This is a genomic window from Chitinophaga sp. MM2321 (assembly GCF_964033635.1).
In the GTDB taxonomy this organism is placed as follows: Bacteria; Bacteroidota; Bacteroidia; order Chitinophagales; family Chitinophagaceae; genus Chitinophaga.
This window is the reverse complement of sequence record NZ_OZ035533.1, coordinates 1,614,797-1,672,467: the sequence shown is the minus strand read 5'-3', so window position 1 is coordinate 1,672,467 and position 57,671 is coordinate 1,614,797. Positions and strand designations below refer to the sequence as shown.

The 57,671-nt window shown below is 46.7% G+C and carries 49 protein-coding genes (2 of these 49 running past the window's edge); 20 read left to right on the top strand and 29 right to left on the bottom strand.

Annotation, left to right across the window (positions count from 1 at the left end; all coding sequences use genetic code 11):
• The 3 genes from ABQ275_RS06445 to ABQ275_RS06435 all read left to right on the top strand — a co-directional run.
• A protein-coding gene (locus ABQ275_RS06445) for an aspartate kinase (protein ID WP_349317454.1) crosses the window boundary here: on the top strand, positions 1-225 show its final stretch. It extends 1,044 nt beyond the left edge of the window; the window shows 225 of its 1,269 coding nt (coding positions 1,045-1,269); its start codon lies off the left edge, out of view; the stop codon is at positions 223-225.
• 87 nt (positions 226-312) lie between these two features.
• Positions 313-576 (top strand): hypothetical protein, encoded by a 264-nt coding sequence (locus ABQ275_RS06440; RefSeq protein WP_349317453.1) that lies wholly within the window; start codon positions 313-315, stop codon positions 574-576.
• A gap of 66 nt (positions 577-642) precedes the next feature.
• Positions 643-3,081: an outer membrane beta-barrel protein gene (locus ABQ275_RS06435; RefSeq protein WP_349317452.1), complete on the top strand. Its 2,439-nt coding sequence runs from the start codon at positions 643-645 to the stop codon at positions 3,079-3,081.
• On the opposite strand, the gene ABQ275_RS06430 is transcribed toward ABQ275_RS06435, so the two are convergent.
• The 23 genes from ABQ275_RS06430 to ABQ275_RS06320 form a co-directional block, all read right to left on the bottom strand.
• Positions 3,078-4,520, bottom strand: a complete 1,443-nt coding sequence (locus ABQ275_RS06430; RefSeq protein ID WP_349317451.1) for an NADH-quinone oxidoreductase subunit N — start codon at positions 4,518-4,520, stop codon at positions 3,078-3,080. The genes ABQ275_RS06435 and ABQ275_RS06430 overlap by 4 nt on opposite strands.
• Positions 4,507-5,958, bottom strand: coding sequence for an NADH-quinone oxidoreductase subunit M (gene nuoM, locus ABQ275_RS06425; protein WP_349317450.1), 1,452 nt, complete (start codon positions 5,956-5,958; stop codon positions 4,507-4,509). Before nuoM ends, ABQ275_RS06430 begins: the two co-directional genes overlap by 14 nt.
• Before the next feature lie 26 nt (positions 5,959-5,984).
• Positions 5,985-7,877: an NADH-quinone oxidoreductase subunit L gene (gene nuoL / locus ABQ275_RS06420; protein WP_349317449.1), complete on the bottom strand. Its 1,893-nt coding sequence runs from the start codon at positions 7,875-7,877 to the stop codon at positions 5,985-5,987.
• Between the two features lie 53 nt (positions 7,878-7,930).
• Positions 7,931-8,239: an NADH-quinone oxidoreductase subunit NuoK gene (gene nuoK / locus ABQ275_RS06415; protein WP_349317448.1), complete on the bottom strand. Its 309-nt coding sequence runs from the start codon at positions 8,237-8,239 to the stop codon at positions 7,931-7,933.
• Positions 8,236-8,763 carry an NADH-quinone oxidoreductase subunit J gene (nuoJ, locus tag ABQ275_RS06410; RefSeq protein ID WP_349317447.1) on the bottom strand — a complete coding sequence of 176 codons (528 nt, stop codon included), beginning with the start codon at positions 8,761-8,763 and terminating at the stop codon, positions 8,236-8,238. Before nuoJ ends, nuoK begins: the two co-directional genes overlap by 4 nt.
• A gap of 10 nt (positions 8,764-8,773) precedes the next feature.
• Positions 8,774-9,289, bottom strand: a complete 516-nt coding sequence (gene nuoI, locus ABQ275_RS06405) for an NADH-quinone oxidoreductase subunit NuoI (protein ID WP_349317446.1) — start codon at positions 9,287-9,289, stop codon at positions 8,774-8,776.
• Between the two features lie 34 nt (positions 9,290-9,323).
• A complete protein-coding gene (nuoH, locus tag ABQ275_RS06400; RefSeq protein ID WP_349317445.1) occupies positions 9,324-10,274 on the bottom strand; it encodes an NADH-quinone oxidoreductase subunit NuoH in 951 nt (316 codons plus the stop codon).
• Between the two features lie 6 nt (positions 10,275-10,280).
• The gene (nuoG, locus tag ABQ275_RS06395) at positions 10,281-12,974 is read right to left on the bottom strand and encodes an NADH-quinone oxidoreductase subunit NuoG (protein ID WP_349317444.1); all 2,694 of its coding nucleotides are present in this window, start codon (positions 12,972-12,974) and stop codon (positions 10,281-10,283) included.
• A complete protein-coding gene (nuoF, locus tag ABQ275_RS06390) occupies positions 12,955-14,235 on the bottom strand; it encodes an NADH-quinone oxidoreductase subunit NuoF (protein ID WP_349317443.1) in 1,281 nt (426 codons plus the stop codon). The genes nuoG and nuoF overlap by 20 nt, the downstream gene beginning before the upstream one ends.
• A 134-nt stretch (positions 14,236-14,369) precedes the next feature.
• Positions 14,370-14,834: an NADH-quinone oxidoreductase subunit NuoE gene (nuoE, locus tag ABQ275_RS06385; protein WP_349317442.1), complete on the bottom strand. Its 465-nt coding sequence runs from the start codon at positions 14,832-14,834 to the stop codon at positions 14,370-14,372.
• Positions 14,835-14,843: 9 nt separating this feature from the next.
• Positions 14,844-16,589 (bottom strand): NADH-quinone oxidoreductase subunit C/D, encoded by a 1,746-nt coding sequence (nuoC, locus tag ABQ275_RS06380; RefSeq protein WP_349317441.1) that lies wholly within the window; start codon positions 16,587-16,589, stop codon positions 14,844-14,846.
• Positions 16,590-16,671: 82 nt separating this feature from the next.
• Entirely contained in the window at positions 16,672-17,310 is a 639-nt protein-coding gene (locus ABQ275_RS06375; RefSeq protein WP_349317440.1) for an NADH-quinone oxidoreductase subunit B family protein, read from the bottom strand.
• Positions 17,311-17,344: 34 nt separating this feature from the next.
• Complete coding sequence (locus ABQ275_RS06370; protein ID WP_349317439.1) at positions 17,345-17,836, bottom strand: NADH-quinone oxidoreductase subunit A; 492 nt, start codon at positions 17,834-17,836, stop codon at positions 17,345-17,347.
• Positions 17,837-18,055: 219 nt separating this feature from the next.
• A complete protein-coding gene (locus ABQ275_RS06365; RefSeq protein ID WP_349317438.1) occupies positions 18,056-18,499 on the bottom strand; it encodes a CBS domain-containing protein in 444 nt (147 codons plus the stop codon).
• A 247-nt stretch (positions 18,500-18,746) separates the two neighbouring features.
• Complete coding sequence (locus ABQ275_RS06360) at positions 18,747-20,564, bottom strand: beta-galactosidase family protein (protein ID WP_349317437.1); 1,818 nt, start codon at positions 20,562-20,564, stop codon at positions 18,747-18,749.
• Positions 20,565-20,704: 140 nt separating this feature from the next.
• Complete coding sequence (locus ABQ275_RS06355) at positions 20,705-22,402, bottom strand: GMC family oxidoreductase (protein ID WP_349317436.1); 1,698 nt, start codon at positions 22,400-22,402, stop codon at positions 20,705-20,707.
• A 91-nt stretch (positions 22,403-22,493) separates the two neighbouring features.
• Positions 22,494-24,191: a GMC family oxidoreductase gene (locus ABQ275_RS06350; protein ID WP_349317435.1), complete on the bottom strand. Its 1,698-nt coding sequence runs from the start codon at positions 24,189-24,191 to the stop codon at positions 22,494-22,496.
• A 121-nt stretch (positions 24,192-24,312) separates the two neighbouring features.
• Positions 24,313-24,888: a gluconate 2-dehydrogenase subunit 3 family protein gene (locus tag ABQ275_RS06345; RefSeq protein WP_349317434.1), complete on the bottom strand. Its 576-nt coding sequence runs from the start codon at positions 24,886-24,888 to the stop codon at positions 24,313-24,315.
• 182 nt (positions 24,889-25,070) lie between these two features.
• On the bottom strand, positions 25,071-25,820 hold the full coding sequence (locus ABQ275_RS06340; protein ID WP_349317433.1) for a L,D-transpeptidase family protein: 750 nt from the start codon (positions 25,818-25,820) through the stop codon (positions 25,071-25,073).
• A gap of 26 nt (positions 25,821-25,846) precedes the next feature.
• Entirely contained in the window at positions 25,847-26,035 is a 189-nt protein-coding gene (locus tag ABQ275_RS06335; protein ID WP_349317432.1) for a hypothetical protein, read from the bottom strand.
• 65 nt (positions 26,036-26,100) lie between these two features.
• Complete coding sequence (locus ABQ275_RS06330; protein ID WP_349317431.1) at positions 26,101-26,919, bottom strand: hypothetical protein; 819 nt, start codon at positions 26,917-26,919, stop codon at positions 26,101-26,103.
• Between the two features lie 371 nt (positions 26,920-27,290).
• Positions 27,291-28,421 carry a 4-hydroxyphenylpyruvate dioxygenase gene (gene hppD / locus ABQ275_RS06325; protein WP_349317430.1) on the bottom strand — a complete coding sequence of 377 codons (1,131 nt, stop codon included), beginning with the start codon at positions 28,419-28,421 and terminating at the stop codon, positions 27,291-27,293.
• Between the two features lie 44 nt (positions 28,422-28,465).
• Entirely contained in the window at positions 28,466-29,623 is a 1,158-nt protein-coding gene (locus tag ABQ275_RS06320) for a homogentisate 1,2-dioxygenase (RefSeq protein ID WP_349317429.1), read from the bottom strand.
• An 820-nt stretch (positions 29,624-30,443) separates the two neighbouring features.
• Between ABQ275_RS06320 and thrA the strand changes: the two genes are divergently transcribed.
• The 5 genes from thrA (at position 30,444) to rpe (ending at position 36,987) form a co-directional block, all read left to right on the top strand.
• A complete protein-coding gene (thrA, locus tag ABQ275_RS06315; RefSeq protein ID WP_349317428.1) occupies positions 30,444-32,888 on the top strand; it encodes a bifunctional aspartate kinase/homoserine dehydrogenase I in 2,445 nt (814 codons plus the stop codon).
• Positions 32,889-32,990: 102 nt separating this feature from the next.
• Positions 32,991-33,917, top strand: a complete 927-nt coding sequence (locus tag ABQ275_RS06310) for a homoserine kinase (RefSeq protein ID WP_349317427.1) — start codon at positions 32,991-32,993, stop codon at positions 33,915-33,917.
• 18 nt (positions 33,918-33,935) lie between these two features.
• Positions 33,936-35,231, top strand: coding sequence for a threonine synthase (gene thrC / locus ABQ275_RS06305; protein ID WP_349317426.1), 1,296 nt, complete (start codon positions 33,936-33,938; stop codon positions 35,229-35,231).
• A 24-nt stretch (positions 35,232-35,255) separates the two neighbouring features.
• Positions 35,256-36,266: a tetratricopeptide repeat protein gene (locus ABQ275_RS06300; RefSeq protein ID WP_349317425.1), complete on the top strand. Its 1,011-nt coding sequence runs from the start codon at positions 35,256-35,258 to the stop codon at positions 36,264-36,266.
• Between the two features lie 55 nt (positions 36,267-36,321).
• The gene (rpe, locus tag ABQ275_RS06295; protein WP_349317424.1) at positions 36,322-36,987 is read left to right on the top strand and encodes a ribulose-phosphate 3-epimerase; all 666 of its coding nucleotides are present in this window, start codon (positions 36,322-36,324) and stop codon (positions 36,985-36,987) included.
• On the opposite strand, the gene ABQ275_RS06290 is transcribed toward rpe, so the two are convergent.
• Both ABQ275_RS06290 and ABQ275_RS06285 read right to left on the bottom strand, forming a co-directional pair.
• Positions 36,968-37,357 carry a response regulator gene (locus ABQ275_RS06290; RefSeq protein ID WP_349317423.1) on the bottom strand — a complete coding sequence of 130 codons (390 nt, stop codon included), beginning with the start codon at positions 37,355-37,357 and terminating at the stop codon, positions 36,968-36,970. The two genes, rpe and ABQ275_RS06290, sit on opposite strands and share 20 nt — an antisense overlap.
• A gap of 9 nt (positions 37,358-37,366) precedes the next feature.
• On the bottom strand, positions 37,367-40,003 hold the full coding sequence (locus ABQ275_RS06285) for a PAS domain-containing protein (protein ID WP_349317422.1): 2,637 nt from the start codon (positions 40,001-40,003) through the stop codon (positions 37,367-37,369).
• A 215-nt stretch (positions 40,004-40,218) separates the two neighbouring features.
• On the opposite strand from ABQ275_RS06285, the gene purE reads away from it, so the two are divergent.
• The 4 genes from purE to ABQ275_RS06265 all read left to right on the top strand — a co-directional run bounded on the left by purE (position 40,219) and on the right by ABQ275_RS06265 (position 43,259).
• Positions 40,219-40,674 carry a 5-(carboxyamino)imidazole ribonucleotide mutase gene (gene purE / locus ABQ275_RS06280; protein WP_349317421.1) on the top strand — a complete coding sequence of 152 codons (456 nt, stop codon included), beginning with the start codon at positions 40,219-40,221 and terminating at the stop codon, positions 40,672-40,674.
• Positions 40,675-40,773: 99 nt separating this feature from the next.
• Positions 40,774-41,727 (top strand): PhoH family protein, encoded by a 954-nt coding sequence (locus ABQ275_RS06275; protein ID WP_349317420.1) that lies wholly within the window; start codon positions 40,774-40,776, stop codon positions 41,725-41,727.
• A gap of 268 nt (positions 41,728-41,995) precedes the next feature.
• The gene (locus ABQ275_RS06270) at positions 41,996-42,484 is read left to right on the top strand and encodes a DUF4878 domain-containing protein (protein ID WP_349317419.1); all 489 of its coding nucleotides are present in this window, start codon (positions 41,996-41,998) and stop codon (positions 42,482-42,484) included.
• 232 nt (positions 42,485-42,716) lie between these two features.
• Complete coding sequence (locus tag ABQ275_RS06265; RefSeq protein ID WP_349317418.1) at positions 42,717-43,259, top strand: inorganic diphosphatase; 543 nt, start codon at positions 42,717-42,719, stop codon at positions 43,257-43,259.
• Positions 43,260-43,312: 53 nt separating this feature from the next.
• Here ABQ275_RS06265 and ABQ275_RS06260 read toward each other — a convergent pair whose 3' ends face one another.
• Entirely contained in the window at positions 43,313-44,086 is a 774-nt protein-coding gene (locus tag ABQ275_RS06260) for a C40 family peptidase (protein ID WP_349317417.1), read from the bottom strand.
• A 91-nt stretch (positions 44,087-44,177) separates the two neighbouring features.
• On the opposite strand from ABQ275_RS06260, the gene ABQ275_RS06255 reads away from it, so the two are divergent.
• The 4 genes from ABQ275_RS06255 (at position 44,178) to ABQ275_RS06240 (ending at position 46,860) form a co-directional block, all read left to right on the top strand.
• Complete coding sequence (locus ABQ275_RS06255; protein ID WP_349317416.1) at positions 44,178-44,750, top strand: hypothetical protein; 573 nt, start codon at positions 44,178-44,180, stop codon at positions 44,748-44,750.
• On the top strand, positions 44,743-45,825 hold the full coding sequence (locus tag ABQ275_RS06250) for a tetratricopeptide repeat protein (RefSeq protein WP_349317415.1): 1,083 nt from the start codon (positions 44,743-44,745) through the stop codon (positions 45,823-45,825). Before ABQ275_RS06255 ends, ABQ275_RS06250 begins: the two co-directional genes overlap by 8 nt.
• 82 nt (positions 45,826-45,907) lie before the next feature.
• Positions 45,908-46,489 (top strand): sigma-70 family RNA polymerase sigma factor, encoded by a 582-nt coding sequence (locus ABQ275_RS06245; protein WP_349317414.1) that lies wholly within the window; start codon positions 45,908-45,910, stop codon positions 46,487-46,489.
• A 17-nt stretch (positions 46,490-46,506) separates the two neighbouring features.
• Positions 46,507-46,860, top strand: coding sequence for a zf-HC2 domain-containing protein (locus ABQ275_RS06240; protein WP_349317413.1), 354 nt, complete (start codon positions 46,507-46,509; stop codon positions 46,858-46,860).
• Between the two features lie 94 nt (positions 46,861-46,954).
• Here ABQ275_RS06240 and ABQ275_RS06235 read toward each other — a convergent pair whose 3' ends face one another.
• Positions 46,955-47,434 (bottom strand): nucleoside deaminase, encoded by a 480-nt coding sequence (locus ABQ275_RS06235; protein WP_349317412.1) that lies wholly within the window; start codon positions 47,432-47,434, stop codon positions 46,955-46,957.
• Between the two features lie 109 nt (positions 47,435-47,543).
• Positions 47,544-50,144, bottom strand: a complete 2,601-nt coding sequence (gene clpB, locus ABQ275_RS06230) for an ATP-dependent chaperone ClpB (RefSeq protein ID WP_349317411.1) — start codon at positions 50,142-50,144, stop codon at positions 47,544-47,546.
• Between the two features lie 189 nt (positions 50,145-50,333).
• Between clpB and ABQ275_RS06225 the strand changes: the two genes are divergently transcribed.
• The 4 genes from ABQ275_RS06225 (at position 50,334) to ABQ275_RS06210 (ending at position 56,471) form a co-directional block, all read left to right on the top strand.
• Positions 50,334-52,685: a PDZ domain-containing protein gene (locus ABQ275_RS06225; RefSeq protein ID WP_349317410.1), complete on the top strand. Its 2,352-nt coding sequence runs from the start codon at positions 50,334-50,336 to the stop codon at positions 52,683-52,685.
• 73 nt (positions 52,686-52,758) lie between these two features.
• Positions 52,759-53,742 (top strand): helix-turn-helix transcriptional regulator, encoded by a 984-nt coding sequence (locus tag ABQ275_RS06220; RefSeq protein ID WP_349317409.1) that lies wholly within the window; start codon positions 52,759-52,761, stop codon positions 53,740-53,742.
• Between the two features lie 78 nt (positions 53,743-53,820).
• On the top strand, positions 53,821-54,888 hold the full coding sequence (locus ABQ275_RS06215; protein WP_349317408.1) for an alkene reductase: 1,068 nt from the start codon (positions 53,821-53,823) through the stop codon (positions 54,886-54,888).
• Between the two features lie 299 nt (positions 54,889-55,187).
• A complete protein-coding gene (locus ABQ275_RS06210) occupies positions 55,188-56,471 on the top strand; it encodes an OmpA family protein (RefSeq protein WP_349317407.1) in 1,284 nt (427 codons plus the stop codon).
• A gap of 138 nt (positions 56,472-56,609) precedes the next feature.
• Here ABQ275_RS06210 and ABQ275_RS06205 read toward each other — a convergent pair whose 3' ends face one another.
• Positions 56,610-57,671, bottom strand: partial view of a DUF3857 domain-containing protein gene (locus ABQ275_RS06205; RefSeq protein ID WP_349317406.1) — the 3' portion only. It continues 858 nt past the right edge of the window; only the last 1,062 of its 1,920 coding nucleotides appear in the window; its start codon lies off the right edge, out of view; it ends in the stop codon at positions 56,610-56,612.

Below are 57,671 nucleotides of genomic sequence, written 5' to 3'. Positions count from 1 at the left end.
AATGGCGCTATCAGCTTCTCCTGCTGTATAGACAATAACCCGGAGAAGATAGAACTGCTCATCAAAACCCTGCATGAGCAATTCAAAATAGCCTACAATGAAGGCCTGGAACTCCTCACGGTACGCTATTACCATGACGGGCTCCTGGAAGAGCTGAGTAACGGGCATAATATCCTGCTGGAGCAACGTTCTCCCATAACCATACAGCGGTTGCTGCAGAAATAATATCCCAATCCGGTCTTATCTTGAAAAATAATTCTTATCCAGTGTGCAACTTTTTCTAAGGTCGTTCGTCTTTAAGAAAAGCACACTATGAAAAAGGTTGCCCTTATGATACTCTTGTCTTCCTCCTTTATGCTATTCATAGCATGCAGGGGGAAGATGAACTCCACCGCCTCCATACCTGTCAGCACCCCTGATATGCTACCATTGTATCTTATCACCCTTGGAAACTGCCAGGATGCTTCGGAGCCACCAGTGGCCCAAACCACTGTAGCCCTTGAAAGGGAGCAGGTACGTGTGGAAAAAGTAAAAGATGCACTGATAGCAATATACAGACTGTACAACAGACAGTAAGGAACAGGGCTCCCCGCCCGGTTAGCAGGAACCGCTTTTGAGAATTTATTTAATGAGTTAGATTGTATGAGAAATTTCATTGTCTTAATGGGAATGCTGATATGTTTTGTGCCAACCACTTTTGCACAAAAAAACAGTCCTTCCCCCGGAATCATTACCCTGAAAATCACGGACCACAGCGGTAAACCCCTACCCTTCGCCAGTGTGCTTTTACTCCAGGTAAAAGACTCTTCCCTGGTGAAAGGAGAACTAACTACAGAAACCGGCGATTGTCGTTTTGAAAAGATCCCCGCCGGTCATTATATCATCCAGGCTTCGCAGATGGGATACAATACCCAATACATACCGGCTTTTACACTGGATGCAGCCCAGCCAGGCATCTCCCTGAAAACAATTGCCCTGGAAACACTCTCTAAAAATTTGCAGGCCGTAAATGTTACGGCCGCCAAACCCTATATAGAAAAGAGCGCCGGTAAAACAGTGCTCAACGTGGAAAACAGTGTAACAGCTGCGGGCAATACCGCGCTGGATATCTTAAAAAGAGCACCAGGCGTACAGGTAGATAACAGCGAAAATGTGAAGATGAAAGGACAGAGCGTTACCGTGATGATAGATGGAAAACTAACCTATCTCAGCGGAGAAGAACTCACCAACATGTTAAAAAACACACCCGGTGAATCTATCTCACAAATAGAAATTCTCACCAGCCCTTCTGCAAAATATGATGCTTCCGGCAACGGCGGTATTATCAACATAAAAACAAAAAAAGGCAAGCTGACAGGCATCAATGGCACCATAAACGCGACCCTGTCGCAGGCGCGTTACGGGTACTATAATGCTAACGGCAGCTTTAACTGGAGAACGCATAAATTCAATTTGTATGGTGACTTCACCAAAGGCGACCGCCCTTTCCAGGTTACCCGCGAATACAGCCGGAATATTAACGATAAAGGCCAGGAAACGCTGATAGAACAAAGCATTTTTCAGCGGAACCGTTTCCAGCGGAATGCCTATAAAGCCGGTTACGATTATTTCATCAACGATAAACAAACCATCGGTGTACTGGTAAATGGTTACGCCAGTAGTTTTAGTAATCAGATCTATAGCGGCACCAGGCTGGGACAACCAGCGCAGCAACCGGACTCCATCCTGAATTCTTTTACCCGGAATAATAACCGCTTTAATAATATAGCCGTTAATCTCAACTACAAAGCCGTGCTGGACACCAATGGCCGGGAATTCAGTATGGATGTGGATTACGCCCGGTTCAACAATAACCGTCACCTGTTGTTGAATGACAGCATGTATGTGATCGCCACTAAAAACAATAAGGACCCTAATGGTATTCAGAATGGTGGCGGCACACAGATCACCATCAAAAGTATTAAAGCAGATGCGGCGTGGCCGCTCGGTAAAGACGGTAAACTGGAAGCAGGTGTAAAAGCCAGCCTGGTAACTACTACCAACCGGCTCCTGTACGACTCTTTAAAAAATGGTCAGTATATACCGTCTCCTTCTCAGAGTGATGAGTTTAATTATCAGGAAGATGTATATGCCGCTTATGCCAGTTACAAAAAACAACTGCATAAAACCGGCGTACAGGTGGGGTTACGACTGGAGAATACAAAATCAGACGGCCGCTCTCTGGGCACAAAGACGCAGGTAAAACGCAGCTATCTCGACTTCTTCCCGAACCTGACCATAGATCAGAAATTAAACGATAAAAATAAATTAAGCCTGGCCTATTCCCGCAGAATAGAACGTCCAGAGTATGGTCAGCTAAATCCTTTTATGTTTTATCTTGACAGATATACTTACTTCAGGGGGAATCCATACCTGAATCCGCAGTATACCAATAATATTGAGTTTGCGTATACCTTCAAGGATAAGTATATCGCTACACTGGGCTACAGCAGAACGAAAGACGTGATGGATGAATTTATCACGCAGAATGACAGTACAAAAGTAACCATGGCCACCCTCAAAAATTTTGACCACAGTAATGTGTATAGCCTTGCGGTAACGCTGCCTTTCCAGGTAACAAAGTGGTGGAATAGTGATAATAATGTCAACTTATCTTTTAATGATTATTCTTTTGAAGATAATTTTGGTCAACATAAATATACCAGCAGTTTCACTTATAATTTCAATACCACCAACACCATTACGCTGCCGCATGATTTCAAACTGGAAGTGATGGGTTATTACAACTCTCCTTTTATCTACGGTATTTTCAAGGGATATAGCCAGTATAACCTGAATACCGGTATACAGAAAACTTTCTTAAAGAAAACGGCTACCGTAAAACTCAGTTACAATAACATTCTGCGAAACGAATCTTACCGCGGGGTGGCTGAGAATTCCAACCTGTATATGAAGATCTTCAATACCTGGCAGTTCAGAACGATCAGCATTTATCTCAGCTATCGCTTTGGCAACAGCAGTATTAAAGCAGCCAGGGAAAGAAAGACCGGTACAGCTGAAGAGCTCAAAAGAGCGGGTTAAACGATCATCTTCATCATCTGTTGGATCAGCTGCATCATGGACGTAGGATAGATGCCCAGTCCTATCAGCAACACCGTCAGCAACACCAGTGTAACGTTGCCTGCCATGGGTAGTGCCGGTTTGATGGGCGATACTTCTTCTCCTTCAACCGGTGCATTGAACATGATAGCAATAATGCGGATATAATAGTATAATCCAATTACACTATTTATGACCAGCATAAACAGCAGGAACCAACGATGTCCGTTCACACCAGCCATGACGATATAAAATTTTCCGATAAAACCAGCAGTGAGTGGTATGCCTGCCAACGACAGCAACATCGCTGTAAATACAGTGGCTATCCACGGATAGCGCCAGAACATGCTCCTGTAATCCGACAGTGTTTCCGCATCCTGTATACTGCTGGACATCACGATCAATACGCCGAAAGCGCCGATCGTGGTAATAAAATAAGCTACCAGGTAAAAAGAAATGGCTTCCAGTCCTGCTTGTACGCCGGACAAAAAAGCCACCAGAATATATCCCATGTGCGCAATAGAAGAATAAGCAAGGATGCGTTTTATATTTTGTTGCCGGAGTGCCAGCCAGTTGCCCGTAAACATAGAGGCCACTGCTACGATGGCCAGGATCCACCACAACATCGTGTAGTCGTTTCCGTGAATATCTTCATAAAAGCGGATCAGTAAAACCAGCATTCCTCCTTTGGAGATGGTGGCAATAAAGGCCGCAACCGGCAACGGTGCTCCTTCATAAATATCGGGCGCCCACATATGAAAAGGTACGATGCCCAGTTTGAATCCGATGCCGATCAGCATCATCGCAAAGCCCGCCATGACAGACACCGGCAGGTAACCCGCCTGTCGCAGTGCTTCGCCGATACCCGGAAAATCCATATGCCCAGTAAAAGCATATACCAACGCCATCCCGAATAATAAAAAAGCGGATGACAAAGCCGCCAGGATCAGGTATTTAATCCCTGCTTCATCAGAACGCTCACGTGCACGCAGGTACGCAATCAGCCCGTATAAACTGATGCTAAGTATTTCCAGTCCCAGGAACAGCGACATAAAATGCCTGCTCAACACCAATACCAATGCGCCTGTGGTAGCGAATAACAGCAACAGGTAATATTCTTCTTTTCGTTCTTCCCTTTCTTCAAAATAATTATAGGAGAGTAATAATATAATAAACCCGGATACCAGGATCAGGCCCGTATTAAAAAGGGAGAATTCGTCTATTACCAGCAACGGAGGTATGGTATGCGGGATATACTGCACCGCCGGCACAATGGCTGTTAAAGCCATCCCGAATGCCAGCAGGGCACCGGCATACATGATCCGGTGATTACGCTTGATCGCGACCAGCAGCAAGCATATCACAGCCGCCGCAGCTAAGGTGATCACCGGCCCCAGACTTAGAAAATCAGTGAACGACATAGGCTGTTTTTTGTGATGTATTTAATACCGGTTGCGGATATACGCCCAATAAAATAATAGCGATCACCAGTGCTGTAATGATCACCAGTTCCCGCTTGTTCAGATCCGGCAATTCATACTGCCGGTTGCACGGTCCGAAGAATACTTTCTGCATGATACGCAGCGAGTAGATGGTAGCGATCACCAGGCCGATAGTAGCAAATACCGTCAACCAGCGATTGGCCTGCCAGCTCCCCAGCAGGATCAGGAATTCCGCCACAAAATTGCCCAACCCGGGCAGCCCCAGCGAGGCCATTACAAAGATCATGGTGGCAGTACCCATGACCGGTATCCGTGTCCACAAACCACCCATCTCCCGGAGGTTACGGGTATGAATACGCTCATACAAAGCACCGGCAATGATAAACAAGGCGCCTGTACTTACCCCATGGGCAATGATCTGCATCACTACTCCCTGGTAAGCTACTGCATTGAAAGAAAAAGCACCCACCAATACAAAACCCATATGACTTACACTGGTATAGGCGATCAGTCTTTTAAAATCTGTTTGCGCATAGGCCAGCATGCCACCGTATAAGATGCCCACCACTCCCAGTAACATCATCAATGGTGCAAAGTGCCTGGAAGCTTCGGGGAATATGGGCAATACAAAACGCAGGATACCATAAGCACCCGTTTTCAGCAGCAACCCTGCCAGCACCACACTGCCCGCTGTAGGCGCTTCTGTATGCGCATCCGGCAACCAGGTGTGAAACGGTACTGCCGGCAGTTTCACAAGAAATGCAACAAGGAAACCCAGCATCAGCCAACGCGCTCTACTTTCCGCCATAGGTGTATGTAACAGGTCGTTGTAATCAAACGTATATACGTTGGTGTTAGCAGCATGTGTAAAGTATAATCCCAGGATAGCCAGCAACATGAGCAAGCCACCGCCCTGGGTAAACAGGAAAAATTTATTGGCGGCATATTCCCTGTTTTCATGTCCCCAGATGCCGATCAGGAAATACATCGGGATCAGCATCATCTCCCAGAAAAAATAAAAGAGGAAAAGATCCATGGTGAGAAAAACACCGGTGATACCGCAAAGCACAAAGAGCAGGTTGAAATGGAAGAAGCCCACGCGGGTGTTGATCTCTTTCCAGGAAATAAGTACTGACAGCGTACCCAGGAAAAAGGTAAGCGCCAGCATCAGCAGGCTAAGACCATCCATGGCCAGGTGAAGGCTGATACCAAAATGAGGCACCCATTCCACCTGGTAGTTATAGATCCATTGGCTACCCGCAGCCGGATGCTGCGCCCAGATCACCAGCACAATCACCAGGTTGAGGAGTACGCTGCCGAGTGCGATCCAGCGCGACAATTCCTTGCTGCCGGCCGATGCTATCCAGGATAGGAAAGCGCCACCGAGGAGGATGAATAAAAGGATCAGCAAAAGCATGAAAAATCGTTTATTCGTTTACGTTATTACAATTCGTATAGCCGCCATATTAAGACCGATAAAATCGCTACCGCACCCAACACCACCCCCATAATATACCAGCGCAGTATACCACTCTGCGTACGCGCCATCATAAGATGACACCATTCCATCAGCCCGGCAAGGCCCGTGTATAGCCTGTCTACCACATCTTTCCGGTTTATCCTGGACAGGTACACGTATGGACGTACCAACACCACATTATAGATTTCATCAAAATCCCAGCCTCTGGCCCAACAGCCGCGAATCCACGTTATTGCAGGCATTTCCAGGAAATCAACCATTCCCTGCGGACGACGGATCACCCACGCATAAGCGAGGCCAATGCCACTAAAAGCCAGCAAAGCTGAAATCCCCTGCGAAGCCCATTCCAGTGCAGGCGATTCCTGCAACATCTCCACCGCAGGCAATACCGGCAGCAGCCAATGACTAAACAGCGTTACATGCCCCAGCGTATGCGGTAGTTCAATGAACCCCGCTATAGTAGAAAGAACAGCCAGTATATACAAAGGCACCATCATCCGCGGACCGGGAATATGATGCACCTTTGTTTTGACATCTCCATAAAAAACCAGGAAAAACATTCTGAAAGTATACATACCCGTCAAAAACGCGCCCAGCAAGGCCGCCAGCCAATAGCCGGTATGTCCGCCGACAGCAGACCACGATAACCAAATGATTTGATCCTTACTAAAAAAGCCGGCGGTCACAAACGGGATAGCCGCCAATGACGCTGAGCCGATAAGGAACACCCAGAATACTGCCGGCAATAATTTTTTGAGTCCACCCATCTTAAACATATCCTGCTCATGATGCAGCGCCACAATGATAGCACCGGCACCCATAAACAGCAATGCCTTGAAAAATGCATGGATCACAAAATGAAAAATAGCGGCAGACCATGCACCACAGCCCAACGCCAGGAACATATAACCGATCTGGCTCATGGTGGAATAAGCCAGCACTCTTTTTATATCCCGTTGTACCAACGCACTCACACCCGCCAATACCAGGGTCACAGCGCCTATCACTGCGGTGGTGGTTTGCGCAGCAGGCGCCAGTTCAAATAAAGTATGCATGCGTGCTATCAGGTACACGCCCGCTGTTACCATAGTAGCAGCATGGATCAGTGCACTCACCGGCGTAGGCCCCGCCATCGCATCCGGCAGCCATGTTTGTAACGGCAGCTGGGCAGACTTCCCTACTGCACCACCCAATAACAACAAGGCGATCATGGTCACTACCGGATCTCCCTTTGCCCAAAGCTGCGCACCACTTTCCAGGATGCCCTGGATCTGTAATGTACCGGTATATTGAAACAACAGGAATAAGGCGATTGCCATCGCCGTATCGCCCACACGCGTTACGATAAAAGCTTTGCGGGCAGCATAACCGTTCGCCCGATCCTGGTACCAGAAGCCGATTAACAGGTAGCTACATAGCCCCACCCCTTCCCATCCAAAATACAGCAACAACAAATTATCCGCCATCACCAGCACCAGCATTGCCCCTACGAATAAATTCATGCAGGCGAAGAAACGGCCATAGTCGGGATCGTCGCGCATATAAGCAGTGGCGTACACATGAATCAGGAAACCCACGATCGTGATCACCAGCACAAAAACAATTGAAAGCGCATCCATCCGGAAATCAACACCCGCACTAAAACCAGCCGTCTGCATCCAGCTCCAGACCCGCGTTACCAGCGGGTGGCCGCCCTGTTGCGTAAAATTCATGGCCACCACAACCGCTAGTAAAGCAGACAAGGCAATACTACCACAACCTATAACGGTAACGGCCATACGAGTAATATGCTTCCAGCAGAGCATGAGGATACATGCACTTAAAAAAGGAATAGCCGGTATCAGCGCGGTAACCATTTTGTGATTTTGAGATTTAGTTATTTAGTTATTTTAATTATTCGTAACTCTTTCTATCCTTTCATTCTGCTCGCCTCATCACTGTCCAGTGTTTTTAACTGGTGATAAAGTTGCAGGATAAGCGCCAGTCCTACCGATACTTCAGCGGCAGCCATGGCCAGTATAAAGATGAACATCACCTGTCCGTCTGCAGTGCCCCAGTGTGAGGCAGCTACCACAAATGCCAGTCCGGCGGCATTCAGCATAATTTCTACAGACAACAACATAAATATGATGTTGCGCCTGATGAGTACACTGATCAGCCCCAGCACAAATAAAACGCTGGCGAGCAACAAGCCTGCAGTAGTGGGATGTATGTTCATGCATCAATATTTTCAAGAAAGCGATGTAACTTTTTCTTATGCTGGCGCCCCAGATGATAAGCGCCGACAATACCCGCCATTAACAAGATACCGGTCAATTCTACTGCGATCATATAAGGACCGAACAGCGCCATTCCCACTTCCTTTGGATTTACCACCAGGATCTCCGTTGCCGGTTGCCTGTTCTGCATCACCAGGTACAATAATTCACCCAGCAACACCAGGCATAACACGCCCGGAATAATCCATATCCGTGGTTTTAGCCACGCCTTTTCATGCTCGGCTGTTTCTACACCAATGTTCAGCATCATCACAAAAAAGATGATCAGCACCATAATTGCACCGGCATATACAATCACTTCCAGCACCGCCATAAATGGCGCACCGTAAATGTATAACACCACTGCTACCGACAACAGCGACACCACCAGGTATAACAATGCATGCATGATATTATAACAGGTGATCACCCTTAAAGTGGTCAGTACAGCAATGGCAGCGGCGATATAAAATGCAGTATCCATGCGTCCTTATTTATGGCAACAAACTTTTCAGATCTACCGGTGGTTCCTCGTTCTGTGCATCTCCTTTGTCCTTATCCTTAATCGCTAAACCGGCTACTTTATAATAGTTATACCCGGGATATTTCCCCTGGCTGTTTATAAGCAGATCTTCCTTTTCATACACCAGGTTTTGCCGGTTGTATTCCGCCATTTCAAAATCGGGCAATAGCTGTATGGCGTAAGTAGGACACGCTTCTTCACAGAATCCACAAAAGATGCAGCGGGAAAAATTGATCCGGAAAAACTCAGGGTATCTTCGTCCGTGTTCGTCTTCTGTTGCCTGTAAGGAGATACAATCTACCGGACATGCGGCAGCGCACAGGTAACAGCCTACACAACGTTCTTCTCCATCAGGGTCGCGCGTGAGTGCTATACGTCCGCGCCAGCGGGCTGGCAACGGCGCCTTCTGTTCAGGATACTGGAAGGTATCCCGCTTATGAAACATATGCAGGAAGGTAAGCCACATACTTCGCAAAAGACTGAACATGATGTACGGATTTTGTGATTTTATAATTTTATGTTTACCCTTTAAGCCAGAGTTTTATAGCGGCTGTTATCAGCAGATTCGCCAGCGATAAAGGGAACAACACTTTCCATCCATACTCCATCAGCTGATCATACCGCGGTCGTGGCATAGAGGCACGCAGCAGAATAAAAAGCGAGATGAAGGCAAAAGTTTTTATACCAAACCATATCACCGGTGGCAGGAATCCCGGCCCCAGCCAGCCCCCGAAATACAAGGTCACCACCATCGCAGAGATAAGTGTAACACCGAGATATTCACCAATAAAGAACATACCGAATTTCATTCCTGAATATTCCGAGTGGAAGCCCGCTACCAGTTCACTTTCCGCTTCCGGAATATCAAAAGGCAGGCGGTGCGTTTCCGCAATACCCGCAATCAGGAAAATGAGGAAGCCTAACAGCTGGGGAAAAACATACCATACCGATCTTTGCGCTTCCACTATTTCCCGCAGGTTAAATGAACCACTCATCACCACCACCCCCATTAAAGACAGTCCCATAAAAACCTCATAGCTGATCATCTGTGAGGCGCCTCTCATAGCGCCCAGCAAGGCGTATTTATTATTGGAAGCCCACCCTCCCAATACAACGCTATACACACCCAGTGACGACATGGCGAGAAAAAACAGGATGCCTATGTTTAGATCCGCCACAATAATATTGGGGCCAAAAGGAATAATCACAAAGCTCATCAACACACTGGCTACTACCACAGCCGGTGCAAATACAAACACTACTTTATCTGCAAACGGTGGGATCCAGTCTTCCTTAAAAAACAGTTTTAACGTATCTGCCAATACAATCAATATACCAAAAGGACCCGCCCTGTTTGGTCCGTAACGATCCTGCCACAGGGCCAGCATCCTGCGTTCCAGCCAGATCAATCCGGCTGCTGTATTTAACAGTACGAACAGTACCCCTCCTATTATCCACCAGGCGTTTATCATAGCAGCTTATATTTTTATCAGTTGCGGCGCTTCCGCTACCTGCATATCAGGTAACCCTACGGGAATACCCGCAGCTCCTTTTTGTAGGGTGTCATTGATAATTACCGGCAACGCATATTGATGCCCCTTATCCATAAAATACAACAGGTTCCCTGCTGTAACCTGGAAGCGTTGCGCATCTTCACTATGTAACATGATATATGGTGCAGGCATGCGTTCCGCAACACCTGCCGTATGTATGCTCAGTTCTTCCGATCCAAAAATATGATACAAGGGTACCAGCAACAGATGTCCCGGTAATGGCAGGAACGGCTCCGGCACTTGTGTATAAAAGGGTACGGATTTGTTTACATCCGGTTCTATCAACCGTTTACCCGGATTGCCGCCATGCAGCTCCCCACCTGTTTCCACCTGGTACTTGTTTACCGACTGCACCGAATTCCAGCCTGGCGACCAGTAGAAAGGCGTCATGGAGGCCGGTGGTTCGCCACGGTAACCTTCCATGGTAAAGGACAAGGCGGTATCCCCATCTTCCGGTGGTTTGGGCTCACTCACATTTATATCTGCCAGCATGGCCGTGCGACCGCTATAGCGGTGTGGTTCACGGGGTATTTTCTGACCGGCTATACGAAAATCGGCGGTGGGCGATAAGGATTCAATGCCTGCAAATACAGGATAGCTGCGGGAGATCGCCTTCGTCACCTCATCGAGGTGTTCCATGCGACCCAATGCTTCGTGCCCTGTCGCGGCAGCCAGTTGCAACAGCCAGCGCCAACTTTCCTGTACAGCGCCCGCAGGCGTGAATACCTGGAAGAAGCGTTGCGCGCGGCCTTCATTATTTACGAGTGTGCCATCCGATTCCGCAAAAGTACCGGCCGGCAGCAATATGTTTGCTTTCTCTGCAGTAGCGTTAAAGAGATGATCCAGCAACACCACATCTTTACAATGCTCCAGAAAATGATTGGCTGTAGGTTGATCCAGCCGGCGGTAAAGATCATTTTCCAGGATGATCACTGTTTCGGCGCCTTCGTTCATCACTTCATCCACTGCCGATTCCAGGCGATGACCTCCCAGCATTTCCAACCCGATGCTATTGCATTCCGGTACCGTAAAAGCCAGCATGGCATCAATACCCTGTTGCTGCAAAGCCCAGGCTACATTGGCCGCAGCCTTGATCACGGCTTCACTGCCGCTGCCATAACCGGCCACTATCAATGGGTTTTTGGCGCCTTTCAAAGCGGCCGCTATTTCTGCGGCGATCGCCTTTCCCTGCTCCGACATACCGGTTACTTCCGGCATACGGTCGCTCAACAGGTGACTAACGCCAAAGCCTATACGTGCAATATTATCCGGCGCAGTATGATAAGCTCCTTTCGCCAGTTCATCCAGTTTGGTTTCCTGTACATTCAGGATATACAAAGGTCCTTTGCCCTCCTGCACAGCTTCGCGCACGGCGGCATCCTGCCAGGAAGGTATATGGATATTGTTGATGGCTTCCGCAGCGGGGCCGCGACGGACTGCCTGCCGTACCGACAGGGCCAGCATAGGCGCCGTATTCGTAAGATCTTCGCCGAGGATCAACACTGCATCTGCGGCGGCGGCAGCCTGCATAGATGCAGCACGTACCGGCCCTTCCTGTAATATTTTCAGCATCAGCGACACCAGGTCATGATCTGTAGCGGCGAGGCCCAGGTAAAAATGATCTGCACCAACCAGCTCTTTCAAAATATAATTTGATTCTACAGAAGCTCTGGGAGATCCGATACCAATCACTTTCCCCGGTTTCATCCTGCTGCGCAGCTGTTGCAGGATAGGCATGCCATTCGTATTATCTCCGGGATAATGACGCAGCAACGGCTCCCTGATGCGCTCTTTACTATTCACAAATTCATATCCGTACCTGCCGCGGTCGCACAGGAAGTAGCCGTTAACAGCACCGTTATAACGGTTGGTAATTTGCCGTATGGTCCCATATCTTTCACTGGCCATAATATTACATCCCAGGCCGCAGCCCTGGCAAACAGAAGCCGCGGAGGTGAGATCCCACTTACGGGTATAGTGTTGTTTCAGTGTTTTGTCGGTGAACACACCGGTAGGACAAATCTCCGCCAGGTTTCCACTGAACTCACTTTCCAGTGTACCATCCTGCTGCCGGCCAAAATACACATGATTATGTGCTGCAAAAACATCCAGGTCTTTTCCGCCTGCAAAATCTTTATAAAAGCGCACGCAGCGATAACACTGGATGCAGCGGTTCATTTCATGGTTCAGGAAAGGCCCCAGGTATTGATTGTTGTAAGTACGTTTGGTGAAATGATAGTCGCGGTAAGAGTGACCCGTCATCACTGTCATATCCTGCAAATGGCAGGAGCCGCCTTCATCACATACGGCGCAGTCGTGCGGGTGGTTGGTCATCAGCCAGCCAATGTTATGTTCCCGGAAAGATTTTGCGTCACTATCGTTCAGGGATATACGCAGATTGTCTTTTACGGGTTCCATGCAGGCCATCACCAGTTTCCCTTTCTTATCTTCTTCATCCTTAAACATTTTCACCGCGCACTGCCGGCAGGCGCCCACGGAGCCCAGTGCCGGATGCCAGCAAAAGTAAGGCAGGTCCAGGCCCAGCGACAGGCAAGCCTCCAGGAGGTTTTTGCCGTCCTTTACTTCATATGCTATATTGTCAATGTGAATGGTGGGCATAAGGGCATTTTTTTTCTTTGATGTGTTGTTCAAAATCGTCCCTGAAATATTTTAACGCACTTTGCAAGGGCTCCATCGCGCCGGGAGCCAGTGCACAAAAAGTATTGCCGGGTCCCAGCAGTTGTGTATGCATTTCCAGCAGCTCCAGGTCGGCATATGTACCCGTTCCTTTTTCGAGCGACAGCAACAGCTTCTCTGTCCACGGCAGCCCTTCCCGGCAAGGGGTACAGAAGCCGCAGGACTCCTGTGCAAAAAAATGTTCCAGGTTATGTACAAAGCCAACCGGGCAGGTCTGATCGTCCATCACCACCATGGTACCGGTTCCCAGCCGGCTACCGGCGGCGGCTACGCCGTTGAAATCCATTTTTACATCCAGGTGGGCATCTGTTAAAAAATCAGTGGAAGCACCACCGGGTAAGGCCCCACGAAAACGATAACCATTCTTCATACCACCGGCATGTTCTTCCAGCAACTCACGCATCGTTACACCCATGGGCAGTTCCCAGGCGCCGGGTTTATTTACTTTACCACTCACGCCGTATATTTTCGTACCCCCGTCGCCGGTATGACTCAGGGATTTAAACCACGCCTCTCCGTTATTAACAAGGTGAGGCATCCAGCAAAGTGTTTCTACATTGTTCACAATAGTGGGTCTTCCGAACAAGCCGCTCACCTGCGGAAACGGTGGTTTGGCGCGGGGAGTCGCCCTTTTGCCTTCCAGTGAATTGAGCAGGGCGGTTTCTTCGCCACACATATATCTGCCTACGCCGGTATGCAACTGCATCTCCAGGCAGAAATCTTTACCCATAATATTTTTACCGAGATAACCCGCTGCATAGGCATCTGCAATCGCCTGCCGCATTTCGCGGGCAGCATCCTTGTACGCCCAGCGCAGGAATACAAAAGCCTGTGTAGCCTGAATGGCGTACGCCGCAATGATCATCCCTTCCAACAGCTGATGTGGATTACCTTCCAGCAGCCACCTGTCTTTGAAAGTACCCGGCTCCATTTCATCCGCGTTCGCTACCAGGTATTTGGGACCCGGTGTATCCATTGGTACAAAGCTCCACTTCATACCAGTACTGAAACCTGCACCACCACGCCCCCTCAGGTTTGCCTCTTTCACCAACGTAGTTACTTCTGCCGGCGCCATCTGCTGCAACACCTTCCGCAGACCGGTATAACCGCCCACGGCTTCATACTCCCGGATATGCAGAGCAGCACCGGAAAGCGGGATGTGTTGTGTGAGCGGACGTTCCATGGAATATTTTTTGATTTACGGATTTTTTAATTTAGATATTTAAAATGCAGCGAAGATCATTTTTATACTATTTTTATTTTTACAGAAACAGATAATGATTAGCAATAAAATTTCAACATCGAAAAATCGAAAATTCATAAATATTTATTCAGTATCGTCTCCACTTCCTCCTCTTTTATATCTCTGTATAAATCGTCGTCAATCATAAGGGCCGGGGCATGATCGCAGGTGCCCAGGCAGGCATTGGGTAGTAAAGTGAAACGCTCATCCGGTGTGGTTTGTCCGTACCTGATCTGTAATATGTCGGTGAGCCGTTCCAGGATCTTCGTATAGCCCATCACGTAGCAGCTGATACTATCACAGAGCAGGATCACGTGTCTGCCTACGGGGCGGCGGAAGATCAGGTTATAAAACGTTGCTACACTATCCACTTCTGCTGTACTCATGTCCAGGAAGGTTGCAATGTCTGCCACACTTTCGTCGGATACCCACCGGCGTTGTTCCTGTACAATTTTCAGCGCCTCAATGCAGGCGGCCTTTTTTACCGGCACCTGTTGTAGCTCGTGGCTGATCTTTTCTATTTCGATAGCTGATAGCATATGTATTTATTATCTGTCAATGTCTGCCAATACATAGTCCATACCGCCCAGGATGGCCAGGAGATCCGCCACGGTGTAGCCATGGCTGATCAGTGGGATCATCTGCATGTGCGGAAACGACGGTGTGCGTATCCGCGTGCGATACGCGGTGGTATTGCCGTCACTCACCAGGTGATACCCATTCCATCCTTTGGTGGCTTCTGTGCAACTCATGGCCTCCCCAGCGGGAATAACGGGCCCCCAGCTCACGTTCAGGAAATGGTGAATGAGTGTTTCTATATCCTGCATGGTATGCTGCTTTACAGGCGGGGTTGCCAGCGGGTGGTGTGACTTGAAATCGCCGGTAGGCATGAACTCCAGGCATTGCTGGATGATGCGTAGACTTTGCCGCATTTCTTCCACCCTTACAACCGCGCGGTCGTAACAATCTCCATTGTGTGCGACCGGGATCTCGAAAGCAAAATTTTCGTAACCGCTATAGGGGCGTTTCTTGCGCATGTCCCACTCCAGGCCACAGGCGCGGAGTCCGGGCCCTGTGACACCCCATTCGATTGCTTCCTCCAGTGTATAAATACCAATCCCTTTGGTGCGTGCTTTGAACAGATAGTTCTTCATGACCATCTTATCGTATTCGCGCAGCTTCCGGGGGAAATAGTCTACAAAGTCTTTCACGAGCTTATCCCATCCGTTGGGCAGGTCCTGTGCCACACCGCCTATGCGGAACCAGTTGGGATGCATACGACCACCGCAGATGGCTTCAATAATTTCAAACACGCGTTCCCTGTCGGTGAACATGTAAAACACCGGCGACAGTTGCCCGAGGTCCTGCGCGAAAGTGCCATACCATACCAGGTGGCTGGCGATACGGAATAATTCACAAAGCATGACGCGGATGACCTGCGCCCGGAGGGGCACGTCAATGCCCCCCAGCGTTTCCACGCTGAGCAGGTAGGCGAGGTTGTTGTTTACGCCGCCGAGATAGTCAATGCGGTCGGTATAGGGAATGTAGGTATGCCATGATTGCCGCTCTCCCATTTTTTCGGCGCCGCGGTGGTGGAAGCCGATGTCTGGTACTGCGTCTACAATATTTTCACCGTCCAGTTGCAGGATGATACGCAGTACCCCATGGGTGCCGGGGTGTTGCGGTCCGATATTCAGGAACATATAATCCGCATCCTCGCTGTGGCGTTTTAAGCCCCATTCTTCGGGATCAAACTGCATGGCGCTCTGCTCCCTGTCCATCTTGTCGTCAAAGAGCTTAAAAGGTCCCATTTCGGTAGCGCGTGCAGGATGTTCCTTCCGCAGGGGATGTCCTTCCCAGGTGGTAGGCATGAGAATCCTTTTCAGTAACGGGTGGCCGTTGAACCTGATGCCGAACATATCGTATACTTCCCGCTCGTACCAGTTGGCAGCGGGCCATATGTGTGTGATCGTATCCAGGGAAGGGTATTCGCCATGCAGGCCAACTTTGAGACGGAGGAATTCATTTCTGGCGAAGGAGAAGAGGGTATACACAAGGGTAAAATCATAGGGCTTGTGACCGTTCTGCTCCTTTTTATACGCACGCTCGTCAATGGCCGTGAGGTCATAGAGCATGCGATAAGGTAGTTTTATGTCGGATTTAAGGTATTGTAGTACGGCCACAATCTTCTCCTGTGGCGTCCAGAAGGTGGGCGTCTCATCCCGTGTGGCTTGTATTTTGAAGGTATCTTCACCAAAACGGGAGCTTAATTCCGCTGCAATGCGCTCTGGCATGGCGTATTAAGTTTAGACTGTGGAAATAAGTTGTTTCGCTGGTCGTTTTATCTTTTCATATAACCGTTGCTGTTAGTAACATTTATATTTCATCAGGTGTTTTAAACTGTGTCATTTGTTGGCGGTGATCCCGCATCAGGTCTTTCTGTGATATTTTTTCGGGTTTGATCACGCCCTGCTCCCCTATTACCCAGCTGAGGGGTCTTTTTTCTTTGCCTACGCTGTCGCGCAACAGGATGAGTCCCTGCAGGAATGCATCCGGGCGCGGAGGACATCCGGGTACATATACATCTACCGGTAAAAATTTATCTACGCCCTGTACCACACTGTAGATGTCGTACATACCGCCGGAGTTGGCGCAGGAGCCCATGGATATAACCCAGCGGGGTTCCATCATCTGTTCATATAAGCGTTTAATAACGGGGGCCATCTTAATAAATACAGTACCGGCAATGATCATCACATCCGCTTCACGTGGTGTACCACGGATCACTTCTGCACCAAAGCGGGCCATATCATATTTAGGCGTCATAGCGGTTGCCATTTCCACGAAGCAGCAGGACAGGCCGAAATGAAAGGGCCACAGGGAGTTCTGTCGTCCCCATCCCAGCAGGCGTTCTACGCTGGTGAGCATCACGCTTTGCTGGATCACTTCTTCCATAGAGGTATTGCCGGATACTTTGCCCGTAGCGTCGTCTGCTTTTGTCAACCACCATTTCATAATTATGTTGATATTGATATCGTGAGATGTAAAATCAACTTTCTGGTGTTACATAGCTGCCTGGTTGTTGTGTCGTGATATTCGTATAGTCGTTTCCGTAACCGGTCGTATTTTTCTGTCGCTTTTTATAAGCGCGCAGTATTTTATTTCCGTCGGGGCCGAAGTCCAGTGCACCATTACGCCATTCGTAAATGAGTACGGCCAGTAAAATGAAGATGAAGATAGAAACGCCCAGAAATCCAGCCCAGCCTACTTCCTGGTAGGCAATGGCCCATGAAATGATTAATACTGTTTCTATATCAAAGATAACGAACAGCATGGCGATGAGATAGAATTGGGAAGGGAACCTGAGCCGGGCGGATCCGGTGGATATAATACCGGATTCATATGCTTCGCCGGTAGCGCGTTCTTTATGCCGTTGCCCCAGCACATAGGAGAGTCCGAGTATGATACTAACGAGTATCAATACGATGCCGCCATATGCAAGAAATGGCCAAACAGGGGTGGTATCAGCAACGCTTTGCAAGGTGTTCGCCCTCCCGAGCGATTTACTTTAAAGTTCGTGACTACCAATCTTTTGCATCTGTTTATTCTGCTCCTTAAATTTGTTTCTTTGAATCAACGACCGTTTTGTGGCAGGAAGAATGAATCTATTTTCATAATAATAGAACCCTCATAACGGCATAGGCTATATGTAAATGAATATACAACGAATCCTTTTAATAAACAAAAATCATTGTCAATATCAGGTATGTGTGCCGCTGATATAACATTCCAGGCTGGTAATAATATAACGCTGGTCATCAATAATAAATTTCACCACATCACCGATGGATATCAATCCTATCAGCCTGCTCTGTTCATTTACAACCGGCAGGTGACGAATACGCTTATCTGTCATCCGTTTCATACATTCTTCAATTGAATCTTCTTCTGTAACCGTAATCGGGCGCTCCGTCATAATTTCACGGATAAGGGTTTCTTTAGAAGCACGCCCCTTTAAAATTACTCTGCGGGCATAATCCCGCTCCGAAAAGATTCCAAGGAATTTATCATTATTGTCTACTACAGTCAGCGCCCCAACATTGCGCTCAACGAGCATTTGCAGGGCTTCGAATACCGTGTTATCCGGATGAATGGAGTAAACTGAACGACCCTTGGCCTCCAGGATGTTTCGCACTTTTCCCATGGTAAGCCTGATTTTAGAAAGTTAAGAAATGAAAAACCAATATTTCTAAGTTAAGATTTTTCACCGGTAAAATCAAGGCCGTGAGAAAGATTTACTTTGCGTAAAAAGAACACATTATAAGTGGACCTGAATATGTACACCTAAAGGCCATCACATAGTTATATAAAAGCGAAGAAATCGTTTGGAATAGTACCAAACGATTTCTTCGCTTTTATATAACAACAAAACAACCATCAGGGAAATCGGGTTAATCCTCTAAATCCTGGTCCCCTTTTACCGCTGCTGCTACATCCTGGTGCAGGTCGAAAACAATAATTTCGTTCACCCCTTTCTTCAGCCAGGGAGCAGGGCAATACAGCCGTTTTTGCGGCCCTATTTCCCAGTAACGGCCCAGGTTATGACCATTCACCCATACAATACCTTTTTTGTAAGCAGACATATCTATATAGGTATCTCCGGTTTTATCCAGGGTAAAAGCAGCTTTAAAGAACTGCCCTGCTTTAGTGGCATGATCTGCAGAAGGGGTTAACGCCGATACATATTTTTCTGTCATCGGCAAGCCGTATACTTCCCAGTTCATCAGTGTCATACCATTCAGGATCACACGGTCGGTGATCCCTTTACGATCTATCATGGCTTCTGCAAAATTGATGCGCCCCATTCCTTCTACCAGTATTTCCAATACCGGGTTTTGCACGTCGCTTTTAGGCAGGTCAATAGATTTCTCTCCCAACCGGCGATCTATCTTACCTATATATTTTCCATTCAAAAACACCGTGGCATAATCATGCAGATCCCTGATGGTGAGCTTACCACTTTTATGACCAATAAGCGAAGTTTTATACACCATAAAACCGTAGTCCTGTCCATAGGACTCAAACGGTTGCGGCTGTACGGAATGAACCGCCTCCGGCAAATGATCCCAAACGGAAGTAAACGGTGTTAAGGTAACTGCTGGAAAACTGATGGCTGGGATCGCGGCAGGAACAGGCGGCAGTTTTTTACCTTTGGGCAGATAGGAAGCCAGTAACTGGCGCAATGCCTCGTATTTCGGTGTAGCACTCCCCTGCTCATTGATCGGTGCATCATAATCATAACTGGTTACATCCGGCTGATATCCTTTGCCACCGGAATTGGCGCCGGCACTATACCCGAAGTTGGTACCACCATGAATGACATACAGGTTGAAAGAACGTTTGGTATCCATCAGGAATTTCACCTCTTTCACAATACCTGCTGTACCCGGGCGCTGCCACTCCTCTCCCCAATGGGTTAACCAACCCGGATAAGACTCGCTGCTGAAAGAAGGTACATCAGGATTCTGTTTGGCAGCGGCGGCAAAATCAGCTTCTGATCCACCGGAATCCAGCCCTATTGCTGCTCCAGGCACACTGCCTGCTTCCAGCATATAAGCAGTGGGTCCATCCGCTGTATAAAAAGGCACATTGATACCATTCTTTAACCACAAATCTTTTAATGCATACAGGTAGTTTTTATCGTTGCCATAACTGCCGTATTCATTTTCTATCTGTGTCATAATCACTGGTCCGCCGTTAGTTACCAGTAAAGGTTTTACTTCAGCCGCCAGGTGTTCTATATACCTGGTTACAGCTTCCATATACCGTGGGTCCATACACCGCACTTTGATGTCCGGCGTTTGCAACAGGTACGGCGGCAAACCACCAAACTCCCACTCCGCGCATACATAAGGACCAGGGCGCAATATCACCCACATACCTTCTTCCTGTGCTATCTTAATAAATGCTGCGATATTATGATTACCGGTGGTAAAGTCAAACTGTCCTTTTTCCGGCTCCTGGTAATTCCAGAACACATAGGCAGCAATGGTATTACATCCCATCGCTTTCGCCATCTGAATGCGGTGCCGCCAGTATTCGTGTGGAATGCGCGCCGGATGCATCTCTCCACTGATCATCTGGAAAGGTTTACCATCCAGCAAAAATGCTGTTTTGCTTAACGCAAAGGAGTGTTTGCCCTGTGCATGTACTGCCTGCCCCATTAAACAGGATAGCGCCAGCATGCCACTTAGCATGAGTTTTTTCATTGTTCAGTAAATTAAATATTTACGAATTTAGGGGTTTTGGAATTTTCAGATTTAGTTATTTAAAAATTTAAGGGGAGATATAAGCGATAATTACGCTTATATCTCCCCTTAAATTTCAAAATTCCAAAATCCGTAAATAATTATATGTTTCCTTTTTTGCGTTCACTGATCGCATGGTCGCATGCTCTGGCGGTGAGTGCCATATAGGTGATAGAAGGATTCACACAGGAGGAGGAAGTCATACATGAGCCATCGGTAATAAATACATTCTTTGCAGCATGTACCTGGTTGAAACCGTTGAGCACAGATGTTTTAGGATCACGACCCATACGTGCGGTACCCATTTCATGGATACAATGTCCAGGAGGCGGTGCGCTATCGTAGCCGTGTACATTTTTAAGACCCGCTGCTTCCAGCATTTCTTTTGCACTCTCCTGCATATCCTTGCGCATTGCCAGTTCGTTTTCTTTAAACTCACAGTCGATGTCGAGTGTAGGCAGGCCGTACTTATCTTTTTTGTCTTTGTTGATCGCTACTTTATTTTCAAAGTAAGGGAGATGCTCACCCCATGAACCAACGCCCATACCCCATTTTCCAGGTATGGTCTGAGCTTCTTTCAGCTCTACGCCGATACCTTCCCTGCTGGCGCCTCTGCCTCTTCCGGCGCCACCCTGATAACCAAATCCACGCACGTAATCTTTTTGCATGGTTTTGCTATTGGTGTTACGGAAGCGCGGAATATACACGCCGTTAGGCCGGCGACCGCTGTTGAAATACTGGTCTTCAAAGCCATCAAATTCGCCACCGGCGCCTACGCCAAAGTGGTGATCCATCAGGTTATGACCCAACTGTCCGCTATCATTACCGAAACCATTCGGGAAACGGTCAGATATAGAGTTCAGCATGATCCAGCTGGTGCCTAAGGTGGAACCGTTCAGGAAAATGACATCTGCATAATATTCTACCGTTTGTAAAGTATGGGAGTCCATCACCCTTACACCGGTTGCTTTACTTTTATCTTTGTCATACAGCACTTCCAGTACAATGGAATCAGGGCGCAGGGTCATGTTGCCGGTTGCAGCTGCTGCAGGTAATGTTACACCGTTGCTGCTGAAGTAGCCGGTATACGGACAACCACGTGCACAAAGGTTACGGTACTGACAAGGACCGCGGTCTTTCAACCCTTTGGTCAGGTGTGCTACACGACCAATCGTCATGATGCGGTCGTTGTACTTTTCTTTGATACGCGCTGCCACATGTTTTTCCAGGCAGTTCATTTCCATAGGTGGAAGGAATACACCATCGGGTAGTTGCGGCAAACCTTCTGCCTGTCCGCTTACACCGATATATCTTTCCACGTATTCGTACCAGGGCGCAATATCTTTATAACGGATAGGCCAGTCTACACCATGCCCGTCTTTTCCATTCGCTTCAAAATCCAGGTCACTCCAACGATACACCTGCCGTCCCCACATGAGGGAACGTCCGCCTACGTGGTAGCCACGCAGCCAGTTGAAAGGTTTTACTTCGTTGTAGGGATTCTCGTTATCATTTACCCAGAACTGTTGCGTAGCTTCATCAAAAGCATAGCAGCGGCTCTGAATAGGATGATTTTCGCGCATCTCATTGGTCGTATTCAGGTGGTGTTTGAACTCCCAGGGCGCCATCATAGCAGTGGTATAGTCCTTTACGTGCTCCACGTTACGGCCTCTTTCCAATACCAGTGTTTTCAGCCCCTTTTCACAAAGCTCTTTTGCAGCCCATCCACCGCTGATACCGGAACCTACAACGATTGCGTCGTATTTATTTTCCTTATCCGCTTTTATATTAAGATTCATAAAATCATTTTATGATTTAGAGATTTTGGAATTCAGAGATGTAGTATTTCAACAAAATATCTACATCTCCAAATTCCAAAATCCCCAAATATTAGATATTGCCTTTCTTCAGTTCTTTCACAGCATAATCAGCGGCACGTGCTGTCAGGGCCATGTAAGTGAGGGATGGGTTCACACATGCAGTGGAAGTCATGGCGGCACCATCTGTAACGAACACATTCTTTACGGCGTGCATCTGGTTGTAACCATTGAGTACGGATGTTTTAGGATCGCGACCCATACGTGCAGTACCCATTTCATGAATAGCCATACCAGGATAAGAACCGTTGTCATAAGTTTTGACGTTCTTGATACCGGCAGCTTCCAGCATTTCTGCTGCGTCATTCATCATGTCTACACGCATTTTCTTTTCATTCTCCTTAAACTCAGCGTCAAATTTCAGCACTGGTTGTCCCCATGCATCTTTTACAGATGTATCGAGGGTAACCCTGTTATCTTCATAAGGTAAGCATTCACCGAAGCCACCTAATCCCATGCTCCATTTGCCTGGTTCGGTCAGCATTTCTTTGAAGTCTTTACCTACGCCCATTTCTGCAATACCACGGCTCCAACCCTGGCGGCTGGCGCCACCCTGGTAACCGAAACCACGGAGATAATCACGTTTATCTTTGCCGATGTTACGATAACGGGGTACATAGATCCCGTTAGCGCGACGGCCAAAGAAGTATTTATCATCATAACCATCTGCGGTACCGGAAGCCCCTGTACGGAAATGGTGATCCATCAGGTATTTGCCCAGTACGCCACTGTCATTACCCAATCCGTTAGGGAAGCGGGAAGATGTGGAGTTCATCATCACAAAAGTAGAGCCCAGCGTAGAACCATTGATAAAGATGATTTTAGCATAGTATTCCACCATTTCCTTGGTGTGCTTATCGATCACTTTTACGCCGGTCGCTTTTCCTGCTTTCTCATCATAGATAATTGAATTTACGATGGAGTCAGGGCGGAGCGTAAGGTTGCCGGTAGCTACTGCTGCTGGCAGCGTAGATGATTGTGTACTGAAATAAGCGCCGAAAGGACAACCGCGGCTACACAGGTTACGGAACTGGCACGCCTCACGGCCGGGAAGCGGCTGCGTGATATTCGCTACACGTCCCATGGTGATGATACGGCCCTTGAAGGCGGTTTCCACACTTTTCTTTACATCTTTCTCTACACAGTTCATTTCCATGGCGGGCATAAACTGTCCGTCAGGTAATTGTGGCAAGCCTTCCTTTGTTCCGCTGATACCTGCAAATTTCTCTACATAATCGTACCAGGGAGCAATATCTTTATAACGGATAGGCCAGTCTACGGCGATACCATCTTTCAGGTTGGCTTCAAAATCGATGTCGCTCAGGCGGTACGACTGACGGCCCCACATAATGGATTTACCACCCACAATATCCGGGCGGTACCAGTCAAAACGTTTTACCTCGTTGTATGGACTTTCTGAATCGTTGATCCAGAATTTTTCGTTGTGTTCACTATAAGGATAGTCGCGGCTCAGCTTGGGATGGGTTTCCCGCTGTTCTACGGTTATACGGCCGCGGTGTTTAAATTCCCACGGATCTTTGGTAGCGGTATCATAGTCTTTCACGTGTTCCAGTGGCTTACCACGGTCCAGCATTAACACTTTCAGACCTTTTTCGGTCAATTCTTTGGCAGCCCAGCCACCACTCACACCGGAGCCGATCACGATCGCATCGTAGGTGTTCTGTTCCTGCGCTTTTATATTCAGGTTCATGGATTATTGGATTTAAAAAGTAAAGGATTGTGCTATAAACCTGGCAGCTGCCGGTATACCGGAGAGCGGGTATTGCAAACACCTGCCGGAAAACCCCGGCCAGCGGCTGATGGTTACAGCATTATACTGCCCACGCTTTATCCCCTTTTTTGTAAGGGATACAGCCTTCGTACTTACCTGGAACCGGTACATAACGCAATGCTTCTGTAGCACCTGGTTTGGAAGTGAAATACCCAAGGAGCGTCAGCTCTTTCAGGTATTGGAAGTAGTGAGTAGGGTCACCTTCTTTTTTATCTTTCCGTTTGTTGTAATCCACGCGTTCCTGCTCGATCTGCGTAAGCAGTTCAGTGCGTTGTTCCGGCGTGATGTCCATGAAGCTTTTTTTGAACTTCTCTGTACTGGCGACGTCAATTTTCTTCAACCCCTCCAGGAAAACTTCCTGATCCTTCTTCTGGTAGCAATCGTTCATCATAACGATGATAAACTCATCCACCCCTGCGGCTTTAGCGCCAGGTGTGTTAGTCGTTGGTATAATGGTTTCCGCGATCTCAGCCAGTAGTGCTTTGGTAGCTGGCTTTTGTAACTCGTAGTTTTTGGGAGCGGACCCTGTACAGCTCTCAAGGGCTGACAACGTGGAAGCGGAAATGGCAGTACCCAACAAAATCGCCACATTCCTGATTGCGTCTCTTCTGTGCATAAATAGTAAATTGATTTGACCTTCGAACAAGTTTCAAAAAAAAAATCTAAAAAACAAATAAAAGACAAGATTGTACCAGGATTATAAAGATTTACAGGATTGAACCTGGAGATGCAGGCGAAGATATCCGCACTATTCTCCTTGTTCAATCCTGTAAATCTTTATAATCACTATAATCCTGGTCACATGATGTATTTGCCTTTATCGTCTACCAGTACTACCGGCAGGCGATGGTGTTTTTCAAAATAGTCGTATGCCGTTTTAAGTTCTACCCAGAACTGTTGGGATGAATTATCTGTCAGCGAAACATTACCGAGGTAATCCATAGACCTGACATTACCGAACTTTACCGGGAAAACATGCACCGGGATAAAGTCCTGACCTGCATTCTTGGCATTTACGGCCAGGATATACACTTCATCGATAAACTCGTCTGTCAATGGAATACATCCTACTGTAATGCAGTTGCCGTGAATATAGATTTCACCCCCTGGCCTTTTGGCATCGCTCAGGATACGGTCGGAGAAATTGGGATAGTTGATCCCGAGTGATAAGTGATAGTTACTATTTGGATTGAAGTCATTAATATAATAGAACCCTTCCGGCACCTGGCGGTCGCCTTCTTTCCTTTTGGGCCCCATCTTACCCGACAGGGTACACACCCGGTAGGATTTAAAAAGCTGGAATGTATCAGCTGCATTGTTTTTCACCCAGATCTCCATTTCACTGTCCAGCTTAAAGGAACGCACAAACATATACCTGGCGGGATAAGCCAGTCCTTTCTTCGCAAACTCCTTTTTCAGCAGCTCCTCTTTTTCACGATAAGCTTCTCCCACTTTGGGAAACATTTTCTGATTATCGAGGAAAGACTGTTGGGCAGATGTTTGACCTGCACACCACATCATCAAGACTAAAACTATAAGACGCTTCATAGCTGATTTAACAAAATTTTAATTTTTTAAGCCAGGTTTTCATAGGCAAAATAGAACAATAACAAGGCAAAAATAAAATATATTACCATGCCCACCTTCCTGTTGGCGATCTTTAAAATATAATGTTTGTGGCCCTGATAGATGAGAATGGCGCTAAATGCCTGAAAAATTCCAGCTAATAGAAAAAGTACCCCAAACAGCGTTTGCATGCTCATAAAAAACGGAACAGTTTATTTTATATTGCCTGTAAAGTTAAACGTTTATTACATTATTGCAATTATTACAGTTTCACCCATTCCAGTTTCACGGTTTCCCCATCCAGACCAGCATTGAACGTGGCATGTACCGGGAATTTACCGGCGTTATAGGTATAGGTATAACGATTGGTGATCACGCGTGATGAGCGCGGTGTGCTGATACTTTCTGTCAGTACGTTGTGGGCAGACAGCGTGGCAGCGGTGGCGTCCAGTATATAGGCCAGTTCCGGCTGCTGTTGCTGCGGATTCTGTTTATTATCATAGCTGTAACTGATAGAAGAAACAACCCTGAATCTGGAATAGCCAGGCTGTTTAGCGTACGTATCCATCTGTATTACGTCTCCCGTTTTATCCCAGGCATATTGCTGGTAGCCGGTATTTTCCCAGGCATTGCCAGCTGCATTCCGGTTAAACTGGTAACGTACACTCATTTTGCCCGCTTCATCGTAGGTCAGTGAGTCATAAGCATACACGGCATTGTCGCGGTAGTAGCTCACCTTTGCTATTTTATCGGCTGCAGCATAATAGTCATAAGTGGTATTAATATCTCCGGTCACTGCCTGTTCATCGTCAGAGGAAAGCGTGCTTACCAAACGACCATTTTCATATACAGGTAGTTGAACATCGCTGTAACTGATGTCATCTGAAGTATGGAGCTGTACAATTTTCCGGATGGTCCTGTCAGCATTGTACTCCATGGTGGTTTGACCCGCAGGCGAAGATATTTTATGAAGATAAGTGCTTTGCGGGCTGTCTTTGTACGCACGGAAAGCTGAAAAAAAGGCCAGCGACGATAATAATACAGCATAGGTAGCCCCACGGGCAATTGATTTGTTGGACATAGGATAGGTGTTGATGGTTAAAGTGTAATCAGTAAAAACGGTTTTTCAGTCACGCTTAGATATATTAAAAATAACATATATTTATGATATCAAAATATTTTTTTAGAGAGATAAAATAAACCTGGTAACGAAACTACCGGTAACTGCCTGGTAATAAATGAGTTCTTCGCCGGATGCTCGCTCCGATCGGTCCCGGAGGGACCGTATATTGGTAGCCCAGGGTTTTAACCCTGGGTAAAAATGACGATGATTCAACGTCATTAATTTATGTGAATGATTTAAGCGGATACCGGGGTTAAAATTCCGTTCCGGCCCTCGCCGGAACGGACAGCGGGTTAATATGCAGGGTTCTCAGTAGAAGTGTAACAAACCTATAAGTTACCGCGCAGGGCCTGTTCTCTTTCTATAGATTCAAACAGGGCCTTGAAGTTGCCTTTGCCAAACGACTGGGCGCCTTTGCGCTGGATGATTTCAAAAAATACGGTTGGCCGGTCCTGGATTGGCTTGGTAAAGATCTGCAACAGGTATCCTTCGTCGTCCCGGTCTACCAGGATGCCCAGCTGCTGCAGCGGCGCAATAGCTTCATCGATCTTACCTACCCTGTCCAGCAGGGTTTCATAATAAGAGGACGGTACTTTCAGGAATTCAACGCCCCTGCTTTGCAGTTCTTTTACCGTTTTTACAATATCGTTGGTGGCGATGGCCACGTGCTGAACACCCGGACCGCCATAGAAATCCAGGTATTCTTCGATCTGTGATTTCTTCTTGCCTTCTGCCGGTTCATTAATAGGAAATTTCACACGCCCGTTGCCGTTACTCATTACCTTGCTCATGAGGGCGGAGTATTCGGTGGAGATATCGCTGTCATCAAAAGAGATGAGGTTGCGGAAGCCCATCGTCCGTTCGTAAAATTCCACCCAGGTATCCATTTCATGCCAGCCCACATTGCCCACACAATGATCTACATACAGCAATCCTGTTTCCGCTGGATTGTAGCTGGAGGTCAGTGCTTTAAAACCGGGTCTGAATAATCCATGGTAGTTTTTACGCTCTATAAAAAGATGTACGGTATCGCCGTAAGTGTGGATACCGCTGCTGATCACTTCACCGGATTCATCTTCTTCTATGAGTGGCTCCTGGTATGGAGCTGCACCACGTTTCACCGTTTCTTCATAAGCTGCGCGGGCATCGTCTACCCAGAGCGCCAGCGCCTTCACACCATCGCCATGCCGGGTAACGTGCCGGGAAATTTCACTATCCGGCAATAAAGAAGTGGTTAACACAAAACGCAGTTTGTTTTGCACCAGGACATAGGAAACCCTGTCTCTCACGCCTGTCTCCGGCCCGGCATAGGCCACTGCCTGAAAGCCGAAAGCGGTTTTATAATAATAGGCGGCCTGTTTGGCATTGCCTACATAAAACTCAACATAGTCGGTACCGTTGAGGGGTAAAAAATCATGCTGATCGTTTAAGCTGGCACTGTTTATTACTGCAGTTTCCATGATTTCAATTGTTTTGGTATGAATGATGGGTTGTTGCTCTTTCTTTATTCTGCCCAGCTCATGACATAGTTGTCATCTTCAATATCCAATGCAGCTGCTGTGATCTGCAGGGGATGAAAAGTGTCAACCATCACGGCCAGTTCATTTGTTTCTTTTGCGCCAATGCTTTTCGCTACTGCACCGGGATGCGGCCCATGCGGGATACCGGCCGGATGCAGGGTGATCATGCCGCGTGTAACATGCTTACGGCTCATAAAATCGCCGTCTACATAATATAAAAGTTCATCGCTATCAATATTACTGTGATTATACGGCGCAGGTACCGCCAGCGGATGGTAGTCAAATAAACGCGGGCAGAAGGAGCAAACCACGAAGTTGGTTCCTTCAAAAGTCTGATGCACCGGCGGGGGCTGATGCACCCGCCCGGTGATCGGTTCAAAATCGTGGATAGAAAAGGCAAACGGATATTCGCATCCATCCCATCCGATTACATCAAAGGGATGATGTTTGTAATGAATAGGATACACGATCCCTTTCTTTTTGATGCGGATCAGGAAATCGCCTTCCTGGTCGATGGTTTCGAGGTCCTGTGGCTGTCGGATGTCTCTTTCACAATAAGGGGAATGTTCCAGCAGCTGCCCGTATTTGCTCAGGTATTTTTTGGGATAACGGAGTGGGCTAAACGACTCTACGATAAACAGGCGGTTGTTTTCCGTAGCAAAACTAACCTGGTAAATGGTACCACGGGGGATTACCAGGTAATCGCCATAACCGAATGCCAGTTGACCGTACTGCGTTTTAAGCACGCCACTGCCTTCATGAACAAAGATCATTTCATCCGCATCGGCATTTTTATAGAAATAATCCACCATGCTTTTGCGGGGGGCGGCCAGTACAATATGCAGGTCATTATTGACCAGCACAGCTTTGCGGCTTTCCAGGAAATCATCTACCGGTTTTATATTAAATCCCTGGAAGCTGCGGTGTTTCAGCATTTTTTCTTCCGCAATGCGGGGAGCCACGCTGTAGGGTTCATCTACTTTTACAATCTCTGTAGGCGGGTGACAATGATATAACAGGGAAGAATGAGACGAGAATCCTTCTGTGGAAAACAACTGCTCCGAATACAGGGTGCCATCCGGTTTGCGGAACTGGGTATGGCGCTTGTGCGGTATCTGTCCTAGCTTATGATAGTGTGGCATGACGGGTTGATTGAGGAAAATTGTTTGGTATCATGATAGATTGAATGAGTGTATGATTGTATATTATAACACAGCACGACGTGCATCTGTTGAAAATATATGCCGGTAAGGATGTACGCATATGCAGGATAACAACTAAAAGAAATCACCCTTACAAAGTTACGCTATATTAAAAGGAAGAGCAGCCGGCAGCGGCTGTTTGGGAAGGTTATGCGAAAGTCGAATCCATGGCAAGTGTTGCCATGAGAAAGTAGTAGTTACGTTGACTATTGCTTGTATATTTCAAGGAAATGAACAAGTAGTGGTAGTTTTAGACGATTAAAGTTAAAGCTATTTCATGCAAACCCCCGAAAAATATTACGCCGGTGGGAAGCAATGTTTACTGGCTATTTTGTCCATTTGTCATTAATTTGTCTTTAAAACACCACCCTTTAGATAGCAACATCAATCATCTCTCTAAATTAAATTCAAGAAAAACAATAACAGCTACGTCCTTAACTAACAATATTGATTAAAATTAATCAATAACTAATAAAATCTGATAATTTTAAAATATTTCAAAATATCGTCTTTTTACTTTTATTTACCGGTGGAATTGTAGACTTTTGTTGCATAATCGTCATAAAACAATAGTGCTACCAGTAATCACATATCAATTCTCTCCCACTTCTTCCTCTCAGCAAGGATGCATGAGCACTATTATCACGTCCACAATTACAACCCCACTGCGGGGTTAGTTTTCACATATGATCCAACGACCACTACGGTGGTACACAGCCGGGAAGGTCCGGAACTTTTCTACGTATAAACTTTACTTTGTATGCAAGTATTAAAATTTGGCGGCACTTCTGTCGGAAGCGCCAAAGCAATAGAACAGGTTTGCCAAATATTACGACATCATAAACCAGCCGGGAAATATGCCATTGTAGTCTCTGCCTTTGGCGGTACAACGGACAAGCTTATACGCTGCGGACAACTCGCAGGTGAAGGACAGGAAGCATACAAAACCTTATTACAGGAAATCGAAACCAGGCACCTGGGTACGATCCGTGAACTGTTCCCTATCACTGCACAAAGCAGTATGATCAGCCAGCTGAAGAAAAAGCTGAATGCCCTCGAAAATCTGTGTGACGGCATCTTCCAGGTAGGTGAACTGAGTCTGCGCACCCTCGATAAAGTGATGAGCTACGGAGAACTGATCTCCTGTGTAATCGTAGCCGAAAAGCTGAAACAACAAGGTTTTTCAGCTGTCTGCAAAGATAGCCGTGAGCTGATCGTTACCGATAAAAATTTCGGTCATGCCGCTGTCGACTTCGAAGTGACCAATCATAACATCACACAATATTTTGACCAGTTAACTGCCGACTATGTAGTACTGCCAGGCTTTGTGGCCAACAGTGCTGATGGTGAAACCACTACACTGGGCCGTGGCGGCTCCGACTATACCGCCGCTATCATAGCTGCTGCTGTTCAGGCGGAAGCACTGGATATATGGACGGATGTAAGCGGCATGATGACCGCCGATCCCCGCCTCGTATCACAGGCCCTCCCTATTGCCCACATCTCTTATGCAGAAGCGATGGAGCTGTCGCACTTCGGCGCCAAAGTCATTTACCCGCCTACCATACAACCGGTGATGGATAAACGGATTCCGATCCGCATAAAAAATACTTTTGCCCCGGAAGATTACGGCACCCTTATACAGGACAGCGAGGAACGCAGTTTCCCCGTAACCGGCATCTCCGGCATACAACATATTGCCCTGCTCACCCTCGAAGGAAGTGGTATGGTAGGCATCCCCGGCTTCTCCAAAAGATTGTTTGAATCACTCTTACGGGAACACATCAACGTTATCCTGATTACTCAGAGTTCTTCGGAACATTCTATTACCGTAGGCATTCACGATACAGATATGCTGATGGCTAAAACAGCGGTAGACAGCGAATTCTCCCATGAAATACAGGAAAAACGCATCGCTCCCCTGCAGGTAGAAAAAGACCTTGCCATCGTAGCCGTAGTGGGAGATAAAATGAAGAACCACCACGGTACCAGCGGAAAATTATTCGGCACCCTGGGCAGGAACGGTGTCAATGTAAGGGCTATTGCACAGGGATCTACAGAAAAAAATATTTCGGCAGTGATTAATAAAACAGATGTAAAAAAAGCACTGAACCTGATCCATGAAGCCTTCTTTGAAACGCCGCTCAAACAGGTAAACCTGTTCGTAGCCGGTGTAGGCAACGTGGGCAGCAAGCTGCTGGAACAACTGGAGCAACAACAACATTACCTCCAGGAAGAACTGGGATTACAGATAAGAGTGGCCGGACTGGCCAACAGTAAAAATACCCTGGTAAGTGAATATGGAATTGGTTTGCATGACTGGCGGAACCAACTGGCGCAAGGCGGTAAAATGGATATTCCCGCTTTTGTAGAACAGATAAAATCGATGAACCTGCGCAACAGCGTATTTGTGGATAACACCGCCAGCAGCGAGGTAGCCGCCGTTTATCACGAGTTCTTACAACATGGGATCTCTGTGGTGACCTGTAATAAAATAGCCTGTTCTTCTGACTACGCCTATTACAAACAACTGAAAGACCTGGCCCGTAAGTTCAACGCTTCTTTCCTGTTCGAAACCAACGTAGGAGCGGGTTTGCCGGTTATCAATACCCTGAATGACCTTATCAGAAGTGGCGACAGGATTCATAGTATAGAAGCTGTTTTATCCGGTAGCCTGAATTTCGTGTTTAACCATTTTGTAAACGGTGCCAGCTTCCGCGAGGTAGTAAAAGCCGCGCAGGATGAGGGTTACACGGAACCGGATCCACGTATTGACCTCAGTGGTAAAGATGTAATGCGCAAGATCCTGATCCTGGCGCGTGAAAGTGGTGCTGCTATTGAAATGGACGATATCACGAATCACTCGTTCCTGCCGGCCGCCTGCCTGGATGCACCATCTGTAGCGGCATTCTACGATGAACTGGACGTACACGCCACGCACTTCCGCGACCTGTATACAATGGCCAGCAGTGAAGGCAAACGCCTGAAATTTGTAGCCAGCTATGCAGAAGGGAAAGCATCTGTAGGGTTGCAAAGTGTGGCTGCTGATCATCCTTTCTTTAAGCTGGAAGGCAAAGACAATATTGTACTTTACACCACCAGCCGTTATCAGGAGCAGCCCCTTATCGTAAAAGGAGCTGGTGCAGGTGCAGATGTAACGGCATCCGGCATATTTGCAGATATTATCCGGTCGGCCCGGCTGTAACCAGCCACAAGGGATAACAGCGTTATATCAACATTAAATTATTCCGAAGGAGGTTGCATACATAAAAATCAATTGCTAAATTAATCGTACTTAAACACCCTTATGGATTGTATAAAAGTATTTGCTCCCGGCACCGTTGCCAATGTTGCCTGTGGTTTTGATGTTATAGGATTGGCTATGGACGCGCCGGGCGATGAAATGATCTTACGAAGGAGCAGTGAACCGGGTATCCGCATCACAGCTATACATGGCGCAGACCTGCCAACCGACCCGGCCAAAAATGTGGCCAGCGTAGCCGTACAGGCGCTGTTACAGAAATATGAACAACCGGATCTTGGTATTGAGATAGAAATTTTTAAGAAGATCCATCCCGGTAGCGGTATCGGCTCCAGCGCCGCCAGTAGCGCGGGCGCGGTAGTAGGCGTAAACCACCTGCTGGGAGAGCCTTTCACCAAAAAGCAACTGGTGCGTTTTGCGATGGAAGGAGAAAGACTGGCCTGTGGCTCCGCTCATGCGGACAACGTGGCGCCGGCCATCCTCGGCGGCTTTACCCTTGTGAGGAGCTATCGCCCATTGGATATTACCTCTTTACATACCCCGGAAGAATTATGGGTGACCGTCATCCATCCGCAGATAGAAGTAAAGACCTCAGATGCCCGTGAAATCCTGAAGCAGAAAGTGCTGATGACGGACGCCATCCGGCAGTGGGGCAACGTAGGCGCACTGGTAGCAGCTTTATACCAGGAAGACTATGACCTGATCAGCCGTTCACTCGAAGATGTGATCGTAGAGCCGGTGCGGGCTATCCTCATCCCGGCATTCTATGAACTCAAATTAAAATGCAAGGAAGCAGGTGCACTGGGAGGCGGTATCTCCGGTTCCGGCCCCTCTGTATTCATGCTCAGCAAAGGCGAAGAAAACGCCCGTAATGTGGCTGCCATGATGGATACCGTGTATGCGCCGCTGGGAGTAGATTATAAAATCTATGTTTCCCGTATTAATACAGCCGGCGTAAAAGTGATTGATTAACCCTTTAACCAACGATTCATGCAATATTTCAGTTTACAAAACCAACAGCAGCAGGTATCCTTCGAAACAGCCGTTGTACAAGGGATAGCGCCGGATAAAGGACTATATTTTCCAGAACAGATTCCTACGCTCGACAAAGATTTCATTGCTAACCTGCACGACTATACGGACCATGAGATTGGCTATAAAGTGATCCGTCCTTTTGTGGGAGATGAAATTCCAGAAGAGGCGCTCCTGAAGATCGTAAAAGACACCTTGCATTTTCCGTTTCCGATTCAGAAAGTAACCGGTCATACCTATGCACTGGAATTATTTCATGGCCCTACCCTGGCATTTAAAGATGTAGGCGCCCGCTTCATGGCCGGCTGCCTGGGTTATTTCCGCAGAAACAGTACCAAGCCTGTAACTGTACTGGTAGCCACTTCCGGCGATACCGGCGGGGCTGTTGCCAGTGGGTTCTTTAATGTACCCGGTGTAGAAGTAGTGATCCTCTATCCTTCCAAAAAAGTAAGTACCCTGCAGGAAAAACAGCTGACCACCCTCGGCGGCAATATCCGCGCACTGGAAATAGAAGGCACCTTCGATGACTGTCAGGCTATTGTGAAAGCGGCTTTCCTCGACCAGGAGTTGCAGGAACACCGGCAGCTGACATCCGCCAATTCTATTAATGTAGCCCGCTGGCTACCGCAGATGTTTTATTATTTCCTGGCATACAAACAGATGAAAGCAGCCCATCCCAGGCTGGTATTCTCTGTGCCCAGCGGCAATTTCGGCAATATCTGCGCCGGTTTGATGGCAGCAGCCATGGGATTGCCGGTATCACATTTTGTAGCAGCTACCAATATCAATGATACCGTTCCCCGCTTTATGGGAAGCGGCAAATATGAGCCGGGCAAAGCCCTGCCTACACTTTCCAATGCCATGGATGTGGCCGACCCCAGCAATTTCGTACGGGTGTTACAGTTATTCGGTAACAGTTTACCCGCCCTGAAGGAAAAGTTCACCGCCCTCAGCTTTAACGATAAAGATACTGCCCGCACCATGGAACGGGTATGGAAAGAAAACCATTACATGCTGGACCCACACGGCGCCGTAGGTTTCATGGGCTTGCAGCAATACCTGGAAACAGCTCCGGAGCTAACAGGCGTATTCCTGGAAACAGCCCACCCGGTGAAGTTTGAAGACACTGCGCCAAAATCGATCCGTGATGAGATCTATACCCCCCCACGGGTAATGTCGCTGTACAACAAAGAAAAGACGGCCACCCTGTTGCCGGCAGACTATACTGCCTTCAAAAACTGGTTAATGCGCTAAGGATTTCTTAGTTTTGGCGGTAGTATGAAGTATTTATCGATCCTCCTGGTGTTGCTGGGCGCTGTTGCCTGTAACAATACCGGCAATAATCAGCAAGACCAGTCACCCGCTCCGGATAGCGTGCTTTACAGCGATATTATCCGGCCGGTGACAGATTCTATCAGGCGGTTTCCGGATCAACCTGCGTTGTATTACCGTCGTGCCTTATTACTGTTCAATACAAATCCTACGCTGGCGCAGGCAGATTTTGAAAAGGCTGCCAGCCTGCAACCAGACAATGCAGACTATTGGGCCGGCGCCGGTGAAGCGGCACTGGTAAGTGATGACTACCCGCATGCAGAAATATTTTTCAGGAAAGCACTAACTACCGCCCCCGGCTATACGTACCTGGAATACAGGCTCGCTACAGCCATGATTGAAAACAAAAAATATCCGCAGGCCGATAGCATGGCTAACGTGCTCGCACAAACGAAAGATGCACGCGACAAGGCTTTTTACCTGAAAGCCAGGATAGCAGAAGATCAGCAGGATACAACAACCGCCATCAAACACCTCACCACAGCTATCAGCGCAGCAGGCCCCCATCCGGAGTATGAAGCCGTAATGGAACTGGGCGATCTGTTACGGGCACGTAAACAACCGGCAGCGATTCAGTTTTATAGACAGGCCTGGCAACTGGATTCCCTTAATGCCACTCCCTTATATGAGGCAGCGCAATACCAGGAGGAACTGGGCAACCAGGCCGCCGCTATTGCCGCATACCGGCAATGTATTATTTCAGACCCCGGTTATGAACCGGCTTACCTGGCGCTGGGAAAGATCTACAGCGGTAAAAAGCAGTGGAAAGAAGCATTCAGCTTTTATAACCTGGCGGCAAAATCCGCCCCTACTGATGCACAGGCTTACTATTACCGGGGCCTTTGCCAGGAACAACTGGGCAATAAACAGGAAGCCATCGCTGATTACATAAAAGCAACTTCCTTTAAAAAAGATTTTACCGAAGCCAAAGATGCCATAAAAAGACTCAGCAAATAACCGCTGATGGCATCTCCCGAAATTGCTTAAATTTATCATTCAAAATAAACTGCTTTTGGAAAACTCTCCTGTTTTAGTGGCGCCTTCCTTGCTGGCTGCAAACTTCCTTGAATTGGGAAAAGATGTAGAGATGGTCAACCGCAGCGAAGCTGACTGGTTTCACCTCGACGTAATGGATGGCCGCTTTGTGCCTAATATCAGCTACGGCCTACCTGTTATCGCACAAATAAAGAAAAAGGCCCGCAAGCCCTGTGATGTGCATTTAATGATAGAAGAGCCAGAAAAATATGCAGCCGATTTCAAAAAGGCCGGGGCAGATATCCTCACAGTACACATAGAAGCCTGTGTGCATCTGCACCGTAATATCCAGCAGATAAAGGGACTTGGCATGAAAGCCGGGGTAGCCCTAAATCCGCACACGCCCGTAGGCTGGCTGGAAAATGTGATCCGTGATATTGATGTGGTGCTGATCATGAGTGTAAATCCGGGCTTTGGCGGACAAACCTTTATAGAACAAACCTATCATAAAATAAAGCAGCTCCGTCAGCTGATCAACGACAGCAACGCACATGCGCTCATTGAAGTAGATGGTGGTGTGGGGCCGGAAAACGCCGCATTACTGGTAAAGGCTGGGGCCAATGTGTTAGTAGCCGGTAGTGCTATCTTCTCCTCCGCAGATCCGGAAAAAACGATCATATCGCTTAAGACAGGTGCGCAATAATATCTTTGGAAAGGGGCTTGGTGAGATAACCGCTGACAAAACCGTAATTACGTACCCGTTCTTTATCTTTCTCATCAATGGAAGATGTTAACACAAAAATGCGGATACGTTTGGGGAGGTCCTGGTAAAAAGCAGTATACTCATCAAGAAATTCCCACCCGTCCATCACCGGCATATTAAGATCCAGCAAGATCAGATCAGGTAAGGAATCCACTTTTTCTGCATGATGACGGATATGATCCAGTACATCCTGCGCATCTGAAAATACATGAATATTAGTGCTGATCCCCTGCCGCTCTATCATAATCCGGGCAATCTGCTGGTGGATTGGATCGTCGTCAACAATAAAAATCATATTAATAAGGCTCATAAAAGGGGATTATTCCGGTTTAAAAGTAATAATAAATTTGGTTCCCTGCCCCGGCTGGCTTTCTGCCTTTATACTTCCACCCATTGCTTCTACCTGTGTTTTGGTGATAAACAACCCAATTCCCTTTGCATCTTTATTGCGGTGAAAGGTTTTCCGGAAACCAAATAACTTGTTTCCAAAACGTTCCATATCAATGCCAACACCATTATCCTGTACCGTCAGGATAATATTATCGTTCTCTTTCCAGGTATGCAAATGCACCTCAGGCGTGCCTTCCAGCGATCTGTAACGGATAGCATTGGTAATAAAGTTTTGCAGGATACTGTCGAGGTAAACACGGGAGTACTCTATTACCGGCGCCAGCTCAAAATCGTAAGTGATCCTGATATTACTGGTTTCAATATCTACCAGTAAAATATCTTTTACCCGCTGTAATCTTTCCACAAACAGCAGTTTTTCTTTCTCTACATTCACATCTTTCCGGATCTGTACTACTTCAACCAGGTCATTCAGGGTTTCATCAATTTTCTTGATCACCTCATGCAACATCCCCAGGTATAGTTCTTTCTCCTGTTGCGACGATGCTTCATTATGCATTTGCATCAGCGCCCGCAGGTTGGCAATGGGAGCACGCAGGTTGTGGGAAGTAATGTGGGCAAAGTCTTCCAGTTGTTTGTTCTGATTAACCAGGCTCTTATTGAGTTTAGACAGCTGATCATTAGCCTTCCGCAGCTCTATCTGCATTTTACGGCTTTCTGTAATATCCCGCATAAATACAGAAATACCACCGTCCTGCATGGGGGTGAGCAGGAAGTCGTACCACTTATCTGTTTTGGGGAAATAGATGCCGAACGACTGGGATGCCTGGCGCAGGATGCATTCCTGCAGGCGGGCGTAGAACACGGTGCCGGAAAGGCGGGGAAATACTTCAAAAATATTGCTGCCCATCTGTGCCTGGTGGTCGATCATTTTCTCGGCCTTCTGGTTGAGGAAGTTCAGCTTGCCATCTTTTTCCATAGCAGCATATCCCAGGTCGATGGTATCGAAGAAGAGCCGCATCAGCTCTGTATTGCGCGTGAGTGCTTCCCTGATTTCCGATTGTTCGGTAATATCCTGTACCACGCCGTAGATACGCACCACCTTACCGTTTATATAACCGGGTTGTCCCATGGAACGGACCCTTTTCACCTGCTGGTTGTCGTCCACAATTTTCAGTTGTGCATCAAAGGGTTTACCATCCTCTATACACTGGCGTACCAATTCCGCCAGGTGGTGACGGAATTCTTCTGTATGATAAGCCAGCACAATGTCCAGGGTTATTTCTTTGTCAGGCGGGCAGCTGAAGATATGGTATGTTTCGGCGGACCATCGTACCTCCTGGCTTTCGATATTCATCTCCCAGCCTCCTATCTTTCCGATCTGTCCTGTTTGCAGCAGAAATTCCTGGTTCTTTTTATTTTCCAGTTCCTGCATTTTTTTATCGGTGATATCATTCACCAGCACGACTACGATCATTTCTTTATCTACCGGTTCCACTACCGGGAAGATGGTCAGATCGAGGTATACTTCTTTGTTGACGGTAGTCCAGCGTTTGTCGCGCCGGAAGTCTATTTTCTTTTCCACGCGCAGGGTTTTATTCTCCTGGAGCGCCTGTAGGAATAGTTTATCGAGTCCGAATGCGGTAGACAGTTCATCGCTCATAATGTTGAACTGCCGGCGGGCAGAGGGATACGGGGAGTTGAAAAAGGAGCGTTGTGTTTGATTAATACGGCGGATAAAGCCGAAGTTATCGAATTGGATATAGCCGATGGGCAGATTTTCAATGATATTATCCAGCAGGCGTCCGCTCTTTTGCAGGCTTAGTTCCACCAGCTTTTTCTCTGTGATGTCATCGAGGATCAGGAAGAAGTTGTGCATCCTGTTTTGCTGATCTGTGACGGGGAAAACGGTGGCTTCGTAGTAAACCGGGTAGAGACGGGTCAGGTTCCCGCTGTGTTTTTCGGTGTAGCTGAGCAATACTTCCCGTTTCCTGGTTTGCATGGTTTGCATGGCCTCTTCAAACATTTTGGCCAGTCCATTGAGCCGGTAAAACGGGTCCTGTAGCCAGTTGTAGCTGGTATTGGTAAAGAAAGCATGTTCTTCGCCCCATATTTCCCGCTGGCGGCTGTTCATGTCTATGCTGTTGCCTTCCGCAGAAAACTGCTGGAGGCCTACAGGCAGGTGTTCCAGGATTTGCCTGAAAAACTGTTCTTCTTCCCGGGCTTGCAGTTCCGGTATTTTGCGGGCCGTGATGTCGAGTCCGATCAGGAGGCATTGTTCCATGCTGCCCGATTCGTTGAAAACGGGGTGGCAGCCGGCTTCCAGCCAGAGGTTTATTTCACCGTCCACGAGGAAGCAGATCTGTTCCTGCACGGTTTCACCAACCTGAAGGGCGTTCCATATCCGTTGCCATTGCGCCTGATCGGCAGGAAGCAGCACTTCCTGCAGCTGCTTACCGGTAAGGGCTGCTGATGGCTGCCGTAAAGCTTTCTCCATCAGCGTATTCATGGCAGTGATGCAGCCCGCTGCATCCAGGTTTATTGATAGTGCTAAGGCATTGAGCGCAGCTTCCAGGTGCTGCAGTTGCCGGTAATGCTGTTCCAGCATAACTCCATTCATTTGATAGCGGAATCTTATATCGTTGTGAGTGCAAAGTCTCAAAATACTCAATATATTATAAAAAGCGTTATTACATTGATGAACGTAATAATTTATTCTACCCATTTATCCACCTGATGTGGATTTTCAGTTTTCTGTATTTGTCAAACGATCAATATCTTTGGGCTGTCTAAATAAATAAAAAATAATTAAAATATTATCAAATGAAGGTTTTGATTATCATGGGTTCGGAGAGTGACAAGCCAGTAATGGAAGAATCTCAAAAACACCTGCAGTATTTTGGTATTGAAAATGAGATGGTGGTTGCTTCTGCGCACCGTAATCCCGACAAAGTGCGGGAGATCTGTATTACAGCAGAAGAGAAAGGTTTTGGCGTGGTTATTGCCGCGGCCGGTATGGCAGCAGCCTTACCTGGAGTAGTATCAGCATACACATCTCTGCCTGTTCTGGGAGTACCTTTGGATGGCGGTTTGCCTGGTGGAATTGATGCCCTGTATTCTATTGTGCAAATGCCGGCGGGCTTACCCGTAGGTACACTTGCTGTAGGAAAAGCGGGTGCCCGTAATGCAGCTATACTGGCTGCGCGGATACTGGCGCTGGGCAACAAGGATATCGCGGCAAAAGTAGCAGCGTTCAAACAGAACGGGTATAGAATTTAGTGAATGCTTAACAATACTGCTCTCCAGGTTGTCCTATAATTCAATATATTCGGCTTGAAAAATGCCGATCATTTCCTGGAAAATTAAATCGTTGAATCATTGACTGAATCCATTATCAACTTAGAAAGTATTAATCCCTTAGAGTTTTTCGGCGTGAACAACGGAAAGCTGGATTTGCTGAAAAAGAAATTCCCTTTGTTAAAGATCCTGTCCAGGGGTACCCAGTTAAAATTGAGTGGGGCACCGGAAGAAGTGGCTACAGCAGAAGGAAAGATAAGCCAGATCGTTAAGTACCTGGAGCGCAATGGTAATCTTACTGAAAATTATTTTGAACAGATCCTGGGAGATGAGGAAGGGACGAAGATCGATCATTTCAGCGACCGTAATCCCAATGAGGTCCTGGTGTTTGGTCCAAATGCCCGTACTGTGAGGGCACGCACTGCCAATCAGAAAAAGATGGTAGCGTTGGCCGACAAAAATGACATTGTATTTGCGATAGGTCCTGCCGGTACCGGTAAAACCTATACAGCCGTTGCACTGGCCGTACGTGCACTCAAAAACAAAGCAGTAAAAAAGATCATTCTTACCCGTCCGGCGGTAGAAGCAGGTGAAAGCCTGGGATTCCTTCCGGGTGACTTAAAAGAGAAGATTGATCCCTATCTGCGGCCATTGTATGATGCGCTGGATGATATGATCCCTGCGGAAAAGCTGACTTATTATATGACTAACCGTGTTATTGAAATAGCCCCGTTAGCGTATATGCGCGGCCGTACCCTGGATAATTCCTTTATTATCCTGGATGAGGCCCAAAACGCCACCGATTTGCAGATCAAAATGTTCCTTACCCGTATAGGTGCCTCTGCCAAAGCTATCATCACCGGTGATCTTACGCAGATCGATCTCCCTAAAAACCAGAAGTCGGGCCTTGAAAAAGCAACCCGGATCCTGCGTAATGTAGAAGGAATCGGTTCTGTAGAACTGGATGAAGAAGATGTGGTAAGACATAAGCTTGTAAAAGCCATTATCAGGGCTTATGAGGCCAATAAGGATTAAATAAACATTTATGAATTTTTTGATTTTGATATGTAGATATTTTGTTTCCAGTAGGAGTTTCCTTTGAGAAACAAAATTCCTACATATCAAAATCAAAAAATTCATAAATATTTTAACGCTTTGTTAACGGCCTTTGCAGTAAGTTCACCTGTTTTTATGAGGGATAATTCAGTCAGGAAGCCAGTTAATCAACATTGCGGTAATAGTGCCTTTGTAGATTTGATTGTTTAACCCTATTTTTGTTGTGATATAATAATTCATCGACCGCATGACCAATTTTCGTCGAATCTTGACCATGGCAGTGCTGGCAACACTGCTATTAACCAGCTGTAAGAAACGGGCTACTCCTCAGGAGGTTGCGCTAGCGTTTATGCATGCTATACAGGATTCGAACTTCGACCAGGCAAGGGATTATGCCACCAAAGAATCCCAACAGGTAATACAGATCTATTCTATTTTTGATGGCCGCCGCAGCGATGCGGAGCGGGAGAAAATTAAGAATGCCAAGATTGAAGTAGTGGAAACGGAAGAAAATGGCGACAACGCTTCTGTAACAATACTCAATTCCTCCGCACACCAGAAAGAAATATTGCAACTGGTGAAAGAAAGCGGCCAATGGAAGATTTCCCTGACTTTTGAAAGTATTATTCCAAACTATATTCCACCAGCCAGCCCCGGTTCAGCTACTGATTCCACCACTATTTTGTCGCCGGATACCGCCACCGGAAGCAATATTAATGTGCCAGCTGCTAAATAACCAATATCCCTTCTTTCCTTTTTTTATGGAGAGAAAGGGATAATTTTTAGCTATTAACCGTGAGTTCCCTTAATTTTGCCACGCATTAATGGATTTCCCATGTGGATGATTTCCTGTTTATAACTTACCGGAAACATAACGAAGCTATCATTGAAAAGTGAGATGCATCATGTATTCACTTTTCAACATTAAGCCAATATTGAACAATAAACCATAAAGTAAAAGTAGATTTATGATGACAACAAATCCCTGGCACAGTGTGAGTCCCGGCTCTGAAGTGCCACATGTTGTAAACGCAATTATTGAGATTCCAAAGGGATGCCGCGCCAAATATGAACTGGATAAAGAAAGCGGCCTGCTGAAGCTGGACCGTGTTCTATATTCTTCTGTATACTATCCAGCCAACTACGGTTTTATACCTCAGTCTTACTGCGATGACCGTGATCCACTGGATATCCTGGTGCTGTCGCAAATTGAATGCGTACCTTTATGCATCGTTGAAGCCAAAGTAATCGGTGTGATGCAGATGATAGACGGTGGTGAAGCTGATGACAAGATCATCGCTGTTGCTGCCAACGACATGAGCGTAAATTATATCAACGATATTTCCGAACTGCCGCCTCATTTTATTGATGAAATGAGACATTTCTTCGAAGAATACAAAAAGCTGGAAAGGAAATCTGTAAAGGTGGAAGAATTCCAGAATAAGGAAAAAGCAGAAGGCATTATTATGCAGAGCTTTGAAGATTACAAAAAGAACTTTAAACAAAGCTAGTGCGGGAAAAGAGCGGGATACGGATTACATGGTAACCTGTATCCCGTACTTTTTTAAAAGTATCTCTTTATGATCCCCAACTTATGCGTTCTCAACCTGGTATCAGCATGAATGATACCCTCGTTATCGATCGGATCAATACGTACTTTGCCGGAGGAATGAATGATTTCATGGTCATTGAGCAGGACGCCCACATGTGTGATCCGTCCTTCTTCATTGTCAAAAAAGGCCAGATCACCCAGCCTGGCTTCCAGTAAAAAGTCTACAACCGTCCCCTGGGTGGCCTGTTCATAAGCATCGCGTAAAACGGGAATACCCATCAGCTTTAAAACGCTTTGTGTAAACCCGGAGCAGTCAACACCGAAAACACTTTTTCCACCCCATAGATAAGCCGTATTCAAAAATTTCAGGGCAACATCTTTCAGGTGTGTGAACGTTTCCGGCAGACCGGGTTGCAGTATAAGTGGTTTATCTTCAAAGACTACCTGTATACTTCCCCATTTTGCGGACGAAGTGTTGTCGCTTTTCACCAGGCAGCCGAAGGGTACTACCATCCGCTGCCCGTTCATGGTCACCTGGTTGATCCAGCCCGGCATATAACCAGTAGCAGGCGCGGTATACAGTTCAGCTTCCACTTCTTCGAGGTGGGCAACAGTAACCCAGCCGGTGTAGCCGTCGTACTGATTCTTTACCTGTACCCATCCGCCGGGAGCGGAATCTGTGATTTCCACACATTCGCCCCATAACAGCTGGGAGATCATTTCACTTTTATGCGCTGTAGTGGCGCGCATGGGCGCAACCGGCACAACAACAATCGCGTATGGCATATAAATTGTATAAATCCGATTTATTATTCAAATATCTGGCGTCCGAATGAACTTTTTCTGCTTTTATACGTAAATATATAGTAATAAGTTTATGCACCAACAGTTAACCAATTTATCTGATAAAGAGCTGATATCCCGGGCCAGGAAACAAAAAGACCGGGAAGCGGAAGGTGTATTGATGGACAGGTACAGTCATTTACTGGTAGCTGTAACGCTCCCCTATCTGAACAATAATCCCAACCTGGACCCCAATGTAGTTTTTCCTACGGTACTACAAAGACTAAGTGCCAGCCTGAAAACACAGACCATTTACAAAGCAAGTGAATGGATCTTACATATACAGAAAGGATACTTAGGTCAGTCTGAAAAGAGTACTCCCTTTTATCCATCCAGAGACGGCAGGGATCTCCTGCATATTGAAAACAAGGTAGAGAAAGCCACTACCAACATTATTGACCAACAGGACCTGGCGGTAAGGCTGGATCAGGCCTTACAACGTATGAGTGCGGAAGACAGGGATCTTCTCACCAGTTTTTATCTGGAAAGCAAAACATTTGCTGACATTTCAGCGGCCAAAGGATTGACACGTGAAATAGTACGAAACCAGCTGAAAGCTGCCAAAGGGAAACTTGCCAAGTTATTTATGAACCAGGGATATGTTTAGTAGTAAACCAAACGAAAAATTATTAAAAATCTTTTCAGGTATCCGTTGTCTCAACAAGGATCAGCTTCCCCGTTACCTGGATGGAAGGCTGACAGACGTGGAGAAACACCTCATGGAACAACATCTCACGGATTGCGATCTTTGCTTTGGTGCACTACAGGCTTTGGAAAAGGAAACAGGCAATGAAAAATACCTGGATCTGACTACCAAATTGCAACGTTATATCCACCAAACCATAGAGCCTGTTTCACATGTGCAGAAAGTAGCGCAATATACCCGTAAGGAAAGAACTAAAGAAAACCTGCTGGTATACTTCTGGTTGATCGCTTTTGCCATCCTTGGCGTGGGCAGCGTATATGTAATGCGCGGACACATGCGTAATCAGCCGGTAGCCAATAAAGAGGCAGCCACTACCCTTCCTTCTAAAACGGATTCTCCGGCCATCATACCAGCCCAACAGCCTATTGTTGGCCCGGAACATACACCGGCCGCTTCACAGACTTCACCGGCTGTTACATCAGCAAAACCGGCAGTACCAGCGCCACCTCCCGCCCGCCCTGTGATGGACTCTGCTGCAAGGGTAAAAGCGGCAGCGGCAAAAGTCCAGCAGCAAAAGAAAACGGCAGACAGCATCCGGAAACAGGTAGCCTTTCAAAAACTACAGGACTCCCTGAAAAAAGAGGTGGCTAAAAAAGACGATAACAGATCCGATACAGAAGTGAAGACCACCCCTGTAACCCCTGAACTGAAATCCGAACCAAAACCAGCACCCAAAAAAACGGCTGCAGAACCCGTTAAAAAAGAAGCCGCCCCGGAACCGGTAAGCAGCGATGAATACCTCTACAAAGCAGCTATGGTATACCAGCAACAGGGTAATATCAATGAAGCCATTGAACGATACAAACGGATAGAATCCATCAGTTCCGGAAAATACGTGGAGATGGCCCGTTATCAACTCGCTATCTGCTACCGCAGCAAAGGACAAGCAGGGAAAGCCCGCCGTATGTTCAAAGAAGTAATACGCATGGATGGCGCCTTAAAGAATAATGCACAACAAGCTTTGGATAATATGTAACCGCAACTTCATCATCCGTAATATTTATATTTATGGATTTTCTATCTGAATGCATCTTAATACTGCATTCTATTTTAAGCCTGTGAATAATCCAGACATACAACAACTAACAGATCAGGAGTTACTGCAACGGTTCAAAGCTGATAATAACGGTGAGTGGATAGGTGTGCTCTTTGACCGGTATGCCTTGCTATTGCTGGGTATGTGTATGAAGTACCTGAAAAATGAAGAAGATGCCCGCGATGCGGTGCAACAAATATTTCTCAAAGTATTATCAGACATCAACAAGCATGAGATCCAGTTTTTTCGCGCCTGGATCTACCAGGTCACCAAAAACTATTGCCTGATGCAATTGCGGCAGCATCATATGAAGTATAAGGAAGAAATTACCGACAAACATGCGGGGGCGTTATCTGTTGAACAGGAAGATAAACGGGTGTTCCAGGAAAAGGATATCCTGCTCGAAAATATGGAGCAGGCGATGAACCTCCTGAATCCGGAACAAAAATTATGCGTACAACTGTTTTACCTGCAAAAGAAGTCCTACCAGGAAATTGCCAGTCAAACCGGGTACAGCTTATTACAGGTAAAAAGTTATATCCAGAACGGCAAACGTAACCTCAAACTTTTACTGGAAAAACAACAACGCGCAAACAATAGTTAATTTGCATCAATAGTGATATGAACGAGCATTTCAACGATATTTTTGTAACTACGGGCTGTCCTACGCAACAGCAGCTACTGGACTATGTGCAGGGCAAGCTGACAGCGGAAGAACAACACGAGGTGGAAATGCACCTGGCCGATTGTGAGTTATGCAGCGAAGCAATAGAAGGCCTGGCAGCCATAAAAGATAAAAAACAAATTCCTGTATGGCTCCGTGATATGAGATGGCAACTGTTAAAAAAACTCCATATCCGCTACCGCTCCCGGAGGAAAACAGATAATTATATATACCTCACCGTTATCATCCTGGGCATCCTGTTTTTATTGCTGGCGCTATTTTGGGGATTTCATTTTGCCACCCGGAAATAAATAATGCTGTGATTAGTTTGATTTAAAATAATTAACCTGATTTATCTTTTATAACTGAAAAAAAATAAATCAGGTTGATGCCCCCTTAACCCCATCAATAAAGGGTTCTATCTCCCTTCTCTTTCCATTGACGGAACACATTCAATGCATCATTGTCGGGTAAAGGAATGAGCGGGATCTTTTTATCTTCATGGGCAAGCCCCATTTCGCGGTAAATAAAGGAATCATCAAAATCAATGGCCGCCGCATCTTCCTTGGTATTAGCAAAATATACACGCAACGGACGCGCCCAGTAAATAGCCCCCAGACACATCGGACAAGGTTCACAGGAAGTATAGATTTCACAATCAGGTAACTGGAAAGAACCCAGTTTTTTACAGGCATCCCGGATAGCCATTACTTCAGCATGCGCCGTAGGGTCGTTATTCAATAATACCTGGTTCCAGCCTTCTCCTATGATCTCCTCTCCTCTTACCACAATAGCGCCGAAAGGCCCGCCGGCACCATTTTGCATTCCCCTGCGGGATAAAGCCACGGCATGCTGCATAAATTTTTTTTCTCTTTCACCTGTCATGGTACTGAATATTGATTCTCTCAAATTTACCGAAAAGGGCGGGCATAAAAAAGCCCCGCGAGGAATCGCAGGGGCTTATCGTTAACTGTGTATCGTCGTATTTAGAAAATTAATTGTTTCTTATCACTACCACACCGTCAAACACATCAATCAGCACCGGTTTGGTTTTATCAATATCACCTGCCAGGATCTTTTTACTTAACAGGTTAATGATCTCTTTCTGAATGAGTCTTTTCAGTGGTCTTGCACCAAACTGCGGGTCATAACCCTGTACAGAAAGATACTCTAATGCATAATCAGAAAATTCCAATATCATGCCACTTTTTGCTACCATCTCCTTCAGTTGTTGTAACTGAATGTTAATTATTCCCTTAATTTCTGCTCTCATTAATGGCTGGAACATGATCACCTCATCCACCCTGTTCAGGAACTCCGGACGGATGGATTGTTTCAATACTGCCATCACTTCATCTTTCGTCCTGTCTACAATCTCTTCACGGTTGCTATCATTGATATTTTCAAAATTATCCTGGATAATATTACTACCCATATTGCTCGTCATGATGATGATGGTGTTCTTGAAATTCACCACCCGACCTTTGTTATCTGTTAAGCGGCCATCGTCCAATACCTGCAACAAAATGTTAAAGGTATCCGGGTGTGCTTTCTCAATTTCATCCAGCAGCACTACGGAGTAAGGTTTGCGGCGTACAGCTTCTGTGAGCTGCCCACCTTCATCGTAGCCTACATATCCCGGAGGCGCACCTACCAGTCTGCTCACAGCGTGTTTCTCCTGGTATTCGCTCATGTCAATACGGGTCATCATCTGATCATCATCAAACAGGTATTCCGCCAGTGCTTTGGCCAGTTCCGTTTTACCAACACCGGTAGTACCGAGAAAGATAAAGGAACCAATAGGTTTGCGCGGATCCTGTAATCCGGCGCGGCTGCGGCGGATGGCGTCAGATACGGCGATGATGGCTTCGTCCTGTCCTACTACCCGTTGATGCAGTTCATCTTCCAGGTGCAGCAACTTATCCTTTTCACTCTGCATCATTTTAGATACCGGTATGCCGGTTGCCCTGGCCACGTTTTCGGCGATATCTTCCGCATCTACTTCTTCTTTAAGCAGACGTTTATTGTTCTCGGATATTTTACTTAATTCTGCTGTGAGATCAGTAACGAGTTTCTCCTGTTCTTTTACCTTACCATAACGGATTTCCGCTACGCGGCCGAAGTCGCCGTTACGTTCTGCCTGTTCGGCTTCCAGTTTCAGGTTTTCGATAGCCGCTTTGGCATTCTGCACTTTATCTACCACCTCTTTTTCCGCCTGCCACTTGGCTTTGAACGTATTCCGCTCTTCACTCAAACGGGCAATTTCTTCACCCAGTTCGCGCAGCTTATCTTCATCATTCTCTCTTTTAATAGCCTCTCTCTCAATTTCAAGCTGCCGGATCCTTCTTTCCAGTTCATCCAGTTCTTCCGGCATGGAGTTCATTTCCAGCCTTAGTTTGGCCGCACTTTCATCTATCAGGTCAATCGCCTTGTCCGGTAAAAAACGATCAGAGATATAACGGTGTGATAACTCTACCGCAGCGATGATCGCTTCATCTTTGATCAGCACATGGTGATGACTTTCATATCTTTCTTTCAGTCCGCGTAAGATAGAGATGGCATCTTCCACACTGGGTTCATCCACCATTACCTTCTGGAAGCGGCGTTCCAGTGCTTTATCTTTCTCAAAATATTTCTGGTATTCATTCAATGTAGTAGCACCGATTGCGCGCAATTCTCCACGGGCCAATGCAGGCTTCAGGATATTAGCGGCGTCCATAGCGCCTTCCATGGCACCAGCGCCGATGAGGGTATGTATTTCATCGATAAACAGAATGATCTGTCCATCGCTGTCTGTCACCTCTTTTATAACGGCTTTTAATCTTTCTTCAAACTCACCGCGGTATTTGGCACCCGCCATGAGTGCGCCCATATCCAGGCCATAGATGATCCGTGATTTCAGGTTTTCCGGCACATCGCCATTGAGGATGCGGTGTGCAAGTCCTTCTACGATAGCGGTTTTACCCACACCCGGTTCACCTACCAGGATAGGATTATTTTTTGATCTGCGGGAGAGGATATGCAATGTTCTGCGTATTTCCTCATCGCGTCCTATCACCGGATCCAGCTTGCCGTCACGGGCCAGCTCATTCAGGTTTTTGGCGTACTTCTGTAAGGTATTGTATTGTGTACCGCCGGATTGTGAATTGACGGTATCGCCTTTGCGCAGTTCTTTAATAGCGGCTTTCAGCCCCTTATCAGTAAGCCCTGCATCTTTCAATAGTTTTGATGTATCATCGTTACCGCTCAATATAGCCAGCAGCAAGTGTTCTACACTTACAAATTCATCTTTAAATTCTTTGATCGTGTTGCCGGCGCGTAGCATTACATTGTTGGCATCACGGCTCAGCATTTGTCCGGCTTCCCCGCCTACCATTTTGGGGTATTTCTGCAACTGTTCATCCAGCTTACTGTTGAGGAACGAGGTGTTGACCGAGTTCTTCTTCAGCAGGTATTCTACAGGACTGTCGTTATCCTCCAGCAAAGCCTTCAGGACATGTCCTGTTTCAATGGCCTGGTTCTGGTTGTTAAACGCCAGTTGTTGCGCCTGTTGCAGTATTTCCTGCGATTTTATAGTGAAATTGTTCAGATTCATTTTCTCCTTTTTTGATGTTTCAAACGTGTTACAGTAACAACAAACGACGAACCAATGTTCTACTTTCGGAAATTTTGACATATGTTCATCGTTTTCTCTGCACTTTTAGCAGAAGAAAGCGTTAGGAACTGCTAATTTTTCATTACAAATGAATAAATGGTGTAGTTATCTTACTACTTCAATCTGGTTATGAAAAAGTATTATACAACTATTCTTTTCCTGGTGGCGCTGCTGCTGCAGACCGTCCTTGTGCCCGCGCAACAAAAAAACAACGACAAACTCATACTGGTACAACCCGGCGAACGTACCCGCAACCTCAACAGTCTTCCTACAACGGTAGTAATGAAGCAGCTACCCACCGTTATACGGCATTACCGCGCCATGAACCCGGATAAAAACATCGTAGTGAAGTTTGCTCCCGGCACTTATTATCCTGATAGTACCTGGGTGCTGACACCGGAAGATAATAACGGTGATGCACATATTACTTTCAGCAGCAGCAACAAAAATATACCCGCCACCATCAGCGGTGGTAAAAAGGTGGCAGTAACCTGGACGCTGTGGAAAGACGGTATTTACAAAGCACAGCTGGACCTCCCATTTACTTTTGACCAGTTATACATAAATGATGAACAACAGATCCGTGCGCGCTATCCAAACTACGACAGCAGCGCCCGGCATTATAACGGTACCGCGGCAGATGCCATCAGCCCCGAAAAGGTGAAGACCTGGCAGCATCCGGAAGGCGGCTATGTGCATGCTTTACACAAGGCTGAATGGGGCGGCTACCATTACCGCATCACCGGTGTAAATGCAGACTATACCCTTCAGCTGGAAGGCGGCTATCAGAACAACCGGCAGATGGGTATGCACGACCAATACCGTTTTGTAGAAAATATTTTTGAAGAACTGGATACCGTGAAAGAATGGTATTATAACAATAGCACCAAAACGCTTTACTACAAACCCGGCAACAACACAGACCTGAAAAAGGCGACGGTAGTTGTGTCCCGGCTGCCACAGGTGATTGCCCTGAAAGGTAGTACAGATAACCCCGTGCGCAACATCTCTTTTGAAGGAATCCGCTTTGCGCATACGGCGCCAACGTTTATGGATACACGCGAACCGCTGTTGCGTAGCGACTGGGCCATTTACCGCGGCGGCGCCGTTGTACTGGATGGTACTGAAAACTGTAGCATAAAAGATTGTGAATTTGATCACAATGGCGGCAACGCCATATTTGTAAGTAATTACAATCGCGGCGCCATGATCAGCGGTTGTCATATTCATGATGCAGGAGGCAGTGGTATTTGTTTTGTGGGCAACCCGGAGGCTGTACGCAGCCCTTTGTTTGAATACAATAAATCATTACCGCTGGCAGCCATAGATACGGTAACGGGGCCTAAAAGCCGCCACTATCCTGATTCCTGCACCGCCTATAATAACCTGATACACAGCATCGGGCGTATAGAAAAACAAACAGCCGGTGTACAGATTTCAATGGCCATGGATATTACCGTGTCGCACAATACTATTTACGATGTACCACGTGCAGGCATTAACGTTAGTGAAGGAACCTGGGGTGGTCATTTGATTGAATACAACGACGTGTTTAACACCGTGCTGGAAACAGGCGACCATGGCGCTTTCAATTCCTGGGGCCGGGACAGGTACTGGCGCCCTTCCCGTCATGAAATGGATAGTATTGTAGCCATTCATCCCTGGTTGGTGAAGCTTGATGCCATTAAAACAACAACCCTGCGTAATAACCGTTTCCGCTGCGATCATGGCTGGGACATCGATCTGGATGACGGCTCTTCCAATTATCATATTTACAATAATGTTTGCTTAAACGGCGGTCTGAAATTACGGGAAGGATTTTATCGTACCGTTGAAAATAATATCATCCTGAATAACTCTTTTCATCCGCATGTATGGTTTGCCAACAGTCATGATATTTTTCGCCATAACATCGTCACCGCTGCTTATAAGCCTATTGGCATTACTTACTGGGGTGAGGAGGTTGACTACAACTTTTTCCCGGATAAGGCAGCCATCGTTCCGCCAACAGACGTACATGCTGTTTCAGGCAATCCGATGTTTATACAACCGGCTACCGGCGATTACCGGGTGAGTCCTTCTTCACCTGCCCTACAAACAGGCTTTAAGAACTTCCCGATGAATGAATTTGGCGTAGTATCACCTGCACTGAAAAGAATAGCTAAAAAAGCACCGCTGCCGGTATTAAAGCAGCAAGCGATCCTGGAATCAGCCGTGATCAGCTGGCAGGGCGCAAAAGTGAAAAATATAACAACGCTGGGAGAACGCTCCGCAGCAGGCTTACCCGATAACAACGGGGCTTACTTTATAGCTGTGCCCACCAACTTCAGATATGATATACAAGCCGGTGATGTAGTGTTACAGGTAGGCGATAAAGCAGTAAAGAATGTAGCGGAGATGATCAAAGCGTTTGAAGCGCAGGGAAATACCCATGTCAGCATTATTGTATTCAGAAATCAACAGCAGAAAAAACTGGATTAATATTTAGAGATTTTGATATTTAGGGATTTAGGAGATATTATTTAACTTAAGTGCTTATTTCAATCAAACACTTATGGTATTTGAGTTTGAGGCTTCTCCTTCTTTTGATTTTTTAACCGGTTTTGCCGAAACGTTTCATGTGCCTTTGGATGGCGACAGGTTAACGATTCCGGCTTCAATGGGTGAAGGTACTATCAGAAAAATAGAACTGGATACCGGTTTTAAGTTACTCATTCACCGGTACCGGCTCAAAGAAGAATTTATACTTAAACGCAAAGGTCCTGCGGATATTAATGACCTGGTAACAATCATTTTACACAGTAATGAAGAGCCTATATGCCTGTTAGCGGAAGAAAAAGATCGCGTTCAAATTTCAAGGACCAGCGATTCCGCTATTCAGATAGCTTCTGCCGACCTCAATTCTGTGACCCATTTCCCGGCGGAAGCGGAGATTTATTTTACCGTAATTGGTATTAAGGCTTCCATATTGGCCACACTGCTAGGCATAGAGCATCCCAACAACCTGGTGCAAACAATCACCAGTGGGACAGCTTCCTTCCTTTTTTATGAAAGTATGAACCAGGAAGTACAAAAAGTATTGAAACAGGTAACGGATTATAATGAAGAGGGGAATCTGCGTATGTTGTATTACAGGTTTAAAGTACAGGAACTGCTTTATATACTGTTCAACAACCTGTTGCAACGGGAAGCGACACCGCTTAAACCGGTCAATAAAGCTGATATAGACACACTGTTTGTTATAAGAACGACCATCCTCACAGATTTGAGCAAGCCTCCACATCTACCTGAAATTTCAAAAATGGCTGGTATGAGTGAAACAAAAATGAAGGAGTTGTTCAAACAGGTATTTGGCGACACCCTATATAATTATTATCAGAAAGCGAGGATGGAAGAAGCAGCCTATTTACTAAGACAAGGCGGCTATTCCGTATCTGAAGCGGGCTACCAACTTGGGTTTTCTAACCTGAGTCATTTCAGCCGCTTATTTGAGAAACATTATGGAATGAAGCCCAAAAAATTCTCCTCCGTCGGATAGGACTATTTTTCAACCTTTAATGGCTATTTTATCTGTAAAAGCAGATGGATATTTGTGCTATAATTAAAATACACAAATATGAACAAGCTTTTAACGCCTTATCATAAGAACGGACTAAGGCTAAAGAACCACCTGGTGATGGCGCCTATGACCCGCAGCAGGGCTATCGATAATATACCGAATGACCTTATGAAGGAATATTATAGCCAACGCACAGGCGCCGGACTGATTATTACGGAAGGAACTGCCCCAACACCCGATGCACTGGGCTATCCACGCATACCTGGCATCTTTAGTAAAGCACAGATAGCAGGATGGAAAAAAATTGTCACAGCAGTACATGAAGGAAATAGCAAATTTTTCATGCAGTTGATGCATACAGGGCGTATTGGTCACCAGGATAATTTACCTGAAGGCGCGGAACTGGTTGGAGCATCGTCCATCAAAGCGGCTGGTCAGGTATACACAGATACGAAAGGTCCGCAGGATCATTCAGAACCCAAAACACTCACCACAGCAGGTGTTAAATCAATTATCCAGGGCCACATAACAGCTGCCAGGAATGCCATAGAAGCTGGTTTCGATGGTATTGAACTCCATGGCGCCAATGGTTACCTGATAGAACAGTTCTTACATCCGCAAATCAATAACCGCACAGACGAATACGGCGGCAGTATTGAAAAACGTGCGGCATTGGCCATAGAACTGGCCAGGGGGATTTCAGACGCGATTGGTAAAGAGAAGGTGGGCATACGCTTTTCGCCATATTCCACACTCAGTGATTTACAGCCCTATGCAGTAGACGAAGTACATGATACCTATGTGTATCTTGCTACAGAGATGGATAAAATAGGTATCGCCTATCTGCACATTGCAGTAGCTGCCCAGATCCCTCAAAAAACTTTTGATGCCATCCGTTCCGCATTTAAAGGAACTATTATCATATGCAACGGGCTTACCCCTGCAACAGCAGCACAGACGCTGGAAAATGGGTTTGCAGACCTGGTTGCCTTTGGAAGGGCATTTCTGGCCAATCCCGATCTGGACAAGCGCATCGCCAAAAATGCCGCGCTGAATGCACCTGATTTTGCCACCGCCTATACCGCGGGTGCTACGGGTTATACAGACTATCCTTTTTTGGCTTAAAAAAATAAAATAGCAGCATATAAGTAAAGGCCCCTGCAAATTGCAGGGGCCTTTACTTATATGCCAAAAGTGATGATCATGCTGCTTATTCCCACGCTTTCACCAACGCTTTATGGTCTTTAATCCACTGGTTAACAAAAACATATTTTAATAGTCGAAAATGCGTAAAGTGACGCGCAGCTGTGAAAAAATACGGCAGGATCAAACAACCACCGGGATAATGTTGTTATAGGATTCCTGATTGTACCTGTAAGTAATTCCAAAATCTTCATTTTTTCTCATCATTAAACCCTACAATTATGTCATTCGACTTACTAGAAAGTGCCAAAAGTCTTTTTAACAACAATGTCGTTAGCCAGGCTTCCTCTCAGCTGGGAGAAAGTGAGGGCGGCATACAGAAAGCCTTGGGAGGGATTGTACCGATGGTATTGGCGGGGCTGTTGAACAAAGCAGGGTCTACCGGCGATACAGGTGGCTTGCTGGATATGCTGAAAGGTGTAGCCGGAGATGCCAGTCCTACTGCGATCACCAGCGCACTGCAAGGTGGGGGTGGTGGCCTGGTGGCCAAGGGAGGTGATTTATTACGTAGTCTTTTTGGAGATAAAATAACTGCTATCACCGGCATGCTGTCCACCTTTGCCGGTATCAAGGAATCATCAGCCAGCACCTTATTGCAAACTGCGGCTCCTGCAACACTGGGCGTTGCAGGGCAACATGCCATTCAAAACAATCTCACACCCAGCTCTTTTCTTACTTATCTCAACACCCAAAAAGATAAAATACTGGGAGCTGTACCTGGTGGTCTTAACCTGGCCGGTATCCTGGGTCTGACAAGTCTTGGTGACCTGGGCAAAAAACTGGGTAACCTCACAGCGGGTCTTGGTGGCGGAGCTGCCGGGGTAGCCAATACCACCATCAATAGCGTTAAACAGGGCAGCAGCAGCCGTTGGCTGTGGTCTTTACTCCTGATTCTGGTGGCCATTATCCTGTTATGGTACCTGATGAAAGGTTGCGGCGGCACCAGGCACGACAGCACCCTCGTGACTGACAGCGTCACCACCAGTCAACTGGCCGATTCCGCCGTAATGAATGTAACGGAAGGCGGTCCGGTTGTCACCCGTGAAAGCATCCAGGTAACATTGCCCGATGGAACAGTACTACAGGCATACAAAGGTGGTATTGAAGATCAACTTGTCACCTTCCTGAAAGACGATGCGCAGAAAGCCGGCAAAGATGTATGGTTTGATTTTGATAACCTCAATTTCAAAACAGGCAGTGCTGACTTAACCGAAGAAAGCATGAAACAGGTAAGCAATATTGCCGCCATCCTGAAAGCATTTCCCAAATCAAAAATAAAAATTGGCGGCTACACCGACCGTACCGGCGACAGCACCCTGAACCTGAATCTGTCGAAGGACCGTGCCGAATCAGTAGTCTCCGCCCTGAAAAGATTAAATGCAGATGCCCAACAACTGCTGGGCGCCGAAGGATACGGTTCACAATTTGCCAAAGCAGCCGCAGATGCACCGGATGCAGACAGAAAGAAAGACCGGCATATTTCGGTGAGTGTAAGGGAAAAATAAACCAGGATTAAAGGATTATAGGATTTTACGGATGGGTGTTTTGTTGTTTGTATTATGTTTATATGATTTTGCTATAGCAGATATTATAATTAATCAGTACAAACAACAAAACACCCATCCGTAAAATCCTATAATCCTTTAATCCTGGTCTTTGACCAGCACCACCCTGCTCCTGTCTGCCCTGAAAATACCGTTATAAAAGGTTACCAACTCAGGGAAATCAGCAGCAGGGAAGATGCCTGATTTATGCTGTATAGTGCGTATATAGGTGACTGTATTACCATTAACAGCAGTAGTAGCCACGTAGTTGCCGAATTTACCTGAAATCATAACCGGTGCGGGTAGTGCCTCCGCCTTGTAGCCCTGTGGAATGGTGATGCTCACAGAATCCACATGGCGGTATTCATAATTAAGCTGAATATCAGATATGCGGTCTTCATCAGGTTCCAGCTTCGGGATGCTCCTGTTTAACATATTGGGTGTCAGGAATATTCGTTTGCCCGTTACCGTTGCATAGTTGTTGCAGGCAAGCTGCATATGCTCTTCTATGGAGGGGTTTGCTGTTTCAGCTTCCGTACATTCATATCCTGTCACATCGTAGCTGGCTATATTCAGACTGCTACGCAACCGCTCCAGCTGCTGCTCTTTACTGAGTTGATGGAGACGGCTGTGAAGATCATCCTGCTCCAGACCTGTTCGCGTAGTAACTGCGTCCACCTTCATATTGCCTTTTTCATCCAGTACAGCATGAATGCTCCTGCGTTGCTGGTTCATGTCCATATTGCTGGCAGGTGTATGTATCAGTTGGGGGCCTTTCTCATCTAAAATAAGTACGGGCCGGCCAGCAGTAAAACCGCTGAGATAACCCGCAGGTAAGGTATTATCAGTACACTCCAGCCAGGTGGTATCTTTGACGCCGGGAACGCACAAAATAACGTGGTTAAATCCATCGTGCGGAAAACTTTCGTCCAACCGGATATCTCCTTCACCAGCCTTCACCCACACACAATTGGATTTGATGCCTGCCTCCTTCAGCATCGCCATCATATAATTAGACAATGCTTTACAATCGCCATAGCCGTTTGCTGCCACTGTTTTAGCATCAAATGTCTGTAGTCCTCCTATGCCCAGCTGAATACTGATGTAACGATAGTTTTGTTGCAGGTACCTGTAAAGTACCCGGATCTTTTCTTCCTTTGT

Coding starts and splice junctions, on each gene's coding strand:
- ABQ275_RS06440 (WP_349317453.1), top strand. CDS start 313: ATGAAAAAGGTTGCCCTTATGATACTCTTGTCTTCCTCCTTTATGCTA.
- ABQ275_RS06435 (WP_349317452.1), top strand. CDS start 643: ATGAGAAATTTCATTGTCTTAATGGGAATGCTGATATGTTTTGTGCCA.
- ABQ275_RS06430 (WP_349317451.1), bottom strand. CDS start 4,520: ATGTCGTTCACTGATTTTCTAAGTCTGGGGCCGGTGATCACCTTAGCT.
- nuoM (WP_349317450.1), bottom strand. CDS start 5,958: ATGCTTTTGCTGATCCTTTTATTCATCCTCCTCGGTGGCGCTTTCCTA.
- nuoL (WP_349317449.1), bottom strand. CDS start 7,877: ATGGTTACCGCGCTGATACCGGCTATTCCTTTTTTAAGTGCATGTATC.
- nuoK (WP_349317448.1), bottom strand. CDS start 8,239: ATGAACATACATCCCACTACTGCAGGCTTGTTGCTCGCCAGCGTTTTA.
- nuoJ (WP_349317447.1), bottom strand. CDS start 8,763: ATGGATACTGCATTTTATATCGCCGCTGCCATTGCTGTACTGACCACT.
- nuoI (WP_349317446.1), bottom strand. CDS start 9,289: ATGTTCAGTCTTTTGCGAAGTATGTGGCTTACCTTCCTGCATATGTTT.
- nuoH (WP_349317445.1), bottom strand. CDS start 10,274: ATGATAAACGCCTGGTGGATAATAGGAGGGGTACTGTTCGTACTGTTA.
- nuoG (WP_349317444.1), bottom strand. CDS start 12,974: ATGCCCACCATTCACATTGACAATATAGCATATGAAGTAAAGGACGGC.
- nuoF (WP_349317443.1), bottom strand. CDS start 14,235: ATGGAACGTCCGCTCACACAACACATCCCGCTTTCCGGTGCTGCTCTG.
- nuoE (WP_349317442.1), bottom strand. CDS start 14,834: ATGCTATCAGCTATCGAAATAGAAAAGATCAGCCACGAGCTACAACAG.
- nuoC (WP_349317441.1), bottom strand. CDS start 16,589: ATGCCAGAGCGCATTGCAGCGGAATTAAGCTCCCGTTTTGGTGAAGAT.
- ABQ275_RS06375 (WP_349317440.1), bottom strand. CDS start 17,310: ATGAAATGGTGGTTGACAAAAGCAGACGACGCTACGGGCAAAGTATCC.
- ABQ275_RS06365 (WP_349317438.1), bottom strand. CDS start 18,499: ATGGGAAAAGTGCGAAACATCCTGGAGGCCAAGGGTCGTTCAGTTTAC.
- ABQ275_RS06360 (WP_349317437.1), bottom strand. CDS start 20,564: ATGAAAAAACTCATGCTAAGTGGCATGCTGGCGCTATCCTGTTTAATG.
- ABQ275_RS06355 (WP_349317436.1), bottom strand. CDS start 22,402: ATGAATCTTAATATAAAAGCGGATAAGGAAAATAAATACGACGCAATC.
- ABQ275_RS06350 (WP_349317435.1), bottom strand. CDS start 24,191: ATGAACCTGAATATAAAAGCGCAGGAACAGAACACCTACGATGCGATC.
- ABQ275_RS06345 (WP_349317434.1), bottom strand. CDS start 24,888: ATGCACAGAAGAGACGCAATCAGGAATGTGGCGATTTTGTTGGGTACT.
- ABQ275_RS06340 (WP_349317433.1), bottom strand. CDS start 25,820: ATGAAGCGTCTTATAGTTTTAGTCTTGATGATGTGGTGTGCAGGTCAA.
- ABQ275_RS06335 (WP_349317432.1), bottom strand. CDS start 26,035: ATGAGCATGCAAACGCTGTTTGGGGTACTTTTTCTATTAGCTGGAATT.
- ABQ275_RS06330 (WP_349317431.1), bottom strand. CDS start 26,919: ATGTCCAACAAATCAATTGCCCGTGGGGCTACCTATGCTGTATTATTA.
- hppD (WP_349317430.1), bottom strand. CDS start 28,421: ATGGAAACTGCAGTAATAAACAGTGCCAGCTTAAACGATCAGCATGAT.
- ABQ275_RS06320 (WP_349317429.1), bottom strand. CDS start 29,623: ATGCCACACTATCATAAGCTAGGACAGATACCGCACAAGCGCCATACC.
- thrA (WP_349317428.1), top strand. CDS start 30,444: ATGCAAGTATTAAAATTTGGCGGCACTTCTGTCGGAAGCGCCAAAGCA.
- ABQ275_RS06310 (WP_349317427.1), top strand. CDS start 32,991: ATGGATTGTATAAAAGTATTTGCTCCCGGCACCGTTGCCAATGTTGCC.
- thrC (WP_349317426.1), top strand. CDS start 33,936: ATGCAATATTTCAGTTTACAAAACCAACAGCAGCAGGTATCCTTCGAA.
- ABQ275_RS06300 (WP_349317425.1), top strand. CDS start 35,256: ATGAAGTATTTATCGATCCTCCTGGTGTTGCTGGGCGCTGTTGCCTGT.
- ABQ275_RS06290 (WP_349317423.1), bottom strand. CDS start 37,357: ATGAGCCTTATTAATATGATTTTTATTGTTGACGACGATCCAATCCAC.
- ABQ275_RS06285 (WP_349317422.1), bottom strand. CDS start 40,003: ATGCTGGAACAGCATTACCGGCAACTGCAGCACCTGGAAGCTGCGCTC.
- purE (WP_349317421.1), top strand. CDS start 40,219: ATGAAGGTTTTGATTATCATGGGTTCGGAGAGTGACAAGCCAGTAATG.
- ABQ275_RS06270 (WP_349317419.1), top strand. CDS start 41,996: ATGACCAATTTTCGTCGAATCTTGACCATGGCAGTGCTGGCAACACTG.
- ABQ275_RS06265 (WP_349317418.1), top strand. CDS start 42,717: ATGATGACAACAAATCCCTGGCACAGTGTGAGTCCCGGCTCTGAAGTG.
- ABQ275_RS06260 (WP_349317417.1), bottom strand. CDS start 44,086: ATGCCATACGCGATTGTTGTTGTGCCGGTTGCGCCCATGCGCGCCACT.
- ABQ275_RS06255 (WP_349317416.1), top strand. CDS start 44,178: ATGCACCAACAGTTAACCAATTTATCTGATAAAGAGCTGATATCCCGG.
- ABQ275_RS06250 (WP_349317415.1), top strand. CDS start 44,743: ATGTTTAGTAGTAAACCAAACGAAAAATTATTAAAAATCTTTTCAGGT.
- ABQ275_RS06240 (WP_349317413.1), top strand. CDS start 46,507: ATGAACGAGCATTTCAACGATATTTTTGTAACTACGGGCTGTCCTACG.
- ABQ275_RS06235 (WP_349317412.1), bottom strand. CDS start 47,434: ATGACAGGTGAAAGAGAAAAAAAATTTATGCAGCATGCCGTGGCTTTA.
- clpB (WP_349317411.1), bottom strand. CDS start 50,144: ATGAATCTGAACAATTTCACTATAAAATCGCAGGAAATACTGCAACAG.
- ABQ275_RS06225 (WP_349317410.1), top strand. CDS start 50,334: ATGAAAAAGTATTATACAACTATTCTTTTCCTGGTGGCGCTGCTGCTG.
- ABQ275_RS06220 (WP_349317409.1), top strand. CDS start 52,759: ATGGTATTTGAGTTTGAGGCTTCTCCTTCTTTTGATTTTTTAACCGGT.
- ABQ275_RS06215 (WP_349317408.1), top strand. CDS start 53,821: ATGAACAAGCTTTTAACGCCTTATCATAAGAACGGACTAAGGCTAAAG.
- ABQ275_RS06210 (WP_349317407.1), top strand. CDS start 55,188: ATGTCATTCGACTTACTAGAAAGTGCCAAAAGTCTTTTTAACAACAAT.